This is a genomic window from Pseudoalteromonas luteoviolacea CPMOR-1 (assembly GCF_001625685.1).
Lineage (GTDB): Bacteria > Pseudomonadota > Gammaproteobacteria > Enterobacterales > Alteromonadaceae > Pseudoalteromonas > Pseudoalteromonas luteoviolacea_K.
In genome coordinates this window covers 1-57,671 of record NZ_AUYC01000041.1, presented here as the reverse complement: position 1 = coordinate 57,671, position 57,671 = coordinate 1, and the positions used below count along the sequence as shown (strand labels likewise).

General features: G+C 42.2%; 51 protein-coding genes (1 of these 51 running past the window's edge). 38 read left to right on the top strand and 13 right to left on the bottom strand.

The window, feature by feature from the left end:
• On the top strand, positions 1-449 hold the 3' end of the coding sequence (gene trkA, locus N473_RS18435) for a Trk system potassium transporter TrkA (protein ID WP_039611126.1). The gene continues 928 nt to the left of window position 1, outside the view; 449 of the gene's 1,377 nt are visible here — the last part of the coding sequence; its start codon lies beyond the left edge, outside the window; it ends in the stop codon at positions 447-449.
• Positions 450-495: 46 nt separating this feature from the next.
• On the opposite strand, the gene N473_RS18430 is transcribed toward trkA, so the two are convergent.
• The 5 genes from N473_RS18430 to N473_RS18410 all read right to left on the bottom strand — a co-directional run bounded on the left by N473_RS18430 (position 496) and on the right by N473_RS18410 (position 6,953).
• Entirely contained in the window at positions 496-1,173 is a 678-nt protein-coding gene (locus N473_RS18430; RefSeq protein WP_063369185.1) for a flagellar brake domain-containing protein, read from the bottom strand.
• A 243-nt stretch (positions 1,174-1,416) separates the two neighbouring features.
• Complete coding sequence (locus N473_RS18425; protein WP_039611128.1) at positions 1,417-2,868, bottom strand: TrkH family potassium uptake protein; 1,452 nt, start codon at positions 2,866-2,868, stop codon at positions 1,417-1,419.
• Positions 2,869-2,951: 83 nt separating this feature from the next.
• Complete coding sequence (locus N473_RS18420; RefSeq protein ID WP_039611129.1) at positions 2,952-3,566, bottom strand: YigZ family protein; 615 nt, start codon at positions 3,564-3,566, stop codon at positions 2,952-2,954.
• 89 nt (positions 3,567-3,655) lie between these two features.
• Positions 3,656-4,978: a Xaa-Pro dipeptidase gene (gene pepQ, locus N473_RS18415; RefSeq protein WP_063369184.1), complete on the bottom strand. Its 1,323-nt coding sequence runs from the start codon at positions 4,976-4,978 to the stop codon at positions 3,656-3,658.
• 106 nt (positions 4,979-5,084) lie between these two features.
• Complete coding sequence (locus tag N473_RS18410) at positions 5,085-6,953, bottom strand: transglycosylase SLT domain-containing protein (RefSeq protein WP_063369183.1); 1,869 nt, start codon at positions 6,951-6,953, stop codon at positions 5,085-5,087.
• A 383-nt stretch (positions 6,954-7,336) separates the two neighbouring features.
• On the opposite strand from N473_RS18410, the gene fadB reads away from it, so the two are divergent.
• From fadB to tusA, 3 genes are all read left to right on the top strand, one after another.
• A complete protein-coding gene (gene fadB, locus N473_RS18405) occupies positions 7,337-9,499 on the top strand; it encodes a fatty acid oxidation complex subunit alpha FadB (RefSeq protein ID WP_063369182.1) in 2,163 nt (720 codons plus the stop codon).
• A gap of 1 nt (position 9,500) precedes the next feature.
• Positions 9,501-10,667 (top strand): acetyl-CoA C-acyltransferase FadA, encoded by a 1,167-nt coding sequence (gene fadA, locus N473_RS18400; RefSeq protein ID WP_039611132.1) that lies wholly within the window; start codon positions 9,501-9,503, stop codon positions 10,665-10,667.
• Between the two features lie 181 nt (positions 10,668-10,848).
• Positions 10,849-11,088, top strand: a complete 240-nt coding sequence (tusA, locus tag N473_RS18395) for a sulfurtransferase TusA (protein ID WP_063369181.1) — start codon at positions 10,849-10,851, stop codon at positions 11,086-11,088.
• A gap of 62 nt (positions 11,089-11,150) precedes the next feature.
• Here tusA and N473_RS18390 read toward each other — a convergent pair whose 3' ends face one another.
• The 7 genes from N473_RS18390 to dnaA all read right to left on the bottom strand — a co-directional run bounded on the left by N473_RS18390 (position 11,151) and on the right by dnaA (position 20,877).
• Positions 11,151-11,603, bottom strand: coding sequence for a hypothetical protein (locus N473_RS18390; protein WP_063369180.1), 453 nt, complete (start codon positions 11,601-11,603; stop codon positions 11,151-11,153).
• Positions 11,604-11,668: 65 nt separating this feature from the next.
• The gene (glyS, locus tag N473_RS18385; protein ID WP_063369179.1) at positions 11,669-13,738 is read right to left on the bottom strand and encodes a glycine--tRNA ligase subunit beta; all 2,070 of its coding nucleotides are present in this window, start codon (positions 13,736-13,738) and stop codon (positions 11,669-11,671) included.
• A gap of 2 nt (positions 13,739-13,740) precedes the next feature.
• On the bottom strand, positions 13,741-14,640 hold the full coding sequence (gene glyQ / locus N473_RS18380) for a glycine--tRNA ligase subunit alpha (protein WP_039611136.1): 900 nt from the start codon (positions 14,638-14,640) through the stop codon (positions 13,741-13,743).
• Between the two features lie 184 nt (positions 14,641-14,824).
• Positions 14,825-17,242: a DNA topoisomerase (ATP-hydrolyzing) subunit B gene (gene gyrB, locus N473_RS18375; protein WP_063369178.1), complete on the bottom strand. Its 2,418-nt coding sequence runs from the start codon at positions 17,240-17,242 to the stop codon at positions 14,825-14,827.
• Between the two features lie 12 nt (positions 17,243-17,254).
• The gene (gene recF / locus N473_RS18370) at positions 17,255-18,343 is read right to left on the bottom strand and encodes a DNA replication/repair protein RecF (protein WP_063369177.1); all 1,089 of its coding nucleotides are present in this window, start codon (positions 18,341-18,343) and stop codon (positions 17,255-17,257) included.
• Between the two features lie 10 nt (positions 18,344-18,353).
• Positions 18,354-19,457 (bottom strand): DNA polymerase III subunit beta, encoded by a 1,104-nt coding sequence (dnaN, locus tag N473_RS18365; RefSeq protein ID WP_039611141.1) that lies wholly within the window; start codon positions 19,455-19,457, stop codon positions 18,354-18,356.
• 10 nt (positions 19,458-19,467) lie between these two features.
• A complete protein-coding gene (dnaA, locus tag N473_RS18360; protein WP_063369176.1) occupies positions 19,468-20,877 on the bottom strand; it encodes a chromosomal replication initiator protein DnaA in 1,410 nt (469 codons plus the stop codon).
• A 695-nt stretch (positions 20,878-21,572) separates the two neighbouring features.
• On the opposite strand from dnaA, the gene rpmH reads away from it, so the two are divergent.
• The 8 genes from rpmH to N473_RS18330 all read left to right on the top strand — a co-directional run bounded on the left by rpmH (position 21,573) and on the right by N473_RS18330 (position 26,752).
• A complete protein-coding gene (gene rpmH / locus N473_RS18355; RefSeq protein WP_005492430.1) occupies positions 21,573-21,707 on the top strand; it encodes a 50S ribosomal protein L34 in 135 nt (44 codons plus the stop codon).
• Between the two features lie 6 nt (positions 21,708-21,713).
• A complete protein-coding gene (gene rnpA / locus N473_RS18350; protein WP_063369175.1) occupies positions 21,714-22,127 on the top strand; it encodes a ribonuclease P protein component in 414 nt (137 codons plus the stop codon).
• Between the two features lie 107 nt (positions 22,128-22,234).
• On the top strand, positions 22,235-22,540 hold the full coding sequence (yidD, locus tag N473_RS25995) for a membrane protein insertion efficiency factor YidD (protein WP_081221257.1): 306 nt from the start codon (positions 22,235-22,237) through the stop codon (positions 22,538-22,540).
• Positions 22,541-22,548: 8 nt separating this feature from the next.
• A complete protein-coding gene (gene yidC / locus N473_RS18345; protein WP_063369174.1) occupies positions 22,549-24,180 on the top strand; it encodes a membrane protein insertase YidC in 1,632 nt (543 codons plus the stop codon).
• Between the two features lie 397 nt (positions 24,181-24,577).
• Positions 24,578-24,748 (top strand): hypothetical protein, encoded by a 171-nt coding sequence (locus N473_RS26340; protein WP_155735659.1) that lies wholly within the window; start codon positions 24,578-24,580, stop codon positions 24,746-24,748.
• A 126-nt stretch (positions 24,749-24,874) separates the two neighbouring features.
• On the top strand, positions 24,875-25,543 hold the full coding sequence (locus tag N473_RS18340) for a cytochrome c biogenesis protein CcdA (protein ID WP_063369173.1): 669 nt from the start codon (positions 24,875-24,877) through the stop codon (positions 25,541-25,543).
• Between the two features lie 19 nt (positions 25,544-25,562).
• A complete protein-coding gene (locus N473_RS18335) occupies positions 25,563-26,021 on the top strand; it encodes a TlpA family protein disulfide reductase (protein WP_063369172.1) in 459 nt (152 codons plus the stop codon).
• Complete coding sequence (locus N473_RS18330; RefSeq protein WP_063369171.1) at positions 26,021-26,752, top strand: TlpA family protein disulfide reductase; 732 nt, start codon at positions 26,021-26,023, stop codon at positions 26,750-26,752. Before N473_RS18335 ends, N473_RS18330 begins: the two co-directional genes overlap by 1 nt.
• A 9-nt stretch (positions 26,753-26,761) precedes the next feature.
• On the opposite strand, the gene N473_RS18325 is transcribed toward N473_RS18330, so the two are convergent.
• Positions 26,762-28,933 carry a winged helix-turn-helix domain-containing protein gene (locus tag N473_RS18325; protein ID WP_063369170.1) on the bottom strand — a complete coding sequence of 724 codons (2,172 nt, stop codon included), beginning with the start codon at positions 28,931-28,933 and terminating at the stop codon, positions 26,762-26,764.
• A gap of 124 nt (positions 28,934-29,057) precedes the next feature.
• On the opposite strand from N473_RS18325, the gene mnmE reads away from it, so the two are divergent.
• From mnmE to N473_RS18210, 26 genes are all read left to right on the top strand, one after another.
• A complete protein-coding gene (gene mnmE, locus N473_RS18320) occupies positions 29,058-30,422 on the top strand; it encodes a tRNA uridine-5-carboxymethylaminomethyl(34) synthesis GTPase MnmE (protein WP_063369197.1) in 1,365 nt (454 codons plus the stop codon).
• An 893-nt stretch (positions 30,423-31,315) separates the two neighbouring features.
• Positions 31,316-31,759 (top strand): FMN-binding protein MioC, encoded by a 444-nt coding sequence (gene mioC, locus N473_RS18315; RefSeq protein WP_063369169.1) that lies wholly within the window; start codon positions 31,316-31,318, stop codon positions 31,757-31,759.
• 417 nt (positions 31,760-32,176) lie between these two features.
• The gene (mnmG, locus tag N473_RS18310) at positions 32,177-34,066 is read left to right on the top strand and encodes a tRNA uridine-5-carboxymethylaminomethyl(34) synthesis enzyme MnmG (protein WP_063369168.1); all 1,890 of its coding nucleotides are present in this window, start codon (positions 32,177-32,179) and stop codon (positions 34,064-34,066) included.
• A 15-nt stretch (positions 34,067-34,081) separates the two neighbouring features.
• Positions 34,082-34,702, top strand: coding sequence for a 16S rRNA (guanine(527)-N(7))-methyltransferase RsmG (gene rsmG / locus N473_RS18305; RefSeq protein WP_063369167.1), 621 nt, complete (start codon positions 34,082-34,084; stop codon positions 34,700-34,702).
• Positions 34,703-34,715: 13 nt separating this feature from the next.
• Positions 34,716-35,501, top strand: a complete 786-nt coding sequence (locus tag N473_RS18300; RefSeq protein ID WP_039611151.1) for a ParA family protein — start codon at positions 34,716-34,718, stop codon at positions 35,499-35,501.
• A 15-nt stretch (positions 35,502-35,516) separates the two neighbouring features.
• Positions 35,517-36,461: a ParB/RepB/Spo0J family partition protein gene (locus N473_RS18295; RefSeq protein ID WP_063369166.1), complete on the top strand. Its 945-nt coding sequence runs from the start codon at positions 35,517-35,519 to the stop codon at positions 36,459-36,461.
• Positions 36,462-36,599: 138 nt separating this feature from the next.
• Complete coding sequence (locus N473_RS18290) at positions 36,600-36,980, top strand: ATP synthase subunit I (RefSeq protein WP_039611153.1); 381 nt, start codon at positions 36,600-36,602, stop codon at positions 36,978-36,980.
• A 15-nt stretch (positions 36,981-36,995) separates the two neighbouring features.
• Complete coding sequence (atpB, locus tag N473_RS18285; protein ID WP_063369165.1) at positions 36,996-37,856, top strand: F0F1 ATP synthase subunit A; 861 nt, start codon at positions 36,996-36,998, stop codon at positions 37,854-37,856.
• 66 nt (positions 37,857-37,922) lie between these two features.
• Complete coding sequence (gene atpE, locus N473_RS18280) at positions 37,923-38,156, top strand: F0F1 ATP synthase subunit C (protein WP_023400939.1); 234 nt, start codon at positions 37,923-37,925, stop codon at positions 38,154-38,156.
• A 51-nt stretch (positions 38,157-38,207) separates the two neighbouring features.
• Positions 38,208-38,678, top strand: a complete 471-nt coding sequence (gene atpF, locus N473_RS18275) for a F0F1 ATP synthase subunit B (protein ID WP_046357200.1) — start codon at positions 38,208-38,210, stop codon at positions 38,676-38,678.
• Positions 38,679-38,694: 16 nt separating this feature from the next.
• A complete protein-coding gene (atpH, locus tag N473_RS18270) occupies positions 38,695-39,228 on the top strand; it encodes a F0F1 ATP synthase subunit delta (RefSeq protein WP_039611156.1) in 534 nt (177 codons plus the stop codon).
• 14 nt (positions 39,229-39,242) lie between these two features.
• Positions 39,243-40,784, top strand: coding sequence for a F0F1 ATP synthase subunit alpha (atpA, locus tag N473_RS18265; protein ID WP_063369164.1), 1,542 nt, complete (start codon positions 39,243-39,245; stop codon positions 40,782-40,784).
• A gap of 49 nt (positions 40,785-40,833) precedes the next feature.
• Positions 40,834-41,694 carry a F0F1 ATP synthase subunit gamma gene (atpG, locus tag N473_RS18260; RefSeq protein WP_039611157.1) on the top strand — a complete coding sequence of 287 codons (861 nt, stop codon included), beginning with the start codon at positions 40,834-40,836 and terminating at the stop codon, positions 41,692-41,694.
• Between the two features lie 32 nt (positions 41,695-41,726).
• A complete protein-coding gene (gene atpD, locus N473_RS18255) occupies positions 41,727-43,112 on the top strand; it encodes a F0F1 ATP synthase subunit beta (protein WP_023400934.1) in 1,386 nt (461 codons plus the stop codon).
• 14 nt (positions 43,113-43,126) lie between these two features.
• Complete coding sequence (locus tag N473_RS18250; protein WP_063369163.1) at positions 43,127-43,543, top strand: F0F1 ATP synthase subunit epsilon; 417 nt, start codon at positions 43,127-43,129, stop codon at positions 43,541-43,543.
• A 366-nt stretch (positions 43,544-43,909) separates the two neighbouring features.
• Positions 43,910-46,090 (top strand): winged helix-turn-helix domain-containing protein, encoded by a 2,181-nt coding sequence (locus tag N473_RS18245; protein WP_063369162.1) that lies wholly within the window; start codon positions 43,910-43,912, stop codon positions 46,088-46,090.
• Positions 46,091-46,517: 427 nt separating this feature from the next.
• Positions 46,518-46,664: a hypothetical protein gene (locus tag N473_RS26335; RefSeq protein ID WP_155735657.1), complete on the top strand. Its 147-nt coding sequence runs from the start codon at positions 46,518-46,520 to the stop codon at positions 46,662-46,664.
• Between the two features lie 66 nt (positions 46,665-46,730).
• Complete coding sequence (locus N473_RS26330; RefSeq protein ID WP_155735656.1) at positions 46,731-46,892, top strand: hypothetical protein; 162 nt, start codon at positions 46,731-46,733, stop codon at positions 46,890-46,892.
• Between the two features lie 44 nt (positions 46,893-46,936).
• Complete coding sequence (locus N473_RS26325; protein ID WP_155735655.1) at positions 46,937-47,101, top strand: hypothetical protein; 165 nt, start codon at positions 46,937-46,939, stop codon at positions 47,099-47,101.
• Positions 47,102-47,532: 431 nt separating this feature from the next.
• Positions 47,533-48,084: a hypothetical protein gene (locus N473_RS18240; protein ID WP_063369161.1), complete on the top strand. Its 552-nt coding sequence runs from the start codon at positions 47,533-47,535 to the stop codon at positions 48,082-48,084.
• A gap of 761 nt (positions 48,085-48,845) precedes the next feature.
• Positions 48,846-49,529: a helix-turn-helix transcriptional regulator gene (locus N473_RS18235; protein ID WP_063369160.1), complete on the top strand. Its 684-nt coding sequence runs from the start codon at positions 48,846-48,848 to the stop codon at positions 49,527-49,529.
• Positions 49,530-49,895: 366 nt separating this feature from the next.
• Positions 49,896-52,052, top strand: a complete 2,157-nt coding sequence (locus N473_RS18230; RefSeq protein WP_155735654.1) for a winged helix-turn-helix domain-containing protein — start codon at positions 49,896-49,898, stop codon at positions 52,050-52,052.
• Between the two features lie 378 nt (positions 52,053-52,430).
• Complete coding sequence (locus tag N473_RS18225; protein ID WP_155735653.1) at positions 52,431-52,580, top strand: hypothetical protein; 150 nt, start codon at positions 52,431-52,433, stop codon at positions 52,578-52,580.
• A 1,181-nt stretch (positions 52,581-53,761) separates the two neighbouring features.
• Positions 53,762-54,106: a hypothetical protein gene (locus N473_RS18220; protein WP_063369157.1), complete on the top strand. Its 345-nt coding sequence runs from the start codon at positions 53,762-53,764 to the stop codon at positions 54,104-54,106.
• 2 nt (positions 54,107-54,108) lie between these two features.
• Complete coding sequence (locus N473_RS18215) at positions 54,109-55,353, top strand: HlyD family secretion protein (protein ID WP_063369156.1); 1,245 nt, start codon at positions 54,109-54,111, stop codon at positions 55,351-55,353.
• On the top strand, positions 55,353-57,563 hold the full coding sequence (locus tag N473_RS18210; protein ID WP_063369155.1) for a peptidase domain-containing ABC transporter: 2,211 nt from the start codon (positions 55,353-55,355) through the stop codon (positions 57,561-57,563). The genes N473_RS18215 and N473_RS18210 overlap by 1 nt, the downstream gene beginning before the upstream one ends.
• Positions 57,564-57,671: the final 108 nt, after the last annotated feature.

Sequence of the window (57,671 nt, the reverse complement as noted above, 5' to 3'; positions counted from 1 at the left end):
CCAATATCATGGCAGCTATGCTTGCAAAGCGTATGGGTGCGCAAAAAACCATGGTACTGATCCAGCGTAGTGCCTATGTGGACTTAGTACAAGGCGGCGAAATTGATATTGCTATTTCACCGCAACAAGCCACCATTTCAGCACTGCTCACCCATGTGCGTCGCGGAGATATCGTTAATGTATACTCATTACGAAAAGGTGCAGCAGAAGCGATTGAAGCAGTTGCACATGGTGATGAAAACACCTCAAAGGTGGTCGGTCGAGCAATCCGAGATATTAAACTGCCCCATGGCACGACGATTGGCGCGATTGTGAGGGACTCTGAAGTATTGATCGCCCATGATCATACTGTGATTGAGTCAGGTGACCATGTCATTATGTTTTTAATCGACAAAAAGCAAATTGGTGTGGTTGAAAAATTATTCCAGGTCAGTGCTTTATTCGTCTAACATCATAGTGAGATGGCTTATATGCCATCTCCTCCCTTAAACTGTGCTACTCATTACCCAGTACTGAAATATCAATTAAGTAATCTTTGAGTATCGCTTGGACTTGTGCATCTTGGCTATCTAAGTGAATACCCAGTGATACTATATCTTCTTGATTTTCTTTTACTCTACATACCTTACCAACAAGTGTGAGCTTTTTCGCATCTTTGCCTTCAATGAGAATCTCACAAGATAACTCTTTTAACTCTTCTGGCAGGTGGGTTTTCTGCACATCAAACATCAGACCGGCAAGAGAAATATCTTTAATGACACCGACTTCACTTTTTCCTTCCACACTCAAAACAGCAGGGATCAGCGTAGGAATACGCGTCTGAGCACGTAATTTGTATGTTTGAACCTCGTTGGGATAATAAAGATAAATTAGCCTGGCTGGGTGTGTAGTCACTGATTTAATGGTTTCTTTGAAGGCGATAATTTGTCCATCACCTTCCTCAGGCAAGGCACGTACAATCACTTCTGTGCCTTCTTTGACATAATCCATGGCCGCACCCAAACGTTGATGACTGGGATGGTTCAAGATAATAAATTGGTTCTCAAGCGCACCGACAAACTCTGTTTTGATCCGCTTACGATTGGCTGGCAGTACAATCTCCATATCGACAATACTTCCCGCTCGCATCTGTAATACCTGCAAACGATTTTCTGCCAACTCTTGTATAGTCATGCTAAATACCCCTAACTATTGCGCTGTGTATTTTTGCAGTATGGCGCCAGTTTATGACGCCATCGCATAATTACTATGAATTATCGTCTAGATAGAGAAAAACTTTAACTTTTACGCGGGATTTCACACTTGATGATGGGTTTAAAAACCCATCATCAGACTTTTGGAGGGAATATAAATTAAGTTAGATCTATCGGTGTTACTCTCAGCGCGTGCATATTTCAACACGCAAAACTTGCAAGGCTATCCTCGCCAAAATGTCGGTGTGAACAACACCAATAAGGTGAATATTTCTAAACGTCCAAACACCATAGCCAGCGTTAAAATCCACTTGGCTGTATCGGTGATATCACCATAGTGCGCCGCCACATCCCCCAAGCCAGGACCTAAGTTATTCAAACACGCCGCCGTTGCCGAAAACGCCGTGATATTATCAAGCCCTGTGCCCAGTAGCGCGATCATAATAATCACAAAGACCAACGCATAGGCAGAGAAAAACCCCCATACCGCTTCAACGACCTTGTCTGGCAGCGCTTTTCTACCCAGTTTAATCGAGTAGATGGCTCTTGGGTGCACCAAACGATTCAGTTCTCTGATCCCTTGTAAGTACAGCAAAAACACCCGAACGACCTTCATTCCACCTCCAGTAGAACCGGCGCACCCGCCTATAAAGCTAGAGAAAATCAGTAAAATAGGTAAAAACAGCGGCCAAGCTGAAAAGCTATCGGTTGCAAAGCCCGCAGTGGTACTGATTGACACCGCTTGGAATAAAGCATGATCTAGCGTCTCATCACCGTCGCTATACACTTGATTTGAAGACAATACCGCAAAACAGATCACCACCAGCGCCAGTTGAATAAACAAGAAGACTTTAAACTCAGGGTCGCGTAAATACGCTCGCACACTGCGACTAGCCACCGCCGCATAATGCAGCGAGAAATTAATCGCAGCAATGAGCAAAAACACCACACAGATAAAGTTAATCATCGGGCTATCAAAATGCCCAATTGACGCGTCATAAGTAGAAAAACCACCAATTGCAATAGTGGCAAACGCATGACAAATAGCATCAAACCAGCCCATCCCAGCAAACTTATACGCCAAGGTGCAAGCCGCAGTTAGGGCAACATAAATATACCAAAGGTGCTTTGCCGTATCGGCAATGCGCGGTGTCATTTTTGAGTCTTTTACGGGTCCTGGTGTTTCAGCACGATATAACTGCATCCCACCAACGCCAAGCATGGGTAGCACGGCAACAGCAAGTACAATGATCCCCATGCCACCAAGCCACTGTAATTGTTGACGATAAAAAAGCACTGATTTTGGTAAATACTCAATCCCAGTTAATACCGTGGCCCCGGTGGTTGTCAGGCCTGAAAAAGCTTCAAATACCGCATCGGCAAAAGACAGATTCGGTTCATCAAGGAAAATCAGTGGTACGGATGCAAACGATCCCAGTACCAACCAAAATAACACCACGATCAAAAAGCCTTCTCGGGCTTTGAGTTCACCGCGTTCTTTTCGATTTGGGTAATAGGCCATCAAGCCAATTAAAACACTAAAGATAAAAGCCAAAACGAACGGCACACCACCACCATCTTTGTAGATCAAAGACACCAGTGCTGGCGGCACCATAGTCAAACTGAACAGTGCAACGAGTTGGCCAAGGATTTTTATAATGGTACGAAATTGCATAACGCAGATCGCTTGTTGTTATGATTAGACTTGATTGTCTAATACACTTAGACGTTAGTAAACCTCATAACCTCACAAAGCAATTACTTTTGTAGTTTCATTGTCACACTGCCATGGGTCAAATCAAATATCGACTGAATGGCCAGCTTGGCTTCTCGGGCATCAATTTCAATTTGCCAACCTATCGTCGCTGCAAACGTATGCTGAATATTCAGCACTTGATATTGACTCGCTAAATGCTGTTCAATGACCCCTTGCAATGCATAATCTGACTCGCCAGTGAGTAATACGGAAGGTACTTTGACCGCTGTCGAAAGCACATTCAAGGCGTTATTCAAACTGCCGCCATAAGCCCGCACTAAACCACCTGTTCCGAGCTTAATCCCTCCGAAATAACGTGTCGTCACCGCGGTAATTTCACCAATACCAGAGCCCATCAAGACATTCAACATGGGTTTACCTGCTGTGCCGTTTGGCTCGCCATCATCAGAAAAACCTAACACATGACTGCCTCCTGGTGCGCCTGCTACATGTGCCCAACAGTTATGACGCGCATCGGGATAAGCGTCGTTAATACTGCGAATAAATGCTTTTGCATCGTCCACTGTAGGGGTATGTGCAACATGCACCAAAAACGTACTTTTTTTGATTTCTTCGTGGTGTGAAATGGTTTCAGTTGGGATTTTATATTCTGACATAAACTACTTTCTAGCAAAAAAGGAGTCTTTCGACTCCTTTTATTTAAACACGCTGAGCCGCATTTAACCTGTGCGACCATGCCGGCAGATTAATCTAAGTTAAGATCACGCGTCATATTCTCTAAACGGTCTTCGTGGACAATAATATTGTCTTCAATACGGATCCCGCCATAAGGCTTAAACTCTTCCACCTTATCCCAATTGATATGCTGCGCATGTTCACCTTTCGCTAAATCGCCAAGTAACGAATCAATGAAATATAAACCAGGTTCAATGGTAAATACCTGCCCTGATTCTATGCGCCTTGTGCAACGTAAGAATGGGTGCCCTTCAGGTGGCGCTTGATGCGTGCCTTGCTCGTCAGCCATAAAGCCACCCATATCATGCACCTGTAACCCAATGTGATGACCCAATCCATGTGGGAAGAACGTTGATGAAATGCCCTTCTCGACAATCTCATCAGCACCCAAATTAACCACTTTAAAATCGGATAGAATTTGCGCCATACGACGATGACAGTCGATATGTAAATCACCATATAATTTGCCTGGCGCAAGTGCGTTACCCAGGGCGATTTGATGCTGGTTTAACGCATCCACCATTTCCGCAAACTGACCTTGTTTTGCAAAGTCATAAGTACGCGTAATGTCTGATGCATAGCCATTGAAATTAGCACCAGCATCAATCAAGAACGATAAATGCTTGCTCGGTGCCTGACGCTCGAAATGTGTATAGTGCAAAATCGAGCAATGCTGATTGAGCGCCACAATGTTACCGTAAGGCGTATCATTTTCCATGTGTGCAGTGGCATTCAAATACGCCTGCTGAATAGAAAACTCAGAACCACCAGCATAAAACTCATCTCTTGCCGCTTTATGACCAAGCACTGCGATGCGGTTTGCTTCGCGCAAGCAAGTCAGCTCATACTGTGTTTTATAAGCACGATGATAATGCAGATAGTTCATCACCGGCTCTGGATTCATTTGTCCAAACCCAAGCGCTTGCGCGACCTCTAGATATTCGCCGATATAAGCAAACTTTTCTTTGTCGTAAGGCAACAGTTTTTCAACCTGCTCAGGGTGAACCAGCAACGTAATATCGAAATGCTCCGACCAAAAATCATTGGGTTCATCCGGTACCTTATGCCAAAAATCGACTGGACGATAAAAAATCAGCTTAGGTTTATCAACCCCATTTACGACCAGCCAGCAATGTGGATTATCGATAACAGGTAACCAGGCTTTGAATTGTGGATTGACCTTAAATGGATAATACATATCATCCAAAAACTGACGTTTAGCTTGGCCTGAATGAATAACTAACCCATCTAAGCCTTCGCGCTCAACGATGGCTTTAGTACGTGCCTGAAGCGTGGTGATATGCTCTGCATACAAATTTGCTAATGTGTCCACAGTGTACCCATATTAAATCTATGTAATTATACTTGAGTCTAACATAGCACCGTCTCAAAAACGATGCCATGCCAACCCCTTGAAACAAAGTACCAACTACCTTGGATTAGCGGTTGCCGCCTATACTCATATCCAAGATCCCTGCCAATACGTTCCCTTCTCGGCCTAATTTAGTATGGTAGACCTGTCGATATGCCATGACATTTTTCACATAGTCCCGAGTTTCTTTGTACGGGATAAGCTCAATCCACAGTTCAGCTGGCATCGCCTCACCGGGTATCCAACGTTTTACTCTGTGATAGCCTGCATTATAAGAGGCCGTCGCTAATATCTCATTGCCTTTGGTTTTACGTTTCAAATACTCTAAATAATCTGTTCCTAAACGAATATTGGTTGAAGGCTTCATTAATTGTTGTTTAGAAACTCGCTTTTTCGCGACATAACGTGCCGTGCTTGGCAAAATCTGCATCAAACCATAGGCATCAGCGGATGATCTGGCATCTGGGGCAAAACTACTTTCTCGACGAGCCACCGCATAGCTCCAGGCCAGATCGACTCGATTTCTTTCACTGTATCGTTCAAATAAGGTATCAAACGCCATAGGGAAACGTAGATCGACATAATTCCATGCCTTAATTTGCGCTAAGGTATATATGGTGCTGTCATACCAATCTAAATCAGCTGCTAATATCGATGCCGCCAATTTTTCTTGAGTACTAGAGGTGTTGGTTAAATAGTTCCACTCTCTGCGCGCTTGAGTAAAGCGATCTAGCTCATACAATGCTTTAGCACGCTTAAACCCGGGAGCTTGTGATACCGTTGCCAAGGTTTGCTCATCTACATCCAATGACTGTGCATTCATAGAAGGTGGCAAATTGAGTCTCGCGGCCGCTAAAAAGCCGTAATAATCTCTTTTTCCCGCTAATTGTTGCCAAAGTTCAGCCGCCTTCCCGCGCTCTCCACGCTTATCATAGCTATAGCCAAGCCAATAAGTTTGTCCATTACTCAAGTTATCCATGCCGGTGAACAGTGCCGCAATTCCTTCCCAATCTTGCTCTTTGAGCATATTACTCATCAACCACTGACGCAGCTTTACATCCTGCAACTCATTTGGCACTTTATTTAACCAAAAACGTGCTTGCTCATGCCCTTTCGATGCCAGTGCTAAGGCAAAACGATAAGCTACACTGTCTTTTTGTGCCTGGCTAAATTCAAACATGCCCTGCAATTTATCCCAAGCTCTCAGTGCGAGCTGAGGATCTCGCCATATAAGGCGTCTGACACCATACACCGCAATTTCACTTTCTTTTTGACTACGCTTTTTATAACGATATAAACCCGCTGAGGCACTTGGATCTCTGCGTACCGCCACATATAAATCCGCTAAATACGACTCATGCCTTGGCAATAACGTTTTTAAGTACTTGATTAACGAAGTCTGTCCACCTTGAGCTGCTTTAGTAATGCGCTGCCAAATTAGTTCTTGTGAACGATAACCCGCTTTTTGCCACTGTGAAAACAGTTTATCACACGCTTTAGGCTGTGATTTTCCCACCACCCACAAAGGTTCAACTTGATCTAATATGGCTTTTTTAGGCGCACCTAAATCAAGCTGAAATTGCAAATACGTACACTTGAGATCGGCATTCGTCGTTTCTTGAAAGTGGTTAATAAATTGGGCTTTTTTACCCCGCCTTTTTAAATAATTTAGCCAACTTTTGCGTACAGGCCAATCCAGTGGAGTGTGATCATATACAGATAAGAACTGTGCAATCTCACTTTCATATTTCAACTTGGGATGACGTTTATAAAATGTCATCTCAACATAAGGCTTTAAGGGATGATCAAGCTCATCCAATGCCTGTTTAAATTTATTATAATTGCCAGACCAAGCAATACGCTCAGCCTGAATAAAGTCTTGATGGGGTTTTTGTGCATACCCGTGGGTACCTAACAAAGTGAAAAAAGCGCACATACCCGTACTAAAAAACCGAGAGATCCGTAATTTCATGGTGACCTATACTTTACATAAATGCGTTGTATATCTAGACCCAGCCTATTTTTAAAATCATGATTTAAAGACAATGGCTGAGTACTCTCCTTAATTTAACTGCTTAAAACAGTCACGAGCAGCACGTCTGCCCTGCCCATAATCAAGTTATGCATGATTGAAGGTTTAAATAAACTGAATGCGCAAACCTTAAAACACCTTAGTTCAATCTATGCACTTAGCCACCTTAACATCCCAATTTATGCTTTACAGTAAATCTGCGGTAAATTTTTCATTGCAATTTTCATTTAAAGACGCCACACTGAATTAAATGACAACTCATCGTACCAGTGTCACGGAGAACAAGTATGTTAATCAAAAGCGAGTCCTTTGTAGTTGATTTTTGCAAAGGCAATATTGCTGAGTTTAAATTTTGTCTGCCCGGTTCGGTCAACAAACTCTCTCAGCAAACCCTGCAAGACTGTGCCAAAGCACTAGCTGAACTCAGCGCACGTGATGATGTAAAAGGCCTAATTTTTACCAGTGATAAAGACCACTTTATCGTTGGTGCCGATATTTTCGAATTCTTACCCACTTTTGATCGCCCAGAGCAAGAACTCGTCAGCTGGATCAAAGATGCCACTGACGTCTTCGATGCGATTGAAGATTTACCTTTCCCAACCCTATCAGCCATCAATGGCCTAGCGCTTGGTGGTGGGTGTGAGTGGGTACTTGCTACTGATTACCGTATTGCAACGCCGAATGCCAAAATTGGCTTACCAGAAGTTAAACTTGGGATCATGCCAGGATTTGGTGGCACAGTGAGACTACCACGCGTGATCGGCGCTGATAATGCCATGACTTGGATTTCAACAGGTCAAGAAAATCGCGCACCAGATGCTTTCAAAGTCGGTGCATTAGATGCCGTTGTTGCAGCGGATAAATTAATGGATGCTGCCATTAAAACACTAGAGCAAGCCATCGATGGTAAGCTCGATTGGCGAGCAAAGCGTCAGCTTAAACTTGAGCCATTAAAAATGAATCGTGTCGAGCAAGGCATGAGCTTTGCGATGGCTGAAGGCATGGTTATGGCTAAAACCAAAGGTCATTATCCTGCGCCAGTGATGGCTGTAAAAACCATCAAAGCAGCAGCTAACCTTACCCGTGACGAGGCAATGGCAATCGAAAATGCCAACTTTGCAAAATTAGCCAAAACAGCAGAAGCAGCTGCACAAACGGGGATCTTCCTGGCCGATCAGTACATTAAAGGCGTAGCGAAAAAACAAGCTAAAGCCAGCCAACTGAAGATTAACCAAGCGGCTGTGCTTGGTGCTGGTATTATGGGTGGTGGCATTGCCTACCAATCTGCCTATAAAGGCACGCCGATCGTCATGAAGGACATCAACCAAGCGGCCCTTGATTTAGGCATGGGCGAAGCTGCCGGCCTACTGGGTAAAAAAGTAAAACGCGGCCACATGAAAACAGAAAAAATGGTCGCTACGCTTGGAAAAATAAAACCAACACTCAACGAACGTGATTTAGAAAACTCAGACATCATTGTCGAAGCCGTTGTGGAAAACCCACAAATTAAAAAAGCCGTACTGGCTGATTTAGAAAAGCAGTTACCAAAAGGCACTGTGTTGACGTCAAATACCTCTACTATCCGTATTGATGAGTTAGCGACCGCACTAGAAAATCCAGAATATTTCTGTGGTATGCACTTCTTTAACCCGGTTCCTAAGATGCCATTGGTTGAAATCATTCGTGGTGAAAAAACCTCAGATGACACGGTTGCAGCCGTTGTTGATTACGCATTGAAACTTGGTAAATCCCCCATTGTCGTTAATGATTGCCCGGGATTTTTTGTTAACCGCGTTTTATTCCCTTATTTTGCAGGCTTCAGTAAGCTTGTTGTTGAAGGGGCTGACTTTAGCCAAATTGATAAAGTCATGGAAAATGTATTTGGTTGGCCAATGGGCCCCGCTTACCTTCTAGACGTGGTCGGCATCGACACCGCGAATCACTGTACAGGCGTGATGGCTGATGGTTTCCCAACCCGTATGGCCCGCCAAGATAAAGATCCGGTCGCCTTACTAGCCAATGCAGAGCGCTTTGGTCAAAAGAATCAAAAAGGGTTTTATCAATATGCCCCTGATAGAAAAGGTCGTTTGAAAAAGAGTAAAGATCCCGAATCATTGACGCTATTGAGTCAGATTTGTGATACCGCGCAGCAGTTTGACAAGCAAACTATTATTGAGCGCTGTATGGTACCGATGATCAATGAAGTCTTGTTGTGTTTGCAAGAAGGCATCGTTGCTTCTCCACAAGAAGCAGATATGGCATTGATTTACGGTATTGGCTTCCCGCCATTTAGAGGGGGCGCTTTCCGTTACTTAGATCAAATTGGTTTAAGTGAGTTTGTTGCTATGGCAGATAAATATGCTGACTTAGGTGAAATTTACCAAGTTTCTGAGCAAACACGTGCTTGGGCAGCAGAAGGTAAAGTGTTCTATCAAGTGGAGGGCCAGTAATATGGAACATGCAGTTATCGTAGATTGTCTTCGTACCCCTATGGGCCGCTCCAAAGGTGGTGTGTTTAAGCATCGCCGTGCAGAAGATCTCAGTGCACACCTCATGAAAGGTCTACTTGAGCGTAACCCACAAGTTGCCCCAGAGTCCATTGATGATATTTATTGGGGTTGTGTTCAGCAAACACTTGAACAAGGGTTCAACGTTGCACGTAACGCAGCACTTCTCGCTGGTATACCACACTCTGTACCGGCAGTGACCGTAAACAGATTGTGCGGCTCTTCAATGCAAGCACTGCATGATGCCGCTCGCGCTATCATGACAGGCGCAGGCGATACGTACCTTATTGGTGGTGTTGAGCATATGGGCCATGTCCCGATGACCCATGGAGTAGACTTTCATCCAGGTCTGTCTACTTCAGTTGCACAAGCAGCCGGCGTAATGGGTTTAACCGCAGAGTATCTCGCAACGCTGCATGGTATTAACCGTGAGCAACAAGATGCATTCGCAGTACGATCACACCAACGCGCTCACGCAGCCAGTGTTGAAGGCCGCTTTGCAAAAGAAATTTTACCGACAGAGGGTCATGACGAACACGGTATTCCTGTATTGGTTGAACATGATGAAGTGATCCGCCCAGAAACCAGCCTTGAAGGACTGAGTCAATTACGCCCCGTGTTTAATCCAGCCAGTGGCACTGTGACAGCAGGTACTTCATCCGCACTATCTGATGGCGCGTCGGCCATGCTCGTGATGAGTGAAAGCAAAGCCAAAGAGCTTGGCCTGCCGATCAGAGCGCGCATTAAGTCAATGGCGGTTGCAGGCTGCGATCCCTCTATCATGGGTTATGGCCCTGTTCCAGCGAGCCAAAAAGCACTTAAACAAGCAGGTATTCAAGTGGAAGATCTAGATGTAGTCGAGCTTAATGAAGCATTCGCTGCGCAATCTCTACCTGTAATGAAAGACCTCGGATTATTAGACGTAGCCGACGAAAAGGTGAACCTCAATGGTGGCGCAATCGCACTTGGCCACCCATTGGGTTGTTCTGGTTCGAGGATAAGTACGTCACTGATTCATATTATGGAAGAAAAAGATGCCAAATATGGCCTTGCAACCATGTGTATTGGTTTAGGCCAAGGTATCGCCACCGTATTTGAACGCGTGAATTAACACGCTTGTTGTCATCGCCAATTTCAACTTGGTAACCAAGGTAAAGTCATCTATTGTGACTTTGCCTTTTTTATCGCCGATTTAAATTAGACCTTATTCTAACTATTTATCCCAGCCCTCTTTAAATTTTCATACATGCCAAGTTAGAATGTCTTTTTTAATTAAGGCTAAGTGCAATTTTATGAGTTTTGACAATACTGATCATACCTTAGATGCGATTGGGCTTCGTTGCCCAGAGCCGGTGATGATGATCCGTGGTATGGTGCGAAAAATGAATCATGGTGAAACGCTATTAATAGTGGCAGACGACCCTTCAACGACCCGTGATATACCTAGCTTTTGCGAATTTATGGACCACACATTAGTTGCACAAGAAGTGTCACAATCTCCCTATCGCTATTTGATCAAAAAGGGGAAATAAGCCCTTTCATTATTCATTAATATGTCCACTCAAGGTGGCTTAACACTTAACAGCGCTCTAAATTAATCTCTTTGTACAATAACCATCGGATTATTGGCATCTCGATAATCTAGGGTAATGCGATACCACCCTTTCTTATCTGGTGTAAAACTAAAGTAATTATAGATGGTGTTGCAGTCTGCAGGCTGTGGTTTGACTAACGTAATCGCACTAGTATATCGATAACCACAGTTATAACCTTGGCTCCAAGCTTCGTCCGCAATTTTAAATTCATATACTTTACCGGGACTCATAAACCGAGCACGAACGGTATATATGCCATTTCCCTGAGGCTTAAGTTGGTATATGCCCTCAGCATCCCACAAACTAAAATCACCGCGTAAATACATGGGACGCTCGATGACTTTTGCATCAGGTTCATTGGCCCCCGTGGCGATTTGTTCACTTACGTTTGGTGAAGCGCAACCCACAAGTCCTAACAAAATCATAATGGATAACGCGATTCTTTTGTCCATTTGTCTCACCTTTTTAATAATAAAAAAGCCAGCATCATAGCTGGCTTAATACAGTGTGTTTTTACTTAATTTTGTAATACAGAAATATCTGCTGTATTCAAAAATAAGCGGCTCAGCTGACTTAATAATGCAAGGCGATTATTCTTAACCGCTTCATCATCTGCCATGACCATCACATTGTCGAAGAAGTTATCAACGGCTTCACGCAGGCTTGCCAAACGCGTCAATGCTTGTTGATAGTCACCTTGTGCATACACAGGTGCAAGCTCTTCAGTCAATGCCGCAACTTGCTCTGCCAGTTGTTTCTCAGCATCTTCGTTTAACAAATCAGCCGATACTGCAGCGTCACTGGTTACATTGTTCTTAGCCAAGATATTATTTACACGCTTGTTAGCAGCAGCAAGTGCCTCAGCTTCATCCAATGTACGGAAGTGGCTTACCGCTTTCACACGGCGATCGAAATCAACCGGTTGTGCAGGACGACGTGCCAATACAGCTTGGATCACATCAACGCTTATCCCTTCATCTTGATACCAAGCACGGAAACGACCTAGCATAAACTCAAAGACATCATCTGCAACCTTGTCATTGGTCAGCTTGTCGCCAAACAGGGTTTGTGCCTTTGCAACAATGTCTAAAATGTCTAACTGAAGCTCTTTCTCAACCATGATACGTAATGCACCAATGGCAGCACGACGCAATGCAAATGGGTCTTTATCGCCTTTTGGAATTTGGCCAATACCAAAAATACCCACTAGCGTGTCAAACTTATCAGCCAATGCGACTGCAAAACTAATTGGGTTGGAAGGTAGTGCATCACCTGCAAAACGCGGCATATATTGCTCGTTTTGTGCAACTGCCACTTCTTCTGCTTCACCGTCAATGCGCGCATAGTGCATACCCATGACGCCCTGTACATCAGTAAACTCCATGACCATTTCAGTCATTAAGTCTGTTTTGCTCAAAAGGCCAGCGCGCTCTGCCAATGCTTTATCCGCACCTAATTGTTCAGCAATATATCCTGCCAATGCAGCAATACGTTCAGATTTGTCTTTCAGTGTACCCAGCTGCTTTTGGAATAAAACGCCGCCAAGCGACTCCAAACGACTTTCCAGAGTTTTCTTCTTATCTGTTTCAAAGAAGAACTGTGCATCTGCTAAACGCGGACGAACCACTTTTTCATTGCCTGAGATAACCACACTTGGATCTTTGCTTTCAATGTTTGATACAAATAAGAACTTATTGATCAGCTCGCCTTTGTCATTCAATAACGGAAAGTACTTCTGGTCATCTTTCATCGTATAGATGAGGGCTTCATCTGGTACAGACAAGAACGCTTCATCAAATGATGCAGTCAGTGTTACTGGCCATTCAACTAACGACGTTACTTCTTCAAGTAAGTCTTCATCCATTGCGACAACCGCACCCAGTTTTGCAGCTTCAGCTTCAATCTGAGCACGGATCTGTGTTTTGCGCACATCGTAATCAGCAATGACATACGCGTTCTTTAAAGTATCAAAAATGTCATCAGCATGGGCTAAAGTCGTGCGTGCCGGATGATGGAAACGGTGACCTTGCAGTTCATTACTGATCTGTTTGCCCAGTACTTCACCTTTAATGATCTCATTACCTAGCAATGCTGCAACCGTGTGCACAGGGCGGATAAATTGTGTTTTATTCGCCCCCCAACGCATTGGCTTGGGGATCGGTAATTTAGCCAAAGCTTTTGCAATCACATCACTCAGTAGTTCCGTTGCCTGTTGGCCTTTTACAGTTGCCTTATGAAGTAACCAAGCGCCCTTTTCAGTTTCTAACTTGTCTGCTTCACTCACATCAATGCCGCAACCGCGTGCCCAACCCTGTGCAGCTTTTGTCGGGTTACCCTCGGCATCAAATGCCGCTTTAATCGCTGGGCCTCGTTTTTCAACGACTTTGTCTTTTTGCTGCGTTTCAAGTTGCTTTACTTGAATGCCTAAACGACGAGGAGATGCATACCAACTCACACCTTGATGCGCAAGCTCTAGCGCTTCTAATTCCGCCGCGGCATTTTGAGCAAATGCTTCAGCTAACTTGCGTAATGCTTTTGGTGGTAATTCTTCAGTACCAATTTCTACTAATAAATTTTCAGTTGTCATGATCAGTCCTTACAAAGCGGGAATCCGAGTGCTTCACGCGCTTCAAAATAAGCTTGTGCACACGCTTTTGATAATGCTCTTACACGCAAGATATAACGCTGACGCTCTGTCACAGAAATAGCATGACGCGCATCTAATAAATTGAATGCATGAGAGGCTTTCATTACTTGCTCATAGGCTGGTAATGGTAAGCCCGCTTCGATTAACTTTTGGCTTTCTTTTTCGCACTGATCGAACTGGTTAAATAACGCGTCGACGTCAGCATGCTCAAAGTTGTAAGTCGATTGCTCGATTTCATTTTGCATGAATACGTCACCATAAGTCACACGACCCATAGGACCGTCTGTCCACACTAGGTCATAGATGCTATCCACACCTTGTATATACATGGCTAAACGCTCTAAACCATAAGTGATTTCACCCGTTACTGGAGAACACTCAATACCACCGACTTGCTGGAAGTAAGTAAACTGGGTTACTTCCATGCCATTTAGCCATACTTCCCAACCAAGACCCCAAGCACCTAATGTCGGTGACTCCCAGTTATCTTCAACAAAACGGACTTCGTGCGTTAATGTGTCTATACCCAGAGCTTCTAATGAGCCAAGGTATAACTCTTGAATATTATCCGGTGATGGCTTTAGTACAACTTGGAACTGGTAATAGTGTTGTAAGCGGTTCGGGTTTTCACCATAGCGACCATCGGTTGGTCTACGACATGGCTGAACATACGCGCTCGACATTGGCTCTGGACCAATTGATTTCAGGAAAGTCATCGGGTGGAATGTGCCCGCACCAACTTCCATATCTAGTGGTTGTGCAATTACACAGCCTTGCTGTGCCCAATAGTCCTGTAAAGCCAGGATCAACCCTTGAAAGGTTTTGATATCATATTTTTGCATAGTTGGCTTTTATATTTATTTGGTACATGGGACTCAAATTAGCGGCAAATCAAATAGCGCAAAATTGAGTTTTAATGATTGAAAATTATGCTCAGTATACCGTGTGCGGTGCACAGAATTAAGCGTTAAAACGAAAAAAAGGAGGGTTTCCCCTCCTTTTTTATGGATTTGCTATGAGGCAGAGTTATACGTCTAAGTTAACTACTCTCAGAGCATTCTGCTCAATGAAGTCACGACGTGGTTCAACTTGGTCACCCATCAAGGTTGCGAATAGCTGATCGGCAGCAATCGCATCTTCGATAGTCACACGTAGCATGCGGCGTGCGTCAGGGTCCATAGTCGTTTCCCAAAGCTGGTCAGGGTTCATCTCACCCAACCCTTTATAACGTTGTGTATACAAGCCACGCTTAGACTCATTGATTAGCCAATCAAGGGCTTCAACGAAGCTGCTAACAGGCTGAGTCTTTTCACCACGTTGGATGTAGCCACCTTCTTCGATGATATGTGCAATTTGCTTACCTGTGTTTGCAATGCGTGCATAATCTTTAGAAGTAATAAAGTCATAACTGAGAGTGTGTGCTTTATCAACGCCATGCTGACGAATATTCACCACTGGATAATACATGTGACGCTCATCATCATAACTCACTGCTGCAGAGAAAATTGTCGCATCATCATCATGCTTGATAAGGTCAGCAACAAGCGCTTCACTCCAAGCTGATACTTTTGCTTCATCACTTAAGTCTGCTTCAGTCAGTTCAGGCTGGTAGACAAGACGATTCATGATTGATGCTGGGTATTTACGCTGCAAACGCACAATTACATCAACCGTCTTTTGATAATCATGGACCAAATTCTCTAAACGATTGCCTTCAATCGCATCAGCACCTTCGTTTGAATACAGTGCCGCTCCATCAAGGGCTAATGTTGTTAGGTACTCAGTCAATGCGTGGTCATCTTTTATATAGCGCTCTTGTTTGCCTTTTTTCACTTTATAAAGTGGCGGCTGAGCAATATAAACATAACCACGTTCAATGATTTCTGGCATTTGACGATAGAAGAAGGTCAATAACAACGTACGAATGTGTGAGCCATCCACGTCCGCATCGGTCATGATAATGATACTATGATAACGCAGCTTCTCTGGGTCATATTCGTCGCGTCCAATACCACAACCGAGAGCAGTAATTAACGTTGCAACTTCTTGCGAAGACAACATCTTATCAAAACGCGCTTTTTCAACGTTTAAGATCTTACCTTTTAGCGGTAGTATCGCTTGGTTTTTACGGTTACGACCTTGCTTTGCAGAACCACCTGCTGAGTCACCCTCCACTATATATAGTTCAGATAGCGCTGGGTCTTTTTCTTGGCAGTCAGCTAATTTACCAGGTAAACCAGCAAGATCCATCACACCTTTACGACGCGTCATCTCTCTTGCTTTACGTGCTGCTTCACGCGCTCTCGCTGCATCAACGATTTTATTCACGACAGTTTTAGCATCTTGCGGGTTTTCAAGTAAAAATTCATTCAGCTTTTCAGCCATGGCTTGCTCTACTGCGCCTTTGACTTCACTTGAAACCAGCTTATCTTTAGTCTGAGAAGAGAACTTAGGATCAGGTACTTTAACACTCACAACCGCGGTCAAACCTTCACGTGCGTCATCACCGGTTGCACTGGTCTTGTTCTTCTTATTAAAGCCCTCTTTTTCCATGTAGGTGTTAAGTGTTCTTGTTAACGCCGCACGGAATCCAGCAAGGTGGGTACCACCGTCACGCTGTGGAATATTGTTCGTGAAACAATAGATATTCTCTTGGAAGCCATCATTCCACTGCATAGAAACTTCAACGCTGATACCATCTTCACGTTCAGTGGTAAAGTGGAAAACATGCTGATGTACAGGTGTTTTCTTACGGTTAAGGTATTCAACAAACGCTTGGATACCACCTTCATACTTGAAGTGGTCATTTTTGTTTTCTTCACGTTCATCAGTGAGGATAATGCTCACACCAGAGTTGAGGAATGACAGCTCACGAAGGCGTTTTGCAAGAATGTCATAGTGGAAGTTTATATCAGAGAACGTTTCAGGGCTTGGCCAAAATCTCAGTTCAGTACCTGTTGACTCAGCTTCACCAATCACGGCTAGAGGTGCATCAGGCACACCCATAGTGTACTTTTGTTGATGCACTTCGCCATCTCGGCGGATAGTTAGTTGTAGTTTTTCAGAAAGTGCATTAACAACAGAAACACCTACACCATGAAGACCACCAGATACTTTATATGAGTTATCATCAAACTTACCACCAGCGTGTAGTACAGTCATGATTACTTCAGCAGCTGATACGCCTTCCTCTGGGTGAATCGAGGTTGGTATACCACGACCATTGTCGCGTACAGAAACAGAGCCATCAGTATGAATTGTCACAAAAATATCGTCACAGTATCCAGCTAATGCTTCATCAATTGAGTTATCAACAACTTCGAAGACCATGTGATGTAATCCAGTTCCATCATCAGTGTCGCCGATATACATTCCTGGACGCTTTCTTACAGCATCCAATCCCTTCAGTACTTTAATACTGGATGAATCATAATTATCAGACATGGTTAATTCCAATTAATTTGTTATTAAACGACCATGTTCCACGTGGAACATCTCAATACTTTTATCAAGTCGTTCCACAACAGGCGTTAAACTGTCTGAACTGATTGCTGAGATAAACAGCTGTGAGTCGCAAATAGTAAGGAGCTTTGCCACACACCCTAAAGTCTCAGAACTCAATTCAGATGGTAAATCATCGATTAGCAAAATAGACTGCTTTTCAGTCTCTTGTTCAATTAAATTGTTCTGTGTAATCTTGAGCGCATAAAGCAGCAGCTTAAGCTGGCCTCTAGACATGATCCCTTCAACATTATGACCATGCACTTTAAAATTAAAGTCTGCTTTATGAGGACCTCGACTTGTATAGCCGAGTTTTAAGTCTCGCTCAAGCTGTGTTTGAAGGACATCACTTAGTTCCCCTTTCCAACCCGCATCATAGCGAGTTTCAAGGCCTTCAAAAACAGGGCTAATCCCCCCTATCTTATCAAAAAAATAGCCTTCAAACCTACTTATATACGCTTTTCGATAGATATTTATTTGTTCAGCCAATTCAATAAATTGTTTGTCCCAAAATTTAATTTGCTCAATACAATTTGCGGGTTTTGATTTTAATAACGCATTGCGCTGTTTCAGGACTTTATTAAAGCTTTTCCAAACTTCGAAAAATAAATGTTCCACGTGGAACACTCCCAAATCAAGAAACTTTCTCCGTTCTTTTGGGCCACCAAAAAATAACTCATAACTCTCTGGTGTGATGACTTGAACGGGTAAAATTTGTGCTAGTTCTGCAATACGTCGACTTGCTTGCCCTTGAATACGAAGCTGCGTATCACCGCTTTGATCCTTGCTAATTCCAATTGGTATAGACAAGTTATGTAGTTGTTTTTTACCGTGAACAATACATTTTTCCTGACTACTACGGATCATCAACTTGTGCTTATTTGTGCGAAAAGAGCGACCACTAGACAAGAAATAAATCGCCTCAAGCAAGCTAGTTTTACCACTGCCGTTTTGGCCTAGAATTAAGTTAAGGTCTTTTGAAGGGGAAATAGAAATTGCCTCAATGTTGCGAAAATCATTGAGGCTTATATGTGTCAAACTCATTGAGCGCCCTCTATAGGCGCATTGGCATTACAACGTACATTGCGTCATCCTCGCCACTGCCTTCAATCAAAGCACTGCTATTTGAGTCAGCTAACGTAAATTGCACATCCTCTGTTTTTAATGTGTTTAACACATCCAGTAAATAAGAAACATTAAAACCAACTTCAAGATCATCCCCTTGATAGTTCACTTCTACCGTTTCTTCAGCTTGCTCTTGTTCTGGGTTGTTGGCACTGATCTTCAAAATGCCGCTACTTAAATTCAACCTTACACCACGAAACTTTTCATTTGATAAGATCGACACGCGTTGAAATGCACTGCGTAGCCACTCACGATTAGCCGTCACAAGCTTATCGCCACCGCGAGGTAAAACACGACGATAATCTGGGAAGCGCCCATCTACAAGCTTACTGGTAAAAATAACTTCTTGATCAATAATACGGAAATGATTTGCACCAAATTGTATAGTCAACTCTTCATCATCCGCTGGTAGTAAACGCATTATTTCTAACACGCCTTTGCGAGGAATGATCAGCTGACGTTGCGCACCAAGTGATTGCTCAAGTTGCTTCTGCGCGATGGCCAACCTGTGACCATCTGTCGCCACAGTTTTAATTTCGTTACCATCCACTTCAAATGACATACCATTTAAGTAATAACGCACATCTTGGTTAGCCATCGAAAAATGTGTTGCTTCGAGTAACTTACGTAACTCTAAACGCGTTAGCTTAAATTCAACCTCACCTTGCCACTCTTCCAAATTAGGGAAGTCTTCAGCAGCTAATGTCGTCAATGAAAAACGACTTTTACCACTGGTCAATAAAACTTGATGCTCTTGTGTACTGAAGTGCAAGTCCGAATTATCAGGCAGGCTCTTACAAATATCCAACAGTTTCTTGGCTGGTAATGTAAGCTTTGTGTCTGCTGTGTCATTATCAAGTGTAATAGACGCAACTAACTCAATTTCTAGGTCAGTTCCCGTCATTGACAGTACACCATTTTTTACTTCTAAATGTACATTAGACAAAATAGGAAGGGTGTGTTTGCGCTCTATGGCACCAGACACCTGCATTAACGGCTTTAAAAATTGTTCTCTTACTATCGTTATTTGCATCACTCAACCCTTAAGATGACAATGTTCTGATCAAGTTTTGATAATCTTCTTTTACCTCGTGGCTTTCCTCACGAAGTTCTTTTACTTTACGGCATGCATGTAATACCGTGGTATGGTCTCTCCCCCCAAAGGCATCACCTATTTCTGGCAAACTATGGTTGGTGAGTTCTTTTGACAATGCCATAGCAACTTGTCTAGGTCGCGCAACTGAGCGGCTACGTCGTTTAGACAACAAGTCTGACACGCGAATACGATAGTACTCGGCGACGGTACGTTGAATATTGTCAATTGTCACCAGCTTGTCTTGCAGTGCTAACAAGTCACGTAGCGCCTCTTTAACAAACTCAATCGAGATTGGACGTCCTGTAAAGTTGGCATTTGCGATAACGCGATTTAACGCCCCTTCAAGTTCACGTACATTTGAACGTAACTTTTTCGCGATAAAAAATGCGACTTCATGAGGCAAATTAATATTACTTTGCTGCGCCTTTTTCATCAAAATCGCAACGCGCGTTTCAAGCTCTGGCGGCTCAATCGCAATGGTTAGCCCCCAACCAAAACGAGATTTTAATCTATCCTCCACCCCTTCAATTTCTTTCGGGTAGCGATCAGATGTCAATATGATCTGTTGGTTGCCCTCTAACAGTGCATTAAAGGTATGAAAAAACTCTTCTTGAGAACGCTCTTTATTGGCAAAAAACTGAATGTCATCGATCATCAACGCATCAACGCTACGGTAATATCGCTTAAAATCTTCAATGGCATTGTTTTGCAGCGCTTTTACCATATCTTGCACAAAGCGCTCTGAGTGCATATATACGATTTTTGCATCCGGTTTTTTATCAATGATGCCATTGCCCACAGCATGTAATAAGTGGGTTTTGCCTAAACCAGTACCGCCATATATAAATACGGGATTAAAAGCGGAGCCCGGATTGTCAGCAACTTGTGTTGCTGCAGCCTTTGCTAATTGGTTCGACTTACCTTCGACAAAATTATCAAAGGTATAATTTTCTTTGATATTAGATTTAACGCTAGATTTCGGAGCTGGCTCAACCTTTACATCATTAACAGGCGCTTGCATCTGATTCTTTGATGATGCTTGTGACGAACTAGGCGCGCTGAAATCATCAGCAGGCGCACCTGCGGAAACTTGAGGTTGAACTTGCGCCATCGGCTTACTACCGACATCAAAACGTAATTCAGGCGCTTCATCGCCACAGATTTCGATCAGTAGTTCATTTATTCGATTTAAGTACTTTTCTCGAACCCAATCCAACACAAAACGATTAGGTGCATAGATGGTTAAAGTATCTTCGGTACTTTCTGCTTGTAGTGGCCTAACCCACATATTGAACTGCTGCGATGGCAATTCATCTTGCAAAACATATAAACAACTTTGCCAAACCGACAGATACACATTGCACTCCGAAATATTTATTATTCCCGCACATCATTAAAGCCAGTTTTTTGCGTGCATTCACAAAATAACCAACAGAGTTATTCACAGCTAACTCAAAGATCTACGGAAATGTTTGTATATTATCAATTATTCACAGGTGGAAGCCGGATATTATGAAGGGATCTTATCCACAACATCAATATTGACTTTTAAAAAAATTAAGATCTCACCAAGTAAAAAAGATAAACACATGTTTTAAAAGGAATTTTAATTTTACTTATTTACAAAGATCTTATCAAAAAAAGCACAAGATCTCACCATAAAAATCAGATCAATTTAAGTTTTCCAAAGGTTGTTGCCAATTTTCACCCAAGCTCTGTGGAAAACCTCCTCAAGATCAAACAACTTGATCCACAGCTAAGATCTAGATCTTATATAGATAGATCACAAAAGTTGATCCTTCTATATAAAGCAAAGACAATGGCTTTCTTTTATCTATATATAGAAAGCATAAAATAAATTACCTTATTTAGGTAAATAGAACGCGTTTCTGTCAATTTTGCACCAGTTTGCCTATAAATTAAGCCTTCTATCACAATTATGATTGACTTTCGTGCTCGTCGGCTTTAATATCTCGCGCTCGAAATGGCACCTGTGCCAGGATCGCGACCTGCATAGGATGTTTTAACTTTAACCGATCGGATGGATTAGTTATGAAAAGAACTTTTCAACCAAGCGTACTTAAACGCAAGCGTACTCACGGTTTCCGTGCTCGCATGGCTACTAAAAATGGCCGTAAAGTATTAGCACGTCGTCGTGCTAAAGGCCGTAAAGAGCTTTCTGCTTAATATTAAGTGGAAGGTTTAGGCTTCAGCAGGGAGTTACGTCTGTTAACTCCCTCGCATTACTCCCGCATATTTCAAGAGCCTGCTCGTGCAGCAACCCCTGTTTTTACTCTTTTAGCAAAACCTAATGATGTAGGTCACCCACGTCTTGGATTAACCGTTGCTAAAAAACGTTGTAAAAAAGCCTGTCAACGTAATCGCATTAAGCGTCTTGCCAGAGAAAGCTTCCGTCTAAACCGTCATAAATTAGACAACATCGATATCGTTTTGATGGTCAAAACCGGTGTAGATGAACAAAGTAATGAAGAACTTACAAAGCAACTAAACAAGCTTTGGCGCAAAATCAACGAACGTTGTAAGCCTGGTGCGCCAAAACCAAAACATCATAAAAAACGTCCAACCAATAACAAGTCTAAAAAATAACAGCGCTTTTATACCCCAATAACTGTCCTAACATGGCAATTTTTAGCGAATTAGGGTAAGGTTAGCTCACCTTTTAATCACTGATTTATCGAGTCTACCTCGCGACTATGAAACACGCCTCAAAGACAAAAAGCGAGAGTAAACGATTGGTGGATTATCCGCTTTCGGCAATACGTTTATTTTTGATTTCGCTTATCAAAGCCTATCAAAAATTTATCAGTCCAATGCTTGGACCACATTGCCGATTTAATCCAACATGCTCAAGTTATGCAATTCAGGCAATTAATTTACACGGAATTGCAAAAGGGAGTTGGTTAGCGGTTAAACGCATATTAAAATGTCACCCTTTAAGCGCAGGTGGGGATGACCCCGTCCCTGAGAAATCGAATCAAGATAAACAACACGAGAAATAAGAGCTGTTATGGAATCGCAACGCACGTTTTTATTGATCGGATTGCTTTTAGTTTCTTTTTTGCTATTTAGTGAATGGCAAGAAGAACAAGCTCAAAGCAAAGCCGAGACCAGTGCTGTCACACAAGTGGCCACTTCACCTTCAAATAACGATCAAGCGGATATTCCGACTTCTAACGAAGCGGACGTACCGGTTGCGCACACTCAAGCAATCCGTTCTGTCATTACAGTAACGACGGACGTACTTGATGTTAAAATCGACACAAAAGGTGGTGATATTGTTGAAGCCAAACTACTTCAACATGCTGAAACGCATGGTAGCGATACACCTTACTTACTACTTGGTGAATTTGAAGGGAAGCAATATATTTCACAAAGTGGTCTGATCGGCCTAAATGGTCCAGATGCATCTAGTGAAGGTCGCCCTGTTTATTCAAGCGAGCAAAAGTCATATACCTTATCAGGTGATGAACTGCGTGTACCGCTGACATTTGTTGACAAAAAAGGCGTTCAATTTACAAAAACATTTGTATTCAAAGCAGGTCAATATGACGTTGCGCTAGAATATGATGTGGTCAACGCAACAGAAAACCCTGTTCAAGTTCAACTGTACACACAAATCAAGCGTACAGCACAAGACAAAGACAGCATCATGACTCAAACGTATTTAGGGACAGCATATGGCACACAAGATGAGCCTTATGAAAAGTATTCTTTTGACGAAATGCGCGAAGCAAATCTTAACAAGAATACCCAAGGTGGTTATGTTGCGTTTATCCAACACTATTTTGTAAGTGCATGGGTACCACAAGCAGAGACTAACAATACTATTTACACCTCTCTGAGAAATAACCAAGGTATCATTGGTGCTAAGGGTGAGCCGGTAAATATTCAGGCTAACTCAGACGCCAAGTTATCAGCCATTTACTATATGGGTCCAAAAGATACTGACGCACTAGAAGCACTACATAAAGATTTAGACCTAACAGTGGATTACGGTTGGTTATGGTTTATCTCTCAGCCGCTGTTAGTACTATTGAAATTCTTGTACGGTATTTTAGGCAACTGGGGTCTAGCTATCATAGGTATTACCGTGATCGTGAAAACTCTCCTTTACCCGCTGACAAAAGCACAGTACACATCAATGGCAAAAATGCGTGCATTACAGCCGAAGATGCAACAATTAAAAGAGCGCTACGGTGACGACCGTCAGAAGTTTGGTCAAGCCATGATGGAAATGTACCGCAAAGAAAAAGTGAACCCTATGGGTGGCTGTTTCCCACTGTTACTGCAAATGCCAATTTTCCTAGCGTTATTCTATGTATTCCTAGAGTCGACTGAGCTACGCCACGCGGAGTTTGGTTTGTGGCTTACTGACCTGTCAGCGATGGACCCTTACTATGTATTACCAATTTTATTTGGTGCAAGTATGTTCCTAACGCAAAAACTACAACCGATGACCATCACAGATCCAATGCAGCAGAAAATGATGACATATATGCCAGTCGCATTTTCTATATTCTTCATCTGGTTCCCATCAGGTCTAGTACTTTACTGGTTAGTGTCAAATATCATCTCTATTGCACAAATGCTTATCATCTACCGTGGTATGGAGAAAAAAGGCATCAAAGTACGCGACTAACGCGTAACCGCCTTAAAAAGCGCCCGCTACTGCGGGCGTTTTTGATCTTGTACATACAACTAATTCACTTATCGAAACTCCCCCTTATACCGGTACATCTTGGCATTTAACTGGCTGTTATTTTAGACATATTCGCCACACACCATTTGCAACTCCAGGACAAAAACAAATGATGATTTCAAACCGCATACAGGTAACAGTTCCCTCCGCTAAACACCCAATGCGCACTGGCCCAGCCAAATCAAAATCACGCTCAGCAACAGCGCAAAACAACTGTCAAACACACCTGTACAGCGTTACAACCCCTATGCAATGTCGACAAATGAAATGGTAGCCCTGTTTCAACAGCTTTTATCAGAAGGCAAAATAACGGCCCATGAAGCCGCACTAATGAGCTTTGATATTAAGCACACACAGCTATTTCCTGAAGGAGAGAGACTTCAATACGCCCATTGACCAGATCCAAGTTTGGTCAGATAAATTAGCAGTTGCGCAGCAGTATGATTTACCAACCGAGCAAATTCAGCAAACCAAGCATATACTCGGTGTATTAAAGGGGCTTAGATAACTTTTTAAAATCAAATAAAACATAGACTTGATAAATTTTGATATCGATTTGATGCCCCTTTGATAGGCCTTACAAACACGCCCGTGCACTCTAACTACTCATTCACGACATCATAAGAGCAAGCATATGGAGCAAACGATTTTAGGGGCATTGACCACGTCAAACATCAATGGCTGGCAAATCCCAGTCGTATTTTTTATCGGCCTACTAACCAGTTTAACCCCCTGTGTATACCCTATTTTACCAATTACCGTTGCCACCTTTGCACAGCAGAAGCACCCTCGCATTGCCCCCCTACTGTATTGTATTGGTTTTGCATTCATTTATGCTGGGCTGGGCTTTATTGCAGCCACAACCGGCAGCCTATTTGGTCAGGTAGCAAGTGATCCACTCGTTCTATTAGGGTTTGCCAATGTTTTACTGCTTTTTGCTGCCATTAATAAAGGCTTAGTCACATTACCGACTCAGCGCTTTGCGCTAAAAAATACCAGTGCTGTACCCTTGATCATGGGCATGATCAGCGCATTAGTTGCCGCGCCATGCACCTCACCTATTCTAGGCGCATTACTGATATTTGTTGCTTCCGCACAGCAACCTCTACTCGGTGCCAGTCTGTTATTTAGTTTTGCGCTGGGCATGAGCACATTGCTGCTACTGGCTGGCACCAGTGCAAGACTACTCGCAGCCCTGCCCAAATCTGGGAAGTGGCTGGCTCATATTAATAACCTCACCGCACTCATGCTCTTAATCATGGCGCAATATTTTCTTATTCAGGCTGGTAAAAGCTGGCCATAGTAACCACAAGGAATCTATTATGAAGTCTTTAGCACCTCTATTCATCTTACTCGGTGTACATACCAACATTTACGCAACCACCTACCCGCCTTTGTTAGCGAATACGCTAGACGGACAAACGATTTCAAGTCAAGGTCAGGTGACGTATTTGAAGTTTTGGGCCACTTGGTGTGCATACTGTTTGGAAGAAATGCCATTGCTTGAGCAGAGCTATCAACAAGCCAATGCGGGATATCACGTTATTTCCGTCAATATTGGGTTTAACCAAAGCAAACGCAGCATCACTAATTACCTGAAAAAACATGGCTATCGCTTTCCTACAGTCTTTGACAGCGACGGCAGTATCACACGCCAATATGCAGTATTGGGCACACCGCAACATATTTTATTAGATGAGTCAGGCAATGAGCTTTATCGCAGTGCGCTATTCACTGATGAATTAGCCAGTAAACTGACTGAATTACAAGGAAGAAAATAATGTATATACAAGTAAAACTTGGCCTAGTATTGGCTTTGCTTATGGTAACTTGCAAAGCACATGCAGCCGCCACCGAATATGTATTTATCAACATCTGGGATGAATATTACCAATCCACCCAATTGCCGCAACCACTAGGAAAGCGCATTTTTATCCAGCCAGATATGAATATTGATGAGCCGAGCTTAACGCAGTTTGTCATAGCCAACCCCACATTTCAGGGGATCCGTATCGATCACAACAATCAACTGATGTTTAAATTTCAAGTCCGCAAGACCCCGACAAGGGTTGTTGTAAACGAGGGACGTGTGATCTTACAAGAAGCACTTATCAGCAGTGAACCATCAGAAGTCACTTCAAATACCAAGGTACCGTTACAGACATTATCGGGCAAGAGTCTTTCCAAAGCATTGATACATCAACAGTATCAGGTGCTATTTTTCAGTGACAGCCTCTGTCCATTTCAGCATATTCCCGATTGTGAAAAACGCATTGAGCAAAATAATCAGCTCGCGCAACACAATAAGAATGTGCTTACGGTGATAAAGCCCTTTTATGTAGACAAGCAAAGTGCACGCCATTACCAACAGCGCTTTAGGGTGAAGCATGATATTGTCTTTGATACCCATAATCAGTTATTTGAACAGTATCAAATCAATGAGCTACCCTATTGGATTTTGTTAGACAATAAGGGGAAAATCCTCTATCGAGGGATAAATGTGCCGCGATAAGTCATTAAATTACTCTAAAATCCATTTACTTTGACAATACACACTGTAGGGCGCATCCAACAAATCCAAAATATTTTTATCTGTGTGCCCTATTACACGTGTAAATTCATCCAATTGCTGCAACAAGCCATCGCTGTTTCTGAGTGCACTCAACTTCGCTTTGGTGTGTGCAGCAAGGACATCGTTATTTATCATCTGAGCTGCCGCTGAGGTATAAAACAACATAAGATGCGCCTCAGTATTATTACTGTCTGCGAGGGCTAACGCCAGCTCTGGTTGACCTTGTTTAAGATGTATATACATCTTTGTATACTCAGCGTATATCGCCACATCAGACAATTCAAAGCGTTGATATGCCATTAAAGCCTGTTCAGTCAACGTTTGAGCCGTCTCTAATTCCCCCTGCTTTAAACCAATCCAAGCCAGCATAAGTTGCGTATTTGCACGTGTCAGTGGTGAGATATAGTCAGTCTCAAGTAAATCATGATATTGCCGCTTTGCATTATCTAATGCGTTTTGGTCGTTTTTCGCCAAGCCGATGTCCATCCACGCCATCGCCTTAAGTAATCGAAGTTGCTCAATCGCCGGTAAAAAAGACTCATGTATTTGCACTTGATCCAGATAAGATAAGGCTTTTTCACCCTGATGGAGCTGAATATAATAAAACCCTAAGTAAGTGAGTACTTGCACTTTAAAATATTCATTGCCACTATCAGCAACAATATCCAATGCCTCTAATAAACTCTGTTCCCCTTCATTCACGGGCACTAAATAATTTTGCCCATACGCAAATAAGCTGGTTGCCAATTCTAAGTTTGCTGAGATCTGTCGATAGTAGTCTATGGCCTGACTCAGTACTTTTTTACTTTTTACTAGGTTAAGGTGATTTTTTTCCTGTGGGCCGGCAGCTGGTGGGTTTGCAAGATAAAATGAGCGCTGTGCTTCACTGTAAGCAAAAGAGCGACTACCGATAAGTGCATAAGCAGCATTCATCGCCAAGGTATAGTCTTGCCATTGCAAAGTATGCCAGTAAATATCAGCCTGCAATTGATAAGCATTGGCGATCAATTCTATTTGTTGGCTTTGTTGTGCCGCTCGCAGTCCAAGATCTGCACTATTGAGCGCCGCTTCAAACTCCCCTAGGGCCTTTTCAAATGTCCCTTTATACAGATGATAACGAGCTTGCAGTCCATTAGATGCGTCATTTAATGTGATCTTATCAAAGTGTGCTTTCGCCTGCGTCACATCCCCTTGCTGCCAAGCTACTTGCGCCAACTCCAATTGTGAAGGTAAATGCTCAGGTACACGCACTAAAGCCGCCTCAAAATACGACTTCGCAAGTTCAGGGCCATACTCATTCAGTGCTTGTAAACCACGGTAGTAATCACTGAAGTCTTTTACAGGCACAGCTGTATTATTTTCATGATCGGACGTCACTTCTAACGCCAGTAACACACGTGTGGCAATATCACTGAAGTTATGCCCTAACTGCTCGACAATGACATCTTTTGTTCGCCCATCTAAACTGGCTTGCAGGATAAAACGCTGCTGTCTTGGCTTCAATGTCAGCGCTAATGTATGTGGCTGTTTCTCTGTTGGTAGCTTAAGCAGCTCAGGGGCTTGGTTTTTTGGTTTTAATTGATAGTGATTTTGTAGTTGTGCTTTTAATTCGCTTTCGATGGCGTAACCCCACCACGCGTTGGCCTCAACTCCCGTTTCATTTTGCAAAGGTAAAATTAATAAGGCCGGTTTTTGCTGAATTTGCTCACTGGATGAGAGCGGCCAGATAGCGTGCATTTTGTCCACTGCAAACAACAAGACAGTAGCTAGGCTCACTGCCACGCCTATTTGCTTGGCACGTTTTTTTGCACATTTTGCGACGTGCACCTCACAGATCCACTGATAACCTTGTTGTGGTAGTGTTCGAATATAAATAGGACTTTGCGCATTATCGCCCAATGCTTGGCGTAATTCATTGATACTTTGCGTCAGTGCGGCTTCTCGATATTCACCGTGCTGCCACAGTGCGCTCAATAATGTTTCACGCTTAATGACTTGATTGGGATTCGCTAGAAAGTAAGCCAGTAACTGTAAGACTTTAGGACGAAGAAGCTGCTGCGATTGCCCAGTGTATAAAACCAAGCGCTCAGCATCAAAACGAAATGGACCAAATAACAACACAGCCAGAGTTTCCTTCTCTCTACATCTTGCGTAATTAACTCTATTGATTAACTTCCACTATACCTGAGAAATGCCATTTGCTGTACAATTAAGCTCAGAATACACTCATTTAGCAAGAGCCATCATGATTGCACAAGATACAATAGCAGCTCAGGCAACCGCCCCAGGTCGTGGTGGTGTCGGCATCATCCGAATTTCAGGCACAGGTGCCAAACAAGTTGCTGAAAAAATATTAGGTAAATGCCCAAAAACGCGATACGCCGAATACTTACCTTTTAATACCTTAGCTGGTGAACAGCTTGATCAAGGTATTGCGCTATTTTTCCAAGGTCCAAACTCTTTTACCGGCGAAGATGTATTAGAGCTACAGGGCCACGGCGGACCCGTTGTTATTGACATGCTTTTGAAAGAGATCAGCCAGATTGACGGGGTTAGATTGGCAAAGCCTGGCGAGTTTTCAGAGCGTGCATTCATGAATGATAAGCTCGATCTTACCCAAGCCGAAGCCATTGCAGATCTCATCAATGCAACCAGTGAACAAGCAGCGAAAAGTGCCCTACACTCTTTACAAGGCGACTTTTCAAAGCACATCAATGTGCTGGTGGAGCAAGTGATCCACTTACGTATGTATGTTGAAGCAGCTATTGATTTCCCAGACGAAGAAATCGACTTTTTATCTGATGGCAAAGTCTCTGGTGACTTACAAGCGATCATAGATCAGCTTGCTGAAGTCAGACAACAAGCTAAGCAAGGCAGCATTATGCGTGAAGGGATGCGTGTCGTCATCGCGGGTCGTCCAAACGCAGGAAAATCTTCATTACTCAATGCATTGGCAGGCAGAGAAGCTGCCATTGTCACAGATATTGCGGGCACCACCCGCGATGTACTTCGAGAACACATTCATATCGATGGTATGCCACTACATATTATTGATACGGCTGGCCTGCGTGAGAGCCCTGACAAAGTTGAACAAATCGGTATTGAACGCGCATGGGAAGAGATCAGCGGTGCCGATCATGTCTTATTTATGGTCGATGGTACGGATACGCTAGAAACCGATCCCATCAAGATCTGGCCTGAGTTTATGGAAAAACTGCCAAAAGGTATGGATATCACCGTCATTCGCAACAAAATCGATCTATGCGGTGAGCTACAAGGACTATGTCAGCAAGGCAACTACCCTGTTTTAAGACTCAGTGCACAAGCCAATACCGGCGTAGATATACTCAGGGAGCACTTAAAAGCGTGTATCGGATTTACCGGTGCGAACGAAGGCGGCTTCATGGCTCGCCGCCGCCACCTAGATGCGTTAGAGCGCGCAGCGGAGCATCTCGAGATCGGTCAAACACAACTTGAAATGCATATCGCCGGTGAAATTTTAGCTGAAGAACTGCGTTTGACGCAGCAACATCTAAACGAAATTACCGGAGAATTCACCTCCGATGACTTACTGGGTAAAATATTTAGCTCGTTTTGTATTGGTAAGTAACCCACTAGTCCGATGCGCTACGCATCGGGCTTTTTGCACGCAAAGTATCCGCAACTTCCCCTATGACAGCATTAAAAACGTGTCATCACGAAGCGCTGACATTCAACTAATTCTGAATCTACCCGTGGCCGCACTGTGCGACGAATTTTCTATATTTTTAGCTAAAGAACACGCTCAACAGACGCACATTTCCTCTAGATTTAAACCGTATAGTCACTAAAGTGGATATGACTGTCGATCATCTAAATATAGTAACCTAACATCTATGCAAATTTTACCTTGTACACATTGATAGTATGAAACCCGAGTATTTTAGCTCTATTGCAATCTCTCCTATGTGCAATTTATAAGCTGGTAATGCGCCAAAGTTTGCCTCTACACATATTTTAAGTATCGGACATAATGAAGATAATCATCAAGTCTCCACCTATTTATCTCAGTGAAACAATCGCAAATATACACAAGTAAGGCTGTGAAGATCTGGTAAAACTTGCATGAAAGACTGTGAAAACAAATTTTCTTAGAATATTTCCTTATATAGATCTAATTTTATAGATCTAAAAAACCATGATCACAACTCACCAAAAGATCTTTATCCAATGAGTAATTATCCACATTGTTCGAAAACCCTGAAGTGATATATTAAAACCCACACATCTCCCTATCATGTATCTCCATCAATGCGCATTTCCCCCCTGCTTATCCACAATTAATATAGAACATACTGGCAAGGAATATTTTATTAATCCTATATAAAACAGAATCTTATAAATTTAACTCACAAAAGATTGAAAAAGCAGCTAATTAATTTTATCCCAAGGGTTAAGTAAGGCTTTACTTCTGCTCAATCCAGATTAATATGACCCGCATATAACGTAAAGTAACGAGCACAAATGAGTAATATAGAGATCATCATTGGTAGTCAAATGGGTTCAGCTGAATATGTCGCTGAGCAGCTAGCTGAAGATCTAAACACCAGATCTTTAACATGCAATGTGCATGAGCAACCTGATTTATCGGACTGCCAAAGCAATATATGGTTATTAGTTACTTCTACATATGGTGCAGGTGATTACCCAGAAAACTTATTACCTTTTATCTCGCAGCTTAATGAACAAAGCGATCTTAGCCATATTCGCTTTGCTGTGATTGGGATCGGGGACTCAAGTTATGATACGTATAACCATGCCGCGATTAATGGCGAACAGCTATTAATCGAAAAAGGCGCACAAATACTTTTGCCAACGTTAAAAATAGACGTGTTAGATGAAGCGTTACCTGAAGATACGGCATTAGAGTGGTTGCCGCAATTAAGTGCAGCAATAGCAAATCACTGATAACGATCAGTTTTTCATAAGATATCCACATTTTTTGTTATTTTAAATTCCAGATGTGGATAACCTTTGATCTAACTGCTGATCTAACATAAGTTATCCATTGGATAAATCTGATCGGTTTTGTGGCTGTGAATAAATAGGCATTTTGATCAAAGCTTATACGCCCTTTGATCCGATCTAATTCACATTATATGATCTGACTTAAGTCTATGGATCATATTAGGAATATAACCTTATTCACAGATCTAAGCTTCTTTAAATATAAGATCAATAAAGATCTTTAAAAAGATCCTTATATATTTTAAGTGATCCATTTTGAGCTTAGGTTAAAATTTAGTCGTTTCACTTCTGCGTTTTTCTAGGTAGAATACGCACCCTTTCGAAATTTGCTGGTTGTTTTTAAGTAGGATCCCGTAAATGATTTATCATGAACATTTTGACGTAATCGTGGTTGGTGGCGGTCATGCTGGTACTGAAGCTGCATTAGCTGCAGCTCGTATGGGTATGAATACCTTATTGTTAACTCACAATATGGATACTTTGGGCCAAATGTCTTGTAATCCAGCGATCGGCGGGATCGGTAAAGGACATCTAGTTAAAGAGATCGATGCACTTGGTGGTGCAATGGCACAAGCTATTGACAAAGGTGGGATCCAATTTAGAACATTAAACTCGTCTAAAGGACCCGCGGTAAGGGCAACTAGAGCACAAGCAGATCGCGCACTTTACAAAGCAGCGATCCAAGATACTTTGCAAAATCAAGAAAATTTAAAAGTTTTCCAACAAAGCTGTGATGATCTGATCGTTGAACAAGATCAGGTCAAAGGTGTCGTGACTCAAATGGGACTGCGTTTTAGTGCTCAATCAGTAGTACTGACAGTCGGCACGTTTTTAGGTGGTCAAATTCATATTGGTCTCGAGAACTTCAAAGGGGGAAGGGCTGGCGATCCACCTTCAATTGCACTTGCACATCGTTTACGTGAATTACCATTTCGAGTCGATAGATTAAAAACAGGTACACCTCCGCGTATTGATGCCCGGACGGTTGATTTTTCAGTGATGCAAGAACAACCGGGTGATACACCTACACCGGTGTTTTCATTTTTAGGCAAGCAATCTGATCATCCTAAACAGATCCCGTGTTATATCACTTATACCAATGAAAAAACACATGACGTGATCCGTGAAAACTTACATAGATCACCAATGTACGCTGGGGTTATTGAAGGAATAGGACCGAGGTATTGCCCATCCATTGAAGATAAAATAGTGCGTTTTGCCGATAAAGAGAAACACCAGATCTTTGTGGAACCTGAAGGCCTGACCTCTTATGAGCTATATCCAAACGGCATTTCCACCAGCTTACCTTTTGATATTCAATTAGAGATTGTTCGCTCAATCAAAGGGTTTGAAAATGCACATATCTGTCGACCAGGTTATGCAATTGAGTATGATTTTTTCGATCCAAGAGATTTAAAGCAATCTTTAGAAACCAAGTTCATCAGCGGCCTGTTCTTTGCTGGTCAAATTAATGGTACTACTGGTTATGAAGAAGCGGGTGCCCAAGGTTTGATCGCAGGCATGAACGCCGCATTACAAGTTAAAGGTGAATCAGCTTGGACACCGCGCCGTGACGAAGCATACACTGGTGTATTGATTGATGATCTCGCTACTTTGGGCACAAAAGAACCATATCGCATGTTTACTAGCCGTGCTGAATATCGTTTATTGCTACGTGAAGACAACGCCGATTTACGTTTGACTGAAAAAGGTCGCGAACTTGGGCTCGTGAATGATGAACGATGGGCTGCATTTAACGACAAATTAGAAGTGATGGAGCAAGAGGCTCAGCGTTTACGTGCTACATGGATCCACAAGGATCATGAGGCGTTAGATCAAGTCAATGCGTTACTAAAATCGCCATTGACAAGAGAGGCGAGTCTTGAGGATTTGATCCGTCGCCCTGAAGTCAGCTATCGAGAGTTAATGGCGATTGATGGCTTAGCCAGCGAGCACGAAAATTGGCAAGCTTTAGAGCAGGTGGAAATTCAAACAAAATACGCAGGCTATATTGCACGTCAACAAGATGAGATTAATAAGCAATTGCGCCACGAAGAAACTCTATTGCCAGCAGAGTTTGATTATAGCCAGGTGAGTGGTTTATCAAATGAGGTGGTTGCAAAGCTTACTGATGCACGCCCGCAGACGATTGGCCAAGCTTCACGTATTTCTGGTATCACCCCAGCCGCTATTTCGCTATTATTAGTATATCTGAAAAAGCAAGGGCTGTTGCGCAAGTCAGCGTAACAGCGATGGAAAACTGTGTTACTAGAACAACTCAATGCTTTGTTAGTGAAAACGAGTATTTCACTGACTGAAAATCAAAAACAGCAGCTGGTCGATTATGTCGAGCTGCTCGACAAATGGAATAAAGCTTACAACCTCACATCGGTGCGAGATCCGAAGGAGATGATGGTAAAACATATTCTCGATTCTTTGGTGGTTGCACCGCATCTTAGTGGCAAACATTACATTGATGTTGGCACAGGCCCAGGACTACCAGGCATTGTCTTAGCGATAGCCTTGCCGGATACTGAATTTGTATTACTCGACAGTCTTGGAAAAAGAGTACGTTTTTTAACCCAAGTAAAACATGCGCTTGGATTAAAAAATGTGACGCCAGTCCAGTCTCGTGTTGAAGAATATCAGCCAAGTGTTAAATTAGACGGTGTGTTGAGTCGCGCATTCGCATCACTAGAGGACATGGTTCAGTGGTGTACACATTTAATTGACTCATCAGGGCGATTCGTTGCACTAAAAGGAATGTATCCGCAAGATGAATTGGACAGTCTGCCTGAAGGCATTTCTTTGGAGCAAAATATCACTTTACAGGTTCCAGATCTGGAAGGTGAGCGCCATTTAATTATTCTTACTAAAGACTAAATTCGAGGATACTGTGGCTAAAGTCATTGCAATTGCAAACCAAAAGGGTGGTGTTGGTAAAACAACCACTGCGGTGAACCTTGCTGCCTCGATGGCGGCGACCAAAAGAAAAGTACTGCTGATAGATTTAGATCCACAAGGCAATGCGACGATGGGCAGTGGCGTTGACAAATATAGTGATGTGGCCACCATCTATGATCTGCTTATTGAAGAGACCCCTATTAAAGAGGTGATCTGTACTGACACATCAGGTGAGTATGATTTGATCGCAGCCAATGGCGATGTGACAGCTGCAGAAGTCAAGTTAATGGAGTTGTTTGCCCGTGAAGTGCGCCTGCGCAACGCCATAGAGTCTGTGCAGGATGACTATGAGTTTATCTTTATCGATTGTCCGCCATCACTAAATATGTTGACTGTCAATGCGATGGCTGCGGCAGACTCAGTGATGGTACCCATGCAGTGTGAATATTATGCACTTGAAGGCTTAACCGCATTAATGGATACCATTACACAGCTTTCTAAGTTGGTTAACCCTGAACTGCAAATTGAAGGGATCTTGCGTACTATGTATGATCCACGTAACCGATTGGCAAACGATGTGTCTGAGCAGCTCAAACAGCACTTTGGCGACAAGGTATACCGAACGGTGATCCCGCGTAACGTACGTTTAGCTGAAGCGCCAAGTTTTGGTGCACCTGCTATGTATTATGATCGTGCATCCAGTGGTGCCAAAGCCTACCTTGCACTGGCTGGAGAAATGTTGCGTCGTCAAGAAAAACAAGCCGCTGCCGTAGCATAAGAGGATAATAACAACATGTCGGTGAAAAAAAGAGGATTGGGGCGTGGTTTAGATGCATTATTGAGTTCTGCTAAACCACCTACAGGTAATGCTCATCCGGTGGAGCCGAAAGCGCCAGCGGAAGAAATTGCATCTACACCTGTTAGTCAGCCATCTGAAGCATCGGATCAAGAGCTACAGCGTCTACCGATTGAGTTCTTACAACGAGGCAAATATCAACCTCGTAAAGATATGTCTGAACAAGCCTTAGAAGAATTAGCAAACTCCATTCGCGCTCAAGGCGTATTGCAACCCATTGTGGTTAGACAGTCGGGGAGTGAGCAGTATGAAATTATTGCGGGTGAACGTCGATGGCGCGCATCACAACTTGCTGGTTTAGATGTTGTGCCGTGTATCATCAAAGATGTTGAGGATGATGCCGCCGTCGCCATTGCACTGATTGAGAATATTCAACGTGAAGACCTCAATGCCATGGAAGAGGCGGTTGCTCTAGATCGATTACTCAATGAATTTGATTTAACCCACCAGCAAGTAGCTGATGCTGTTGGTAAATCAAGAACAACTGTGACTAACTTGTTACGTTTAATCAATCTCAATGATGATGTGAAAATCTTGTTAGAACATGGTGATATCGAAATGGGCCATGCTAGGTGTTTATTGTCACTACAAGGCGAAGCTCAATCTGAAGCTGCCCGTACGGCGGTTGCGAAAGGGTTGACGGTGCGTGAAACTGAAAAGTTAGTACGCGCTATGCAAGAACCTGTGGTTAAAAAAGAGACAAAAGAAAAAGACCCAGATGTCAAACTGTTAGAGCAACAGCTTGCAGAAAACCTGGGCGCAAAAGTTGAGATCAACTACAATCAAAAAGGCAAAGGGAAATTGGTTATTTCTTATGCTGATCTTGACGAATTAGACGGCATTCTTGGGCGGATCCACCCAGATTTACAACAACCCTCCTAAAGGTCAAAATTGCGACGAAATACGAGCTGAAATTATGCTGCATTTCGTCGCGTCAAGTTGCAAATTGAGCAGAAATCAGTATAATTTCGCCAGTTTTTATACCCTGATAAATTTTAGCGTCATTAAGGTTAATATAAAGTGACTCATTCGTTAGCTGGCCCGTATAGACGCGCCGCATTAAAAGGTGTCTTGCTTCAGGGTATCGTAGCATTAGTAGCTGCAGTAATAGTTTTAGTAGGTTGGGGCGCACATGCAGGCATGTCAGCATTGGTTGGCGGCGTTGCAATTGTGTTTCCGAACCTAGTATTTGCTTTGTACTCATTTCGATTTGTCGGAGCGAGCAAAGCAAATCAAGTGTATGACTCGTTAAAACGAGGCAAAGGATTAAAATTTTTGCTAACCATTTGCATATTTGCACTGGCGTTTAAACATTTGAGTGTCATGGCGTTGCCATTTTTCTGCTGTTACATACTAGTGATGTTTTCGCAGTGGCTAGCACCGATTTTTTTTAATCATTAACTTTTGGGATAAAACATGGCTGCAGAAGAAGTTACTCTATCAAGCCATATTCAGCACCACTTGACCAATGCCAAGATGTGCTCGACCGATGCCGGTCTTGCCTTCAATAAAGCATGTGCGGATAGTGGATTCTGGACATGGCACGTAGATACCCTCGCATGGTCAATCGGTTTAGGTCTAGTTTTTTTATGGATCTTCCGAAGCGCCGCTAAAAAATCCACTACTGGTGTACCTGGCAAATTTCAATGCTTTATTGAGATGATTGTTGAGTTCGTTGGCGACAACGTACGCGATACTTATCACGGTAACAGCAAGTTAATTGCTCCACTGGCCCTAACAATTTTTGTTTGGGTGTTCTTAATGAACTTAATGGACTTGATTCCTGTTGATTTCCTACCTGCATTTGCTGGCTTTGTTGGCGAAACTGCATTTGGTATGGACTCACACGATGTATACATGAAAATTGTACCGACAACTGACTTAAATATGACGGCTGCATTAGCAATCGGCGTATTCCTTCTGATGATCGGCTATTCAATTAAAATCAAAGGCATCGGTGGTTTTATTGCTGAGCTAACGCTTCACCCGTTCAGCACTAAAAACAAGCTTGGTATGGTTTTCCTTATCCCTTGTAACTTGTTACTTGAAACTATCGCGTTGTTTGCTAAGCCTTTCTCGCTAGCACTTCGTTTGTTCGGTAACTTGTACGCGGGTGAGATGATCTTCATCTTGATCGGTGCAATCGGCTTGATGCAGTTACCACTGCACTTTATCTGGGCGGCTTTCCACATCTTAGTTATCGTTCTACAGGCATTCGTATTTATGATGCTTACGATTGTATACCTGAGCATGGCAAGTGCTAAAGATAGCCACTAAGAATATAATTTTTAAAAGATTTTTTAACTTTAACTTTAATTTACAAATGAAACTTTGGAGAAAAAAATGGAACTAGTATTAGGTCTTAAGCTTATCGCTGTTGCTTTACTTATCGGCTTCGGTGCAATCGGTACTGCTATCGGCTTCGGTAACATGGGTGGTAAATTCCTAGAAGCATGTGCTCGTCAGCCTGAGCTTGCGCCTTCACTACAAGTTAAAATGTTCATCCTAGCTGGTCTAATCGATGCGGTAGCGATGATCGGTGTTGGTATCGCTATGTACATGTTGTTCGCGCTTTAATTTTTAAGACAATAGCTGAATCGAACAACTGTCAAGTAAGGAGGAGCGGTCGTGAACTTAAACGCCACTCTAATAGGTGAATTAATTGCATTTACGGTGTTCGTACTTTTCTGTATGAAGTACGTATGGCCACCGCTAAATGGTGCAATTGAAGCTCGCCAGAAGAAAATTGAAGATGGTTTAGCTGCCTCTGATAAAGCTGAAAAAGATCTTGAGCAAGCGCGTGAACAAGCTGCTGAGCAGCTTAAAGAAGCGAAGACTCAAGCGGCTGAAATCATTGAGCAAGCTAAAAAGCGTGCTGCGCTTATCGTTGACGAAGAGACAACTCGTGGTCAACAAGAGCGTGAGAAGATTATTGCTCAAGGACACTCTGATATCGAAACAGAGCGTAACCGCGTAAAAGAAGAGCTACGTACTCAAGTAGCAACACTTGCCGTGGTTGGCGCTGAGAAGATTTTAGAGCGTGAAATCAATCAAGACGCACACAGCGATATCGTTGATAAGCTAGTTGCTGAGCTTTAATTAGGAGGGTATGAGCATGTCTGAATTGACTACTATCGCTCGCCCATACGCTAAAGCGGCTTTTGAACTTGCTGTTGAAAAAGGCACAGTTGAAGCTTGGAATGAAATGCTGTTCTTCGCCGGTCAAGTGACCAGCGATGAACAGGTTCAGACACTACTAGGTAGCCTTGCTACTCAAGCAGAGCAGTCTGAAATTATCATCAAGCTATGTGCTGAGCAACTCGACGAGCAAGGTCAAAATCTTATCAAGCTGATGGCCGAAAATGAGCGTTTATCTGCAGTCCCTGCAGTTGCTGACTTATTCGCTGAATTTAAAGCGGAGTATGACAAAGAGATCGACGTAAGTGTGGTTTCTGCAACTGAACTTGCTCAAGAGCAGCAAGATAAATTGGGCGCTGCGTTAGAAAAACGTTTCGCACGCAAAGTTAAGCTGAATTGTAGCATCGATGAAACCGTAGTAAGCGGTTTGGTTATTAAGGCTGGCGATACCGTAATTGACGGTAGCGTACGCGGTAAATTAGACCGCTTAGCAGTGTCGCTACAATCGTAATTGGGAAAAAGAGCATGCAACTTAATTCCACAGAAATTTCTGCACTGATCAAGCAGCGTATTGAGCAGTTTGAAGTTGTAAGTGAAGCACGTAACGAAGGTACTATCGTATCTGTTACTGACGGTATCATCCGCATCCACGGTCTAGCTGACTGTATGCAAGGTGAGATGATCGAGCTTCCTGGCAACCGTTATGCTATCGCACTAAACCTTGAGCGCGACTCAGTAGGTGCAGTAGTAATGGGTCCTTACGCAGACCTTAAAGAAGGCGTAAAAGTACAATCTACAGGTCGTATCCTTGAAGTACCAGTAGGCCGTGGTCTACTAGGTCGTGTTGTTAACACACTAGGTGCACCAATCGATGGTAAAGGTGCACTAGACAACGATGGTTTCGAACCAGTTGAAAAAATTGCACCAGGTGTAATCGAGCGTCAATCAGTAGACGAGCCAGTACAAACTGGTTATAAATCTATCGATGCGATGATCCCAGTTGGTCGTGGTCAGCGTGAGCTAGTTATCGGTGACCGTCAGACTGGTAAAACTGCACTTGCAATCGATGCAATCATCAACCAAAAAGACACAGGCGTTAAGTGTGTGTACGTAGCGGTTGGTCAAAAAGCATCTACTATCGCAAACGTAGTACGTAAATTAGAAGAGCACGGTGCACTTGAAAACACTATCGTTGTTGTTGCATCTGCTTCTGAATCAGCAGCGCTACAATACCTAGCGCCATTTGCTGGTTGTACTATGGGTGAATACTTCCGTGACCGCGGTGAAGACGCACTAATCGTATATGATGATCTTTCTAAGCAAGCTGTTGCTTACCGTCAGATCTCACTACTACTTAAGCGTCCACCAGGCCGTGAAGCATACCCAGGTGACGTATTCTACCTTCACTCACGTCTTCTAGAGCGTGCATCACGTGTAAACGCTGATTACGTTGAGAAGTTCACTAACGGTGAAGTGAAAGGTAAAACAGGTTCATTGACGGCATTGCCAATCATTGAAACTCAAGGTGGTGACGTTTCTGCATTCGTACCTACTAACGTTATCTCAATCACCGATGGTCAGATCTTCTTAGAAACTGACTTATTCAACGCAGGTATCCGTCCAGCTGTTAACGCTGGTATCTCGGTATCTCGTGTAGGTGGTGCAGCGCAAACTAAAATCGTTAAGAAACTAGGTGGTGGTATCCGTCTAGCGCTAGCTCAGTACCGTGAACTAGCGGCGTTCTCTCAGTTCGCTTCTGACCTTGACGATGCAACGCGTGCACAGCTTGAGCACGGTGAGCGTGTAACAGAGCTAATGAAGCAGAAGCAATATGCACCTATGTCTGTTGCTGAAATGTCTCTGTCTCTATTTGCTGCTGAGAAAGGCTTCCTACAAGACATCGAAATCAACAAGATTGGTGATTTCGAAGAAGGTCTTATTGGTTTCGCTAACAGCACATACGCAGAGCTAATGACTCAAATCAACGAAACTGGTAACTACAACGCTGAGATTGAAGCGCAACTTAAAGAACTTCTAGAGAAGTTCAAGTCGACGCAAACTTGGTAATTTAGTTATTCATGGTGACTTCGGTCACCACTGATTCGGAGAGAGAGTCATGGCCAGCGGAAAAGAGATAAAAAGCAAGATCGGGAGTATCAAGAATACTCAGAAGATCACCAGCGCGATGGAAATGGTTGCCGCTTCTAAAATGAAGAAGGCGCAAGACCGTGTGGCATCAAGCCGTCCATACGCTGAGAACTTACGCAAAGTGATCGGTCGTATTGCTCAAGCAAATCTTGACTTCAACCATCCGTTCCTAGAGGAACGTGATGTGAAGCGAGTTGGTTACATTGTTATCTCAACTGACCGTGGTCTGTGTGGTGGCTTAAACTCAAACGAGTTTAAGAAAATTACACTAGACGTTAAAGCGTGGAAAGAAAAAGGCGTTGATGCCGAATTTGCTACTTTAGGTAGCAAGGCAGCTGGTTTCTTCCAACGTTTTGGCGGTGAGTTACTCGCTAAAAAAGCGGGTCTTGGAGATGCTCCTTCAGTACAGGACGTAGTAGGTCCAGTAAAAGTAATGTTAGATGCATTTACTGAAGGCAAAATTGACCGCTTGTTCGTTGTGTACAACAAATTCGTGAACACAATGAAGCAAGAGCCAACGATCGAACAGTTATTACCTTTGCCAAAAGCTGAAGAAGAAGTATCAGCCCACGCTTGGGATTACTTATATGAGCCGAGCCCAGAAGCGATCCTAGAGACGCTACTGGTACGTTTCATTGAGTCACAGGTGTACCAGGGTGTAGTAGAAAATGCTGCATCTGAACAGGCTGCCCGTATGGTTGCGATGAAAGCCGCAACTGATAACGCAGGCGACCTAATGGATGAGCTGCAACTTGTTTACAACAAAGCACGTCAGGCTGCAATCACACAAGAAATCAGTGAGATTGTTGGCGGTTCGGCTGCTGTATAACGCTTCGGCAAAGTTTAACGAGAGGAATAGACATGAGTTTAGGTAAGGTCGTCCAAATTATCGGCGCCGTTGTGGACATCGAGTTCCCACAAGACAACGTGCCAGCCGTATATGACGCACTAAAAGTTACAGAAGGCGACCTAGCTGGTTTGACACTAGAAGTGCAACAGCAGTTAGGTGGCGGTGTGGTACGTGGTATCGCACTTGGTACTACAGACGGTCTACGTCGTGGTATCTCAGTAGAAGGCACAGGCGAGCCAATCAAGGTTCCAGTTGGTACAAAGACCCTAGGTCGTATCATGGACGTATTAGGTCAGCCTATTGATGAAGCAGGTCCAATTGGTGAAGAAGAGCGTATGTCAATTCACCGTGCTGCGCCTTCATATGAAGATCAATCAAGTTCAGTTGAGCTACTAGAAACAGGTATCAAGGTAATCGACCTTGTATGTCCGTTCGCTAAAGGTGGTAAAGTTGGTCTATTCGGTGGTGCTGGTGTTGGTAAAACCGTAAACATGATGGAACTTATCCGTAACATCGCAATCGAGCACAGCGGTTACTCAGTATTCGCAGGTGTTGGTGAGCGTACGCGTGAGGGTAATGACTTCTACCATGAGATGAACGACTCAAACGTACTAGACAAAGTATCGCTAGTATACGGTCAGATGAACGAGCCACCGGGTAACCGTCTACGTGTTGCACTAACGGGTCTAACGATGGCTGAGAAGTTCCGTGACGAAGGTCGTGACGTACTTTTCTTCGTAGATAACATCTACCGTTACACGCTTGCAGGTACTGAGGTATCAGCACTACTAGGTCGTATGCCTTCAGCGGTAGGTTACCAGCCAACTCTTGCAGAAGAGATGGGTGTACTACAGGAGCGTATCGCATCGACTAAGACTGGTTCAATCACTTCAATCCAAGCGGTATACGTACCTGCGGATGACTTGACTGACCCGTCACCAGCTACAACGTTCGCGCACTTAGATGCAACAGTTGTACTTTCACGTGATATCGCGTCTCTAGGTATCTACCCTGCGGTAGACCCACTAGATTCAACTTCACGTCAGCTTGACCCTCAAGTAATCGGTAACGAGCACTATGAGACAGCACGTGGCGTTCAGACTGTACTTCAGCGTTATAAAGAGCTGAAAGACATCATCGCGATCCTAGGTATGGACGAGCTATCTGACGAAGATAAGCAAGTTGTATCTCGTGCACGTAAGATCCAGCGTTTCCTATCTCAGCCGTTCTTCGTTGCTGAGGTATTCACAGGTGCACCTGGTAAATACGTATCTCTTAAAGACACAATCTCTGGCTTTAAGGGCATCCTAAACGGTGATTACGATGATATGCCTGAGCAGGCATTCTACATGGTTGGCTCAATCGACGAAGCAGTTGATAAAGCTAAAAACATGTAATTTAGGAGGTTGTTATGGCAATGACAGTACACCTTGATGTAGTAAGTGCAGAGCAGAATTTATTCTCTGGTGCTGTGGCTACAATTCAAGTGACAGGTAGTGAAGGTGAACTTGGTATTCACCCTGGCCACGCGCCACTCCTGACTGGCCTAAAGCCTGGTATGGTACGTTTGGTTAAAGAAGATGGTACTGAAGAGTTCATCTACGTTGCAGGCGGTACGCTTGAAGTTCAACCTAAGACAGTAACCGTTCTAGCGGACGTTGCTATTCGTGGTGAAGAACTTGATGAGCAGGCTGCTGAAGAAGCTAAACGTGAAGCTGAAGCACAGCTAGCTTCAGGTACTGCAAGCGAGCTGGATTACCAGCGTGCCGCTATGCAGCTTGAAGAAGCGCTTGCCCAGCTACGACTACTTCGCCAGCTGCGTAAATAAGCAGCCACCTATCTGGTTTGAAACCCACATGCTGAAAAGCATGTGGGTTTTTTTATGCTCTTAATGCAGCGATTCATTTTATGTTACTTTATAGTCTGACTTTTGAACATGTTACCTCTGTTTTTTTTTAGCGCTTCTATGTTATGTTTGTATCTAAAATACGTCCTTAATTTACACTTGTTGTAAGTGGTGTTGAGTTAAGTAATATTCATACCCAATTACTATTAATGTCGTTGTGGCATCATCTAAATGCTTTGTTGCATAAATACGAGTGATGCATTACAACGGTTAACATATTTGCTTGAGTAAAAAATTGCTTTAAGTAAAATAGTGATTTGTAGAGATCCTGTTCACGCAATAGTCATCATGAATGAAGTGAGATTTTCAAGGCAAGTAAAGGAAGTAAAGTTTGGCGAGTGGGTACTTGATCCTAAACGTCAAAGCATTTGCGACGGTGAAGTAACTCGAGAGTTGGAACCGCTATTATTTCGTTTGTTATGTTATCTGATTATTAATAATGAGCAAATTATCACACGACAAGATTTGGTTGATGATGTATGGAACCAAAACTATGTAGACGATAATGCAATAAATCGTGCTATGTCTGAGTTGAGAAAAATTCTTAAATCAGACAAGCAGCGAGGTATTGTGGTAAAAACGCATTATCGAAAGGGATATAGCTTTTTCCTTGAGCCGACGATAATTTATCACGCTGATGAATTGCCACGCACACCATCAGAGCCCAACCCTGATAGAAAACCTAAACAGTCGCCTTCAATTGAACACCATGAGCTTGAGCAGGCTAAAGCAAGCCCTAAGCGTAAACTGAAGCTCAATTGGTTTATGGTGGCGTCGGTGGCGATCAGCACGGCCTTTATTGCGGGAGCAAGCGTTAAGTACTTCAGCTTATCCAAACAAAGTGCCAGTCCGACAAGTTTGGTCGCACAAGAGCGACCAATAAAAGAAAGTGTATTGTCTTGGGTGCAAGGTCGTTATACGTTACTTAACCTATCACCTAATGATGCGATGGTCGCATACTCTTTTGTGCAAGAGGGGATGAAGCACTTTGCTTTAGTTGTAAAAAACTTACAAAATGGACATGAGCGCAGATTAGGAGAGCCTGGGGCTAATTATTACCCGTTAGGTTGGTCTGCCGATTCAAACACGATTTATTACAGTATTGAAGATGGGAATAAGTGCCAAGTTTGGCAATTGAGTGCGGATTTTAATTCGGGTAACCAATTTCTTTTTGAATGTAATAGCAGTAACGGTATGACGGGCGGGGGGATCAATCAGAATCGTCTTGTTTACGCTAAAAAAGGTTATCGCAGTCGTGATGAACTCTCTGCGCTTACCAATAGAGACCTCATTTCTGGGGACGAGTTTCAAATCACATCACCAAATTTAAACTCCTATGGTGATCGATTCTTAGCTTACGTGCCTGAAAAAGAAATTATTTTGTTTGAACGGCGCCAGTATAATACCAATGAATTGTATATGACCGACCCTGATGGGGGAGATCAAATTAAGCTGTATGAAACTCGGTCGCGTATTTGGGCACTCAATTATGACAATGAGACCGACTCTGTCACCTGGTTCGATAATAACAAGAATGTTGTTTACCGCTTTTCGTTAAGAGAAAATAGGCTGGTGAATTTACAAAAGTTGGTGACCGAGCAGCCGTATGCGGAATATGAAACGCTTAGCTCAGGTGACCTGTTAATGACCAGCTACCCATTCCAGTTGGATGTGTATAGCTTAGATCTGAACAGCAAAGCATTTGAGCCCTTGGTTAAAACGCCACGTGAAGACAAAAATGCCATAAAAGTACCAAATGGGTACTTGTTTTTGACTCGAGTAGGTGGGGTAAGCAGGCTCAACTTGAAGCGTCATGATGGTCATGTTGAGGTGTTAGGTTTGCCAGATGCTGATTTTAAGTCGATTAGATACAACGGCAATGCAGATGAATTACTCGTTCATTATACGCACAAAATAGAAACTTATACGTTAAGCAACTTGACGTTAAAACAATCAAAATCAGTCAATGGTACAATCGTATCTGCAGAGTATCTTGATGAAAATGAGATTGGCTATACGGTTGTGGATGAAACGAAAATCAATAGTAAGGCCTATGTACTATCCAGATTAGATAGTAAGGTACGAGAGCTACCAACTCAAAGTGCATTATGGTTAGATCGGATGAGTGACGATAAGCTCGTTACCTTATCATCAAATGATACCTTATCGGTGTTTGATCTGCGTACAGGAAATATCTCATATCAACTGGACCTTCCTGCCGCTATCTACCGACATTCCGTTGCAGTATCCAATGAACATATTTATCACTCCGATGGCAAAAATATATATAAGATTGATTTATCAGCAGCAGGAAAAATTGAGCCTATTTATACTGTGAACGAATCTCAGTTTGTCATTGATCAAATCCGTAGCTCAGACTCTGAACGTTTAATCATTGATGTGATTGAAATGGTGGAGAATCAGTTATTGAAAGTGTCATACGTGGACCCGTCGTTAACTGTACAGTAAATACTGTCGACTTTATTGATTATTAAATCCTACCACTTGATTAAGGCAGATACTCCTGCCTTAATATTCAGCAATGATTACTTATTTGGCACCTGTACCAAGCGCGTTAGCTCAAGTCTAATTTGTCAAAAGACATAGGTTTTTGCAACACTGTGGATTGTAAATTAGATTTTATTTTGAGTGATATTCTTAATATGCAGGGCGTAAGCCGTCGTATAACCACTTGATAAAATATTATGATTCCGAACGTTTTAAAAAATTAAATTTATATCTATAAAAAACAATGGCTTAAAAAAATGTTATTGGAGGTTATATAAGATTTGATAACTACCATAACCCGGTAGGCTTGTTTATCTTAGAAACATCAACTGCACACAGTGATGCGCGGATTGATACACATAAAATGATTAGTCATAGGAGCTACATAATGTTACTTACTCTTAAAACAAAAAAGCTAAAACAACTATCTGACGAAGCAAAACTTGGGCAACAACAAACACAACAGATTGGTGGTGGCGCTAAGTCGAGCGCTGGCACAAATACAGTGACCGGTAAAACTAAGTTACCAGGCTAAATAATAATAAACACAACAATAATAATAAAAACAATAATAACAACAATAATTAAGGAACAAGAAAGTATGTTGGTATTAAAAACTAAAAAGCTCAAACAACTCACCAGTGAAGCAACGCTAATGCCACGACAAACACAGCAAATCGGTGGTGGGCTCAGTACTAACACAAATACAGTGACTGGAGCCGTGACTTCGACAGCTACAACTTCGCAACCTTCTGCTCAATAAAAGAACAAAAAAGAATAACAATAACAATCAAGGAATAAGAAAGCATGTTGGTATTAAAAACTAAAAAGCTCAAACAACTCACTAATGAAGCAACGCTTATGCCACGACAAACACAGCAAATTGGCGGTGGGCTCAGTACGAACACAAATACTGTAACTGGGGCCGTGACTTCGATAGTCACTACAACTTCAAGAGCTTCTGCTGAATAAAAAAACAATAAGAAATAATAACAATGTCAGTCAAGGAATAAGCAAGTATGTTGGTATTAAAAATTAAGAAGCTGAAAAAACTATCGAATGAAGCGTTACTCGGGGCAAGACAAACAAATCGCTGAAGGCACAAATACGGTAACTGGAAAGCCTGAAGCGCACAAATGACGGTTATTGCATCTCCCAAAGTGACAGGTGTTTAAACTCTACCAATGCGTCATCACAAAAAAGAGTGTACAGGGCAGCGTGCACTATCAGATACGTAGAGGCATCTATGGTGGGTGAAGATAAACGCATTAAAAGCGTGCAAGCAAGTGGTGTGCTGCTCAATAGCTCATCACTTGCTTTGCTTACAATTACAATTGGCAGTTATAAATTTAGGAATACACTTAATTTAAATTGATGATTTATATTAATTTTCACGGAAAAACATGAATAGCTTATTAACTTTGTCCTTAGCATTATCAACCATTCACCCCCCCTTGATTGGTCAATTATATCTGCAAGAACCTGCCATCGAATACTACTTTACTCGAGAGTCTGGAATTACCACAGCCTTTAAAGGCGTTAAGGTTGGTAAGATGGTAGAGAAAGGAGATCCTTTGGTGAAGCTTGAGTCCTCTGCGATAGATGTATCAGACAAAGTGTTCATGGCCAATACGAAGGGGTACATCGAGTTTATTAATAAAAGAGTGAATACTGAGTCACCTGTTGCAGTGGGGGATCTGTTGCTTAAGGTATCTTCAAATTATGTCCTTGGTAATTACAATTTAGACAAAAGCTATGATTTAAGTGAGCTATCAGGATCGCTCTGGCTCTGTATGAAGTCAAAACCTGTTAAGTTCAGCGTGGATAGTGTGCTGAAGGATAAACTACTGATTTCCGTTGAGCTGAGTCAGATTCATTTCAGTGAACTTGAAAAACTCTCAGAGCCCAATTATCTGCAGTTATTCACTGAAAAACACGCTTGTGTGCCCGATTAAATAATTCGTCTGCAATAGACAGAGAATACCGCTATACACTGAGGGGATTGTGTAAGTCTTCCGGCTGCGTGCGTTTTACTCTTTTCTTCATCTACTTTTCCCTAACCCCTTTGATGCCTAAATATTTTTATCGCTAGCGTTGTAGCGTACAACTTACTTACTGGACATACAGATTGCATATAGGCACTTGTTTATCTGTTCAAGACTCGCCTTAAATGACTTTTTCAAAGACAAACTATGTACGTGCAAAATACGGTTTAGTCACCAGATACCTCTTTATCAACTCACCAGATACTTAAAGGTAATATGGATTCGGCCGAGTTAGATATTGCAGGGACTAACATGCACCTAATTTAGGTTCTATCATATAAAATGTGTTGTTATCTGCGCACATTGATGAGGGGCTCGTTGCGCAAAGCTTTGCTTTTCCCAACAAAAAAGTGATAAACACGAGTGGGCTTTTACTTATAAAACGGCTTAAACCAATATCGTGCTTGCGTTTGAACGCATTGAGTGTCAATGGAGATAAAACAACTGGTATCTGGCAACGTTAATTTGTCCCAAAACGCATGCTGTGGATATTTATTTGCTTATTATTAAACAATACATAGTTAATTTTAAAGCGAATAATGTGGTTTAAGTTTTTGTTTTATATTCTTTTATTTTTATTTTTTGTGTTTTGACTAGGTCCATTGTACTCGATAAATTAGGACTCATAACTTCTAAGTGGCATCCGATGCCTTGAATGTGAGGGGAAAAAAATGAAGCCTACTGATCAAGATAGCTACAATCCATTTATTGATGGTGAATCCATCAGAAAATCTATTGATTTATTTGATACTGTAAAGCAGCCTGAGCAACTAAAGGATGCACTAAAAAAAATCGCGCAAAACACTGGGTATGAATGTTTGTCATTCATCGATTATGGGCCCATGCCAAATAAGGCTCAACAAACTCAGATTTATGGCCTGTACGAAGAAGAGTTGGCGCATCATTTTGAGTGCGAAAAAGTCATGTCACATGCAAAGTCAGGGATTAGAGTGAGCGCACTTGCCAAGCTAACAGGTATGACGAACTTGAACGCGCATTTATATATTTTACCACTGCGTGGGATCAAAGGCATTGTGGGGGCGTTAGTATTCAGTATGCCAAATATTAAATCCATTCATATCAGTGCTGAGCTTATTGATTGGTATTGGACTATTTTGTCGCCGTACTTATTGAGTGCAGCTTTAAGGTGCAGAAAGGAAAAGCTCAGTATCACTAAAAGAGAACGTGATTGTATGTTTTGGGTTTCAGAGGGTAAAACATCATGGGAGATCAGCCAAATTCTAGGGATCAGTGAACGGACAGTGAACTTTCATTTGACTAACTGTATTACTAAAACGCAGAGTGCGAATCGCCAGCAAGCGATTGCAAGGTGTATCAGGAACAACCTTATTTAATTAGAGGCTACTTGAATTTGCAAGCTTATAAACAATATGAAGGGTGATGCTGCTAAGTTCAGTTGAGGTGTTGCCCTAGATATTTTACAAAGTTTATATTTTGATGTTTTCTACGACGAGCGTAATGTCACTTTAAATTATATTTTATTTTTTAGGTTCTATTCTACTTACTATTTTATTTTGTATCTTCTTTGTGGTTGTAATACTTTAATGTTATACAAGTCAGTAACTTAGGTTTTTTTGTGCTTACGGCCCCCTGAGCTCATAGGGGTTACTTCTTGATTAACTTAACTTAGAATAAAGCAGAAAATTTACTTATAACTAAATTAGTTGTCTTGGTTTTTTTATTAGATAAACTATATATAAGTGGAACTTATCACTAACGAAATGAAAGAAGTTAGCTTTTCAAGAACGGTTAAAGAAGTACGATTTGGTGCTTGGGTATTAGACCCTAAGCTACAGACAATCTATGATGGTGAAGTTACAAGAGAACTTGAGCCACTTCTTTTCAAAATACTCTGTTATTTAATCATTAATAATCAGCAAATTATCACGAGGCAAGATCTCGTTGAGGATGTCTGGTGTCAAAATTATGTAGATGATAATGCGATTAACAGAGCTATGTCTGAATTACGAAAAGTATTGAAATCACATAAGCAAAGAGGATTGGTGGTCAAAACGCATTATAGAAAAGGCTACAGCTTTTTTCTTTCTGCCGAGGTTATTTATTTTGATAAACAAACTGAAGTTATAAATACACTTACCCCCTCTAAAGAAGAGCCCGATAATACTCAATCATTCTCGACATCTAATAGCATTAAATTACCTTTGATTGGCAGTGTGTGCCTGGCGGCCCTAGTATCAATATTCTTTATTTATAAGCCGGTATTATCGACAGAACCAGAGACAGAGGTTGTGTCATCTTTTGAATCAAATTACGAAGAGCATGTGTTATCTTGGCTGGATGGAGAGTACGCAAATGTGTTTTCTTCCCCAGATGCAAAACAAGTCGCGTTTTCATTCACGCCAACTGGGTTGAGCAATGCTAATTTAGTAATAAAAGACTTAGATTCGGGTATAGAAAGAAAGCTTGCTGTAAGTGAAAAATCAATCTCTCCCATTGGTTGGGATGAGGACTCTTCAAGATTATTCTATCGGGTAGATGGAGCTGATGAGGTCTGTGAAATATGGTCAGCCGATGCCGATCTTGAATCTGGTGGGGACAAATTGTTCGACTGCAAAGATCGGATTTATCGTGGCTCTGGAGTGGGTGAGGGCCACTTTATTTATTCGAAATATAATTACAGGCAACGTGACCAACTTTCAGTCGTTACTTATCGAACGTTAGATACGGGGAATGAATTTCAATTAACATCCCCAAATTTAAATTCATATGGAGATCGGTTTCTACTATACGAACCTTCTATTAGGCGAGTTTTCTTTGAACGGCGCCAGCATGACATCAAAGAACTATATATGACTGACTTAGATGGCAGTGACAAAACCAAAATCTTTTCGGCTAGTAGCTCATTCTGGGAGCTAAAATATGTGAAAAGTACGAACTCTCTTGTATGGTTCGACAATAGAACAAACCTTATTTACACCTATTCGATAGGCGAAAATAAGCTATCGAGTATAGCTCAGTTGCCGTTAGACACTGTGACGTATTTGGGACATTCATTTATTTCAGAGTCAAAGATGGTAGCCACAACCTTTCCACATGAGCAAAGCATTTATACCTTGTCATTGGATGATAAAAGTTTGACTCCTCTGATCAATGAAAAGTACATAGATATTAAGGCCGTTAGAGCCGGTGATGATGTGTATTTCTTTCGTGTGCAAGGTGAAGAAGTGGTTGTGATGTATGCTGAAAAATCTGAAGGTGGTTATCGGTATTCAGAATTAGCTGGTGGAATTAATCAAGATATCCTGTATGACTACAACAATAAGTTGCTGATCTTAAAAGCGGATAGATCAATTAAAGTATTTAATGAAGCAAATGAGCTCATTGATGAAATCATTGAGCAAGGCGTCATTTCGGATGTGAATGTACTGAAAAATGGGGATATAGGATATATCGTGGTCGGTGAAGGGGGAGTAGGAAGCCACTCTTATGTTTACTCTGTGAGTTCACGGAAAAAATCACGATTACCAATAAAAAATAATGTTTGGTTTGATACAGGTGATGGTAATCGTTTGTTTTACCTGACGTCAGATGACAGGCTTAAGCTCATTGATATTGAAACAAGAGAAGAGTATCTAGATATAGACTTTCCAACTCGGGTGCTAAAACACCTGATTGTGAAGTCTGAAGCGCATATTTATTATGCGAATGGCAATATCATTTACCGCCTAGTTGACGGAGAATGGACTGTTTTCACACAGCTAGAAGGGGGGATCAACGTCATTAATATGTCTTATTCGTCACAGCATAAGCAGCTTGTGTTAGGCACCTTGAAGCGAAAAAATAACCAGCTTGTTTTGCTGGATATAAACGTTGAACCGCAAAGCACCAGTTTATAACTTACCGATGCACAAAGGGGTTACACGTCTTTGTGCAGACTCCTTCCTCTTTTTGCAATTTGGCGAGACATGCCTCTTTTATGTTTGCTTTTCACACGGATATCGAGAGTATCCTCATGTTGCTTAAAAATTAAAAAGCAGAATTATCTCACGGATGTCTGAAAATTCATCAATACAATCGAATTTATTTATTTTCTTTTCATAAGGTATATTTAAAAGCATATTAAACAAGTAGTTATGTTTCTTTGGTGTCGTTGTATAAAGTGTTTTTTTCTTCCAAGTTGGTGCGTTCAAACGGTATGGTATGTATGTCGATGCGAAATAAGTGATATGCGCGTTTATTTACGTATCAATAAGAACTTCACAGAGGGAAAAGAAATGAAACTAAATAAAAAAACACTCAAGAAATTATCCTTTGAATTAAAGAACAAAGATCTATTAAAAGCAGTTGCCGGAGGGGAACTACAAATACAGTCAATCACTCTCATGGAAACTAAAACGACTGGTGCTGGCTCATGTGGCTATTGATCGTCAAGTGCTTTGATCATGTGTAGATATCTGAAGTCGGCAAAATATGAGCACCATAGAGTTTAGGTAACCAATGCGACTTCAGACATCTTCTGATTGGGTTTATATAACCTAGGGGCGGTATCTCATTGATATGTGATGTAACAGCCCCTTCGCGTCAGCTCGCGTTGTTATTAATATGATCATACACGTTGGTTAGAATTGAGTTAGAGAGCCATCTCACTCAATGTACAGGGGTGTACAACACAGTTAGGGGCATACCTTTTCAAACTGAATACCTTCAGGTATATGATTTATTAGGCTCGATATAAATACGCGACATGCCTTGCTATGGAAATGAGCAATGACACCTTTCATTATCTTCAAAGCATCACCACATGTGGCTCAATCTGGGTTTCTGATACCGACAGTCCGTCAGATACACTCAATTTCATCAATTGCCATGTTATAAAAAGCTGGTCGTCTACAGAGCACTGAGTCGAGGATAAAATAAGAAGTTGCCCAAAGCATGGCGGTGCTTTGGGCTTACATGTGCGAGAATTGCAGATGTAATAAGGACCTTTAAGATACCTCAATAATTTACATTCAACAAGTCTACCTGTGCTTGAATGTCACTTTTACCTTAAATGCCTCGAGTTATTTCAATACAGTTTTAAATTCAATAAGAGACCTGTTCAGGAAGCAACCAGAGTAGTGTATTACTGTATGAATGGGGAGAATCTATTGACGTACATCGAGTGACATCTGAACCTCTGGCTGTATTTGCTTATTTATCTTTTCCACATAGCTAATGTGCGCTCTATTTTGATCAGCAAGGTGATTAAGGTGCTTTTCAGGGCCGGTCAAGAATCGTTTTTATTGCATTTTACCCAGTAATAATTGTGTTTTTTGAAGCGGACAACAGGCTATTTATCAACCTTTTTACTCGTATTGATTATATCGGTATGAAGAATATACGTTATTTTTACGTACCCACCTCAACACCCCTTTATTTTAAGTAATAGAAAGCAATTTAGAGCCTATATAAACCTTATTTCGTCATCTTTTTTTGTTTTATATTGTTGATTTTTATGCTTATTGTGTTTTTTGGTCAAGTTTGATTTCGCTTTTTCTTCGTCGCACTATGAGTTGGAAAGGAAATACATTTAAAAACAACGACGAGTTATACAAAAGAGGTTTATATGACTATCAATGATTATTTCACTAATTATTATTCACTGATCAGTAGTGGTGATTTAAATGATATCGAAGAGATTTTTTCATCTCAGTCCCAGTTTAAAGGGGCGGTAAAACAGCAGTTTGAGATGATGCGACAAAAATGCCAATTTAACATCCAATTAGATAATGCGAACGTACTGGCCAAAACTGATGAGCTGCTTATTGTACAAGATAAAATTACCTTAAATGCCGATATGGATGGCCAGCAAATTGTGAAGGAAAATAGGAACCTACATACGCTTGTAAAAGAAGCGGATGAGTGGAAAATCCACTGTAGCGTTGTCCTACCTAAAGAGCAGGCTGCGTAAATATGGCTGGCCTATTTCGAACAGAAGCGATTGCACATCAAGGACAAAAGTTGGATGGTGATGTGACAATTGCTACCCATTTTTCATTCAATTGGATTTTGGTGTTGATCATGAGCATTGTCGTAATTGGCCTTATTTACCTTTTTGTTGGTGAGTACCATCGAAAAGAGGTTGTTACGGGCTATTTACGACCAACAGCAGGTGTTAGCAAGGTATATCCAGTGAGTGGAGGGATCGTAGATCAGGTATTTGTTGATGAAGGGGAAATCATAAAAAAAGGCGACTTACTCTTTCGTATTAGAATGGATCGATTGCTTGCATCTGGCGTGGACGTCAACGATACGATTTTAAATGAGCTAAACGCACAAAAGCGACTCCTTGAAGAAAATCTTGCAAACCAAAAGATGTTGGCTGAAGTCAATATCGAAAAACTAGACGCTCAGATCACCAGTACGGCAGGCCAAGTTCGACAAGCTAAAAATCAACAAGTATTGCTTGAAGAGCGTATCGCCTTAAATCAAAGTCGCTTATCGAGCACGGAAGCACTTGTAAATAAGGGGGTCGCAACTAAAGTTGATTTGCAGCAGGTAACGGAATCATTGTTAGCCGTTCAGCAGCAGGCTGAAGATATCCACAGTCGTTTATTAAGCCAGCAAGACCAACTTAGTCAGCTTAAATTCCAGCGTCAGCAAATGCCTATTTCATTACGTGAAACTCAAGTTAAGTTAAGGTCGCAGCTTGCTGGGATCAATCAAAAAATCTTTCAAGCATCTTCTCAGCGTAGTTATGATGTTCGGAGTCTGCGCGATGGCAAGGTGAGCGGTTTACTGATTAAAGAAGGGATGATGGCACAAGTAAATATGCCATTGATGAGTATATTGCCAGAAAACGCCACATTGGAAGCTGTGTTATTTGTCCCCACACGTGCTTATGGTTTTATTGAACCAAAACAACAAACTCGAATTCGTTATCAAGCATTCCCTTATCAAAGGTTTGGCTTATATTCGGGGCAAATTGAAAGCGTCTCAAAAACGATAGTATTACCGAATGAAACGATTTTACCCATCTCGATAAAAGAGCCTATTTATCAGGTCATTGTCAATTTAGAGTCGCAAAATGCCAACGCTTATGGTGCCGAGGTACCGCTTCAAGCTGGCATGTTGCTAGAAGCAGACATCATGGTGGATAGTCGCTCTTTGTTTGAGTGGTTATTTGAACCAATTTATAGCATCAAAGGAGCAATGTAATGGAAAATCCGATGCATTTGCTGAGATTTAGTGGCAAAAAAAGGCTGCCCGTTATTTTGCAAACAGAAGCTGCAGAGTGTGGGTTAGCGAGCTTGGCGATGGTGGCTGCATATCATGGCTATAAAACAGACCTAACCACACTTCGTCAAAGTCACGATATTTCTTTAAAAGGCGCGAAGCTGGAAGAGCTCATGCAAATTGCAGACAAGCTCAATTTGAGTACCCGGGCTTTGCGACTTGAGCTTGAACATCTACCTAAACTGAAGACTCCTTGCATATTGCATTGGGATATGAACCATTTTGTTGTGTTGAAAGCGGTCAATAGAGACACTGTGGTTATTCATGATCCTGCGCTTGGAGAACGTAAATATACCAAAGGCGAGCTATCTAAACACTTCACTGGTGTGGCTTTGGAGCTGTCGCCAACAGAAGAGTTTAAATCGGAAGATACCCGAGTTAATTTAAAGCTATCTGATTTTTGGCGCAAAGTAACAGGCCTCAAGTCCACTTTGGGTAAAGTATTCTTACTTTCTTTATTGCTGCAAGCGTTTGCTATCGCTAGTCCATATTATATGCAGCTGGTTGTCGATGAAGTCATCTTGAGTTACGACCATAATCTACTCACTATCCTGGCGGTCGGCTTTGGCTTACTTATGCTCATTGAAATGGTAACCGGTGCTGTAAGAAGTATATTGTTGCTGCATTTTGGTAACCTCATGAGTGTGCAGCTTGGTGCCAATTTATTTCATCATTTAATTAGACTGCCATTGCAGTATTTTGAAAAACGGCATATTGGGGACGTTGTATCTCGATTTGGTTCACTTCAGCAGGTCAAGGAGTTGCTAACCAAAGGCGTTATCGAGGCGCTGATTGACGGCATTATGGCCATTGCTACTTTGGTTATGATTTTTATTTATAGCCCACAGCTCAGTTTTATCGTTATTACGGCAGCAGCGATATACGCCATAGTTCGTATAGCGATGTACAAGCCTTTACGCAGAATGTCGGAAGAGGTCATTGTCACGCAAGCAAAAGAGCAATCTAATTTCATGGAAACTGTTCGCGGTATTCAGACCATTAAATTGTTTGGGCGGGAAGTACAAAGGCAAAGTACTTGGCACAACAAATACGCGGATAACCTCAATGCTGGGATCAGAGTAGGTCACCTTAATATCGGCTACGAAGCCATTAATAGAGTCATTTTTGGTTTAGAAAATGTGTTAGTAATTTACTTTGCAGCACTGTTGGTGATGGAAGGTAACCTGTCAGTCGGAATGCTTTTCGCGTTTATGGCATATAAGCGCCAGTTCGTAGAAAAGATGGCCAGCCTAATAGAAAAGGTGATTGAATTTAAAATGCTGAGCTTACATTTCAATCGACTTGCTGACATCTCCTTGACGAATAAAGAAAGTGATATTCAAAGTAAAACGACGGCAAAAGAGCTAAGCGGGCGGATCGAAGTGAAAGACTTAAAGTTTCGCTATAGCAAAAAAGAAGCACCCGTATTTAGTGCGCTCGATCTCTCTATTCAAGCTGGTGAGTCAGTCGCAATTGTAGGTGCATCTGGCAGCGGAAAAACCACGTTAGCCAAGGTGATGTTAGGCTTATTTGAACCTGAAGCTGGCAAAGTAGAAGTGGATGGAGTGGATATTCGCCAACTTGGATTGTCTCAATATCGCAGCCAAATTGCTGCAGTGATGCAAGATGATCAACTGCTCTCGGGCTCGATTGCTGACAATATTTCCTTCTTTGATCCAGATCTTGATATGAAAAAGGTTGAATGGGCCGCACAGGTTGCTGCAATTGATACGGACATTGTCTCTATGAATATGGGATACAACACATTGGTGGGGGATATGGGCGCGGCGCTTTCTGGTGGTCAAATTCAGAGATTACTCCTTGCGCGAGCCTTATACCGTAAACCTAAAATTTTATTTATGGACGAAGCGACCAGTAACTTAGATACAAGGTTAGAAGCCTCAGTAAACAATGCAGTCAAAGCTCTTGATATTACAAGAATAATTATTGCTCATCGACCTGAGACTATTGCAAGTGCTGATCGGGTACTTGCGCTGAGGTATGGAAAGGTGGTGGAAGAGGAAGTTCCAAATATCGAAGATCGGTTATCGAAGAAGCCGGCGTTTGATAAGGCCATTAAGGATAGTGAGTATTCAGACACCAGCGCCAGTGGTGACTTTGTATTAACTTAAAACTACACCATGAATTTGTGCTTAGCGCTTTGTCCAAAGCGCTAGCATATTAGAGGGTAAAGGAAATTACATACGAATTTCACATTCGATATTAACGTGGGATATTAA

Bases quoted from the DNA above. Each gene is read 5' to 3' on its own strand.
- N473_RS18430 (WP_063369185.1), bottom strand. From the start codon at position 1,173: ATGACTATACAAGAGTTGGCAGAAAATCGTTTGCAGGTATTACAGATG.
- N473_RS18425 (WP_039611128.1), bottom strand. From the start codon at position 2,868: ATGCAATTTCGTACCATTATAAAAATCCTTGGCCAACTCGTTGCACTG.
- N473_RS18420 (WP_039611129.1), bottom strand. From the start codon at position 3,566: ATGTCAGAATATAAAATCCCAACTGAAACCATTTCACACCACGAAGAA.
- N473_RS18410 (WP_063369183.1), bottom strand. From the start codon at position 6,953: ATGTGCGCTTTTTTCACTTTGTTAGGTACCCACGGGTATGCACAAAAA.
- fadB (WP_063369182.1), top strand. From the start codon at position 7,337: ATGTTAATCAAAAGCGAGTCCTTTGTAGTTGATTTTTGCAAAGGCAAT.
- fadA (WP_039611132.1), top strand. From the start codon at position 9,501: ATGGAACATGCAGTTATCGTAGATTGTCTTCGTACCCCTATGGGCCGC.
- tusA (WP_063369181.1), top strand. From the start codon at position 10,849: ATGAGTTTTGACAATACTGATCATACCTTAGATGCGATTGGGCTTCGT.
- N473_RS18390 (WP_063369180.1), bottom strand. From the start codon at position 11,603: ATGGACAAAAGAATCGCGTTATCCATTATGATTTTGTTAGGACTTGTG.
- glyS (WP_063369179.1), bottom strand. From the start codon at position 13,738: ATGACAACTGAAAATTTATTAGTAGAAATTGGTACTGAAGAATTACCA.
- glyQ (WP_039611136.1), bottom strand. From the start codon at position 14,640: ATGCAAAAATATGATATCAAAACCTTTCAAGGGTTGATCCTGGCTTTA.
- gyrB (WP_063369178.1), bottom strand. From the start codon at position 17,242: ATGTCTGATAATTATGATTCATCCAGTATTAAAGTACTGAAGGGATTG.
- recF (WP_063369177.1), bottom strand. From the start codon at position 18,343: ATGAGTTTGACACATATAAGCCTCAATGATTTTCGCAACATTGAGGCA.
- dnaN (WP_039611141.1), bottom strand. From the start codon at position 19,457: ATGCAAATAACGATAGTAAGAGAACAATTTTTAAAGCCGTTAATGCAG.
- rpmH (WP_005492430.1), top strand. From the start codon at position 21,573: ATGAAAAGAACTTTTCAACCAAGCGTACTTAAACGCAAGCGTACTCAC.
- yidD (WP_081221257.1), top strand. From the start codon at position 22,235: ATGAAACACGCCTCAAAGACAAAAAGCGAGAGTAAACGATTGGTGGAT.
- yidC (WP_063369174.1), top strand. From the start codon at position 22,549: ATGGAATCGCAACGCACGTTTTTATTGATCGGATTGCTTTTAGTTTCT.
- N473_RS18340 (WP_063369173.1), top strand. From the start codon at position 24,875: ATGGAGCAAACGATTTTAGGGGCATTGACCACGTCAAACATCAATGGC.
- N473_RS18335 (WP_063369172.1), top strand. From the start codon at position 25,563: ATGAAGTCTTTAGCACCTCTATTCATCTTACTCGGTGTACATACCAAC.
- N473_RS18330 (WP_063369171.1), top strand. From the start codon at position 26,021: ATGTATATACAAGTAAAACTTGGCCTAGTATTGGCTTTGCTTATGGTA.
- mnmE (WP_063369197.1), top strand. From the start codon at position 29,058: ATGATTGCACAAGATACAATAGCAGCTCAGGCAACCGCCCCAGGTCGT.
- mioC (WP_063369169.1), top strand. From the start codon at position 31,316: ATGAGTAATATAGAGATCATCATTGGTAGTCAAATGGGTTCAGCTGAA.
- mnmG (WP_063369168.1), top strand. From the start codon at position 32,177: ATGATTTATCATGAACATTTTGACGTAATCGTGGTTGGTGGCGGTCAT.
- N473_RS18295 (WP_063369166.1), top strand. From the start codon at position 35,517: ATGTCGGTGAAAAAAAGAGGATTGGGGCGTGGTTTAGATGCATTATTG.
- atpB (WP_063369165.1), top strand. From the start codon at position 36,996: ATGGCTGCAGAAGAAGTTACTCTATCAAGCCATATTCAGCACCACTTG.
- atpE (WP_023400939.1), top strand. From the start codon at position 37,923: ATGGAACTAGTATTAGGTCTTAAGCTTATCGCTGTTGCTTTACTTATC.
- atpH (WP_039611156.1), top strand. From the start codon at position 38,695: ATGTCTGAATTGACTACTATCGCTCGCCCATACGCTAAAGCGGCTTTT.
- atpA (WP_063369164.1), top strand. From the start codon at position 39,243: ATGCAACTTAATTCCACAGAAATTTCTGCACTGATCAAGCAGCGTATT.
- atpG (WP_039611157.1), top strand. From the start codon at position 40,834: ATGGCCAGCGGAAAAGAGATAAAAAGCAAGATCGGGAGTATCAAGAAT.
- atpD (WP_023400934.1), top strand. From the start codon at position 41,727: ATGAGTTTAGGTAAGGTCGTCCAAATTATCGGCGCCGTTGTGGACATC.
- N473_RS18250 (WP_063369163.1), top strand. From the start codon at position 43,127: ATGGCAATGACAGTACACCTTGATGTAGTAAGTGCAGAGCAGAATTTA.
- N473_RS18245 (WP_063369162.1), top strand. From the start codon at position 43,910: ATGAATGAAGTGAGATTTTCAAGGCAAGTAAAGGAAGTAAAGTTTGGC.
- N473_RS26335 (WP_155735657.1), top strand. From the start codon at position 46,518: ATGTTACTTACTCTTAAAACAAAAAAGCTAAAACAACTATCTGACGAA.
- N473_RS26330 (WP_155735656.1), top strand. From the start codon at position 46,731: ATGTTGGTATTAAAAACTAAAAAGCTCAAACAACTCACCAGTGAAGCA.
- N473_RS26325 (WP_155735655.1), top strand. From the start codon at position 46,937: ATGTTGGTATTAAAAACTAAAAAGCTCAAACAACTCACTAATGAAGCA.
- N473_RS18240 (WP_063369161.1), top strand. From the start codon at position 47,533: ATGAATAGCTTATTAACTTTGTCCTTAGCATTATCAACCATTCACCCC.
- N473_RS18235 (WP_063369160.1), top strand. From the start codon at position 48,846: ATGAAGCCTACTGATCAAGATAGCTACAATCCATTTATTGATGGTGAA.
- N473_RS18225 (WP_155735653.1), top strand. From the start codon at position 52,431: ATGAAACTAAATAAAAAAACACTCAAGAAATTATCCTTTGAATTAAAG.
- N473_RS18220 (WP_063369157.1), top strand. From the start codon at position 53,762: ATGACTATCAATGATTATTTCACTAATTATTATTCACTGATCAGTAGT.
- N473_RS18215 (WP_063369156.1), top strand. From the start codon at position 54,109: ATGGCTGGCCTATTTCGAACAGAAGCGATTGCACATCAAGGACAAAAG.
- N473_RS18210 (WP_063369155.1), top strand. From the start codon at position 55,353: ATGGAAAATCCGATGCATTTGCTGAGATTTAGTGGCAAAAAAAGGCTG.